The sequence below is a fragment of the Trichloromonas sp. genome (assembly GCF_034006665.1).
GTDB lineage: Bacteria > Desulfobacterota > Desulfuromonadia > Desulfuromonadales > Trichloromonadaceae > Trichloromonas.
The window spans coordinates 1-49,500 of record NZ_JAVESI010000026.1 but is presented as its reverse complement, the minus strand read 5'-3'; the positions used below and the strand labels follow the sequence as shown (position 1 = coordinate 49,500).

Here is a 49,500-nt window from a genome sequence, read left to right as displayed (position 1 = left end):
TCGCTTCCTTCAGACCCTGCCGTTACCAGCAACGCCCTTGCGATTCGGATTGTCTTCCCCCTGGCCGGGGTGACGCCTGTCTCTTGCAACAGGCCGGGTTTGCCCGCTACGCTGGGCAAACAAAAAAAGCCCCGGAGAATAAACTCCGGGGCTTTTTTATGGATTCGCGCTAAAGATCAGAATCCGTTCTCACGCTTGCTCTGGTTTTCGAAGCGCGTGAACTCGCCGCGAAAGGTAAGATGGACGCTGCCGATCGGCCCATTACGCTGCTTGCCGATGATGATCTCGGCATCCTTGTCGTGGCCCTTATCGCAGGAATTGTCCCGCCGTTTGCAGGCCTCGCAGTAGACCGCATCGCGGTAGATGAACATGATCACGTCGGCGTCCTGCTCGATGGCTCCGGATTCGCGCAGATCGGCCATCATCGGTCGCTTGTCGGTGCGGCTTTCCAAAGAGCGATTGAGCTGGGAAAGCGCGACCACCGGGACGTTGAGTTCCTTAGCCAGGGCCTTGAGCGAGCGGGAAATTTCGGAAATCTCCTGCTGCCGGTTCTCGGCGTTGCGCCCCTGCATCAGCTGCAGATAGTCGACCACGACCAAGCCGAGGTCGTGCTCGGCCTTGAGCCGACGGGCCTTGGCCCGTAGTTCGAGAACCGATATGCTCGGCGTATCGTCAATGAAAATCGGCGCCTCGCTGAGCAGACCGGCACCGTTGGTCAGCTTGGGCCAGTCCGACTCACCGAGATGACCAGTGCGCAGGCGACTGGCATCGACCCGGGAGACGGAACACAACAGACGCTGCACCAACTGCTCCTTGCCCATCTCCAGGGAAAAAACGATACAGGGAACTGGCTTCTCGGTGCGCAGAGCGGCATGCTCGACGATATTGAGACAAAAGGCGGTTTTGCCCATGGAGGGGCGAGCGGCGATGATGATCAGATCCCCGCCTTGCAGACCGGCCGTCATCAGGTCAAGGTCATTGAAACCCGTCGGTACGCCGGTGATCAGCTCCTTGCGATCATAGAGCTTTTCAATGGTCTTGAAGGTTTCCTTCATGATTTCCCGAGTCGAGAAATAGGAAGGCTTGGCCTTCGTCCCGGCAATTTCGAAGATGGACTTTTCGGCCCAATCCAGATCCGCTTCCACATCCCCCCCCTCATAACCGCGCGTGGCGATATCGGTAGCGACTTGGATCAGCCGACGGGAGATGGCTTTATCCTTGACCATACGGCAGTAGTAGACGATGTTCGCGGCGGTTGGAACATAATCGACCAGGGTCGCCAAATAAGCGCTGCCGCCAACGACGTCGAGTTCCCCCCGCTGCTGCAGTACGGCAGTCAGGGTGACGAGGTCGGCCGGCTCCCCTTTTTCACTGAGATTGATGAGGGCGTTGAAGATTTTGCGGTGGGCGTCGCGATAGAAATCCTCGGGACGAAGAATTTCAAGCGCCTTGTTGAGGGCTTCGTTTTCTAGAAGGACGCCGCCAAGCACGGACATCTCCCCTTCCAGACTTTGCGGAGGAAGACGGTGAGCAGGCTGATCGACCATGAGTGGTAGAGGCTCCGGAGGGGCGAAACGGAACCGTGAACGGTTCCGCTTCGCCATTCGGGGTTATTCCGCAGGGATGACGCTGATCTTGACGGTGGCAACGACTCCGGCCGGCAGCTTCACCGGCACCTGATAATCCCCGAGCGTCTTGATCGGCTCTTCGAGAACAATCTTCTTGCGGTCGATCTCAATCCCGGCCTCGGCGAGCTTGGCGCCGATTTCCATGGATGTGACCGAGCCGAAAAGCTTACCATCCTCGCCCGCGCGATGGGCGAAGGTGCAGCTCAGGGCCTCAATCTGCTTCTTGAGCAGTTCGGCGCCCTGAGTCAGTTTCTGCAGCTTGCGCTCGAGCTGACGCTTGCGATGTTCAAGCTCTTTGACGTTACGGGGATTGGCTTCCATGGCCATTCCGCCAGGAATCAAAAAATTCCGGGCATAACCGGGCTTGACCTTGACCATCTGGCCGATCGTGCCGAGGTTCTCCACATTTTCGGTAAGAATGATATTCATGAATCGTGATCTCCTCTGAAAAAGATCTAGGTCTTTTTTACTTTAGGGTTACGAAAATCGAGCCACATATCGAAGATGCCGATACCCGTGACAATAGCCGGCAGGGGATTGACGATGACCAGCAGCAGATATCCCAGTACCCGCAGAAAAGGGGCTGTCTCACGGCGACGGAAGAAGTGTGCCACCACCGCCATGCCTTGCAAAAAATAAACGGGCAGCAACAGGGTCAGAAGGTTAACCGAGAGACGCTGAGGCAGTCCGACAGCGAAAAATACGCCAAATCCGCCGAGAATCACCCCCCAGATCAGTAACTCCGGCACCTTCCAAAGATAGAGCGGAGAGCCGGGAATCCGGTAGTACCCCTGAGAAAATCTCGCCAGCAGAATGACCACCAGAAGCAGCAGGGTGGCGTTGGCAACCAGGATCAATGAGGGATAAGCCGCAAGCAGGTAATCCGCAGTCCCGGCGGTAAGCGCCTTGAGTTCCTCCGATTGCGCGGGGGTCAGGTCGGCCTGCTGATAAAACTCATTAACCTTTACCAGCTCCCCCTGAATATACCCGGTGACGACCTGCTCAACCGGCGTCCCGGCATCTTGGGCGTAGACGAAGAGCAGAGAGAGGGAAATCAGGGTCGCGACCAAGGCGGTTGCGGCAATGGCCCGATCCCAAGATTGCCCCTTAAGCAGAAGCCGAGGGAGCAGCAGGGATGCAAAACCGAACTGCACGAAATAAAGCAAGGCCCCACCAGAACCGTCGATCAGCCACATCATAGCGGAAGCAAGAAGTACGACCCCCATCCCCGCAGCTAGCCCCTGCCGCATCTGTACATAGGCGGCAGGAAAGGGAGCGAGCATGGCCAGCACCATGCCAATGGGGCCAAGAACCCCAGAAGCCCAGAGCAGGCCCAGGGTCGCGATGGCACCCAGCAACTGAAAAAGCGCCGCCGGACCAGGCGATCCAGGGGACAAACGCACCGCCTCCTCCCCTAACTAATCGGCGCTGTGGCCCGAAGTAAAGGGCAGCAGTGCGATGTTACGGGCGCGCTTGATCGCCTCGGTGATCTTGCGCTGATGGTTGGCGCAGTTACCGGAAATACGACGGGGAACGATCTTGCCCCGCTCGGAAATGAAATAACGCAGAGTGCGAATCTCTTTATAATCGATTTTCAGCGTCTTGTCGCCGCAGAAACGGCAGCCTTTACGGCGGGTAAAACGGCGACGAGGAGCGGCCGGACGGGACGGTTTATTGGGATAGCTCATATGTCGAATCTCCTTTATGGCGTCAGTGGATTACTCGTTTTCCTCGGTTTCTTCCTCGGATTCCTCCTCGGAACTCTCGACCACTCCGGCCTCCGATGCGGATTCTTGGTAGCCGTTCTCGAGAAGAACCGTCTGAAACTTGATGACGTTCTCATCGATCCGCATACGCCGTTCAAGCTCGGCGATGGCATCGGCGGCTGCTTCATAAGCCATCAGCACATAAGTACCGCGCTGCTGCTTCTTCACCGGGTAGGCAAGCTTGCGAGTTCCCCACTCGTCGACTTTGAGGATATTGGCCTTGAGGTCGCCCAGAATCCCCTTGAATTTTTCGACGATGGCCTGATAGCCGTCGCCGACAAGCTCAGGGTGCACAATGTAGATGGTTTCATAGGTACGCATTGATGGAACCTCCTCTTGGGTTGTTAGCCCCGGACCGGCCGGAGCAAGGAGCTGGCGCATAGCGCCGGCGAAAAATTGAACTTGATTTACTAACACATCACCTGGGCGATTGCCAGATAATTCTATCTTCAGACATTAAAACGGAAGTGCATGATATCGCCGTCGGCGACGACATATTCCTTCCCTTCGAGCCGCATCAGTCCCTTTTCCTTTGCCCCAGCCTCGCCGCCGCAGCGAACGAAGTCATCAAAAGCGATGACCTCGGCGCGGATGAAGCCCTTTTCAAAATCACTGTGAATGACCCCGGCAGCCGCCGGCGCCTTGGCGCCGCGATCCACCGTCCAGGCGCGGACCTCCTTGACGCCAGCGGTAAAGTAGGTGAGCAGACCGAGCAGACTGTAGCCCGCCTGGATGACCCGATCAAGGCCGGACTGGTCGAGGCCCAGCTCCTTGAGGAATTCCGCTTTGCCTTCCTCGTCCAGTTCGGCGATTTCCGCTTCGATCTTCCCGCAGATGGTCACCATTTCGGCGCCCTCGGCGGCGGCAAGTTCGCGGAGGCCGGCGACGTAGGGGTGCCGACCCTCCAGATCGTCCTCGGAGACGTTGGCGACATAGAGCAGCGGCTTAGCGGTGATGAGGTGCAGATCGCGCAGCACCTCTCGCTCCTCGCCGGTCAGATCGGTTGCCCGGGCGGGACGCCCCTGATCGAGACATTGCTGAACCGCCTGCAAGACCACCAGTTCGAACTGACTCTTCTTGTCACCGCTCTTGGCCTGTTTCTCAATGCGCGTCATACGCTTCTGAACCGTCTCGAGATCGGCGAGGTTGAGTTCAGTCTGGATCACCTCAACATCCCGCACCGGATCGATGGAACCGTCGACATGGACGACATTCTCGTCATCGAAACAGCGGACGATATGGGCAATGGCATCCACTTGGCGGATATGGCCGAGAAACTGGTTGCCCAATCCTTCCCCCCGACTCGCCCCCTTGACCAGCCCGGCGATATCGACGAACTCGATGGTAGTCGGCAGAATCGCCTTGGGGCGCACGATTTCAGCCAGTTTCTGAAGGCGGGAATCGGGGACGGCGACGACGCCGATATTGGGCTCGATAGTGCAAAAGGGATAGTTGGCCGACTCGGCGCCAGCCGCGGTAATCGCATTGAATATCGTCGACTTGCCGACATTGGGCAAACCGACGATGCCGCATTTGAAACCCATGGGATGTTTATTCTCCAGAAATAAGGATAGCCGGAGCCAAAGCCCCGGCTATCCAGGTCATTCGATGTCGTTAGCGGATCACACCAGCAGCGGCGCGATCACCAGAGAGACGACACTCATCAGCTTGATCAGGATGTTCATGGACGGACCGGAAGTGTCCTTGAACGGGTCGCCGACGGTATCCCCGACAACGGCCGCTTTGTGCGCCTCGCCACCCTTCTTCTCCCCTTCCAGTTCACCCTTCTCGATGTATTTTTTGGCGTTATCCCAAGCACCGCCACCATTGGACATCATCAGGGCGAGAAGAACACCGGCGAGGGTAGCGCCGGCCAGCATGCCGCCCAGGGCTTCCTTACCGAAAACCAGCCCCATGAAGACCGGCGCGACGACGGCGACGACGCCGGGGAGGATCATCTCCTTCAAGGCTGCCTTGGCCGAAATATCAACGCATTTCTGGGAATCGGGTTTGGCCCCTTCTTCACCGGCGAGCAGCCCTGGAATTTCCCGGAATTGACGACGGATTTCATCCACCATCTTGCCGGCGGCGCGGCCGACACTGGTCATGGTCAGGGCGCCGATGAAGAACGGCAGGGCACCGCCAATGAGCAGGCCGACCACGACCTTGGGATCGATGAGGTTGATCGCCTCCAGCTGTACCGTAGAAGCATAAGCGGCGAAGAGGGCCAAGGCGGTAAGTGCCGCGGAGCCGATGGCGAAACCTTTGCCGATAGCGGCGGTGGTGTTGCCGATGGCGTCGAGACCATCGGTGATTTTACGGACTTCAGGACCAAGACCAGCCATCTCCGAAATACCGCCGGCGTTGTCGGCGATGGGGCCATAAGCATCGACAGTCATGGTCACGCCGACGGTCGCCAGCATACCGACCGCAGCGATGCCGATGCCATAAAGTCCGGCGCAGGCATTGGCGACAAGAATGGACAACGCGATCATGACGATGGGAGCGGCGGTGCTCTCCAGACCTACGGCGAGGCCATGGATGATGTTGGTGGCGGGACCGGTCTTGCTCGCCTCAGCGATCCGCGTTACCGGAGCTTTCGCGGTGTAGTACTCGGTGATCTGACCGATGGCGATTCCGGCCAGGGTACCGACCAGAATGGCCATGAAGACGCCAAATTTAAGGCTGGAGAACATGACCACGAAAAAGGCGAAGACCAGAAAGAGTCCGGCCGCCACAAAGGTGGTGTAGTGCAGGGCCTTGGCCGGATCCTTGCCGCTGAATTTCTTCATCGACCAGATGCCGATGACCGAGAAGATCAGCCCGATCATCGACAGGCTCAGAGGCATGAAGAGAGCGCTGGCCATGGTTTCCTCAGGCGTGCCGGAACCGATCTTGGCCAACAGTTCCGGACCGGCGGAAGCGGCAATGGCGATAGTGGCGATGATGGCGCCAACATAGGATTCAAAAATGTCGGCCCCCATGCCGGCAGTATCGCCGACGCAATCGCCAACGTTGTCGGCGATAACCCCGGGATTGCGAGGGTCATCCTCGGGAATACCGGCTTCGACCTTGCCTACCAGGTCGGCCCCGACGTCGGCGGCCTTGGTGTAGATACCGCCGCCGACACGAGCGAAGAGAGCGATCGACGAGGCGCCCATTGCAAAACCATTGATATAGCGGACGGTTTCCGGATCACCACCGAAATTGATAAAGGCGATGCCAACGCCGACCAGGCCGAGGGAAGCAACAGCCAAGCCCATGACCGCCCCGCCGTTGAAGGAAACCTGCAACGCGGCCGCCTGACCCTGAGCACGAGCCGCCTCGGAAGTACGGACATTGGCGCGGGTAGCAGCCTTCATGCCGACAAAGCCGCAAATCATGGAACAGGCGGCGCCGCCGACAAAGGTAAGAGCCGTCCAGAAGCCCATACTGATGGCAATAAGCAGAAAGACAATCCCGATAAAGATACCGAGAACCTTATACTCCCTGGCCAGAAAGGCCATGGCTCCGGCGTGGATGGCTTCGGAGATTTCCCGCATCTTATCATTGCCAACAGGATGGGATTTCACCTGCTGGTAGATCAGGATCGCTATCGCGAACCCGACCAAGCCCAGAATTGGAACAAGCATTTGCATTTGTCGTACCCTCTCTCTCTGTCTGGTTATTAAGGACCGATTTCCCGTCGGTTAAACTCATTCATAGCCAGTTGCGGCCCCCTCGCCACGACCGTTTCAACGGCACGGACGGCCTCATCAATCAGGGAGCCAAGGGTTTTACGTTCTGCCGCTGCAAAGCCAGTCAACACATAACGCGCCACATCACCGCCGGGGTGCGGTCTGCCGACGCCGATCTTGACCCGGATAAAGTCGGCATATCCCAAGGCCTGGCAGATATGGCGGATGCCGTTATGTCCCCCATGCCCGCCACCGATACGAATCCGCAGGGCGCCATAGGGCTGATCGATATCGTCATGAATGACGATCAGATTTTCCGGAGACACCGCCAAGGCTTTAACCGCCGAGGCGACACTGGCTCCGCTGAGGTTCATATACGTCTGCGGCAGGAGCAGGGTCGCCTCTTCGCCGGCCACCCGACCCGTGCCATAAAAAGCCTGATGCCCTTTCTTCTTCAGGGCAATACCGCAGATCTCGGCCAGTTGGCTGACCACCATGAAACCGATATTGTGCCGGGTATCGGCATACTCCGCGCCGGGATTACCCAGCCCTGCGACCAGTTTCAAACCAAGACCTTGCGCTTAAGCTTCTTCAGCCTCGGCAGAGGCCTCTTCAGCCTCTTCCACCTTTTGACCGACACAGGTGATAACCGTGAAGTTCACATCATGGGACATCTCCACCCCAGCTGGCAGACTGATGTCATGGGCGTGGAACACATCACCGATTTCCAGCGCAGTTACGTCCACTTCGATCGCTCCGGGAATCGCATTGGGCAAACAGACGACTTCCAGTTCCTTACGAATAATCTGCAAACTGCCACCGGCCTTCTCCCCGGCCGACTTGCCGATTGTATGCACGGGAACCAAGACATGAACCTTCTGGGTCAAGTCGATAACCTGGAAATCCGCGTGCATGTAATCACGGCGGATCGGATCAACCTGCAGATCCTTGAGAATGACAACCTTACCGGCGTATTCCGTCTCCCCTTGCAGGGTGATGAGGGTGTTCCATCCGGCCTCGGTGGAGATCGCCGTTTTCAGATCCTTGGGAGTCAGCACAATACTCGCGGGGCTCAGACCGCGGCCATAGACCACGGCGGGGATCATGCCTTGACGTCGCAGGGAACGAGCCGCCCCTTTACCGGATTGTGCACGCTCGGAAATTTTCAGTTCTGCTGTAGCCATATCCTTTATCCTCCATTTAAGGTGATGAACGAACGTCTGTACAAAAGTTCGCGAAAGTCGTCAGACAAAAAGTGAACTGACCGACTCGTCGCCGTGAATTCGGCGAATGGCCTCAGCCAGAAGTCCCGCCACGGAAAGCACTCGCAACTTACCACACAACCTGGGTTTTTCTCCCAAGGGGATGGTATTGGTCACGACGACTTCCTCGAGACAGCTCTGGCTAATCCGTTCTAGGGCGGGTCCGGAAAGAACAGGATGGCTGGCACAGGCATACACCTTGTGCGCACCTTTATCCTTGAGGGCCTGGGCGGCCTGACAGAGCGTTCCGGCCGTATCGATCATGTCGTCGATGATCACGCAGGTCTCCCCGGATACATCACCGATAATATTCATGACCTCCGAGACATTGGGCCCGCTGCGACGCTTATCGATAATCGCCAGACCGGCATTGAGACGCTTGGCGAATGCCCGAGCCCGCTCGGTACCGCCGGCATCGGGGGAGACCACGACCAGACGCTGACCGGGGAAACGCCCGTTGAGATCTTCAAGAAGAACCGGCGCCGCATAGAGATGATCCACCGGAATATTGAAAAAGCCCTGAATCTGCCCGGCGTGAAGATCCATGGTGACCAACCGGTCCATACCGGCGACGGAAATGAGATCCGCCACCAACTTGCTGGTAATCGGAGTCCGCGGCGCGACCTTGCGGTCCTGCCGGGCATAACCAAAATAGGGGATGACTGCGGTAATGCTCGCCGCCGAAGCCCGTTTCAAGGCGTCGGTCATAACCAGCAGTTCCATGAGATTGTTATTGGAAGGCGCGCAGGTCGATTGAATTACGTAGACATCCCGACCGCGAACATTCTCGCCGATCTCCACCATGATTTCGCCGTCGGAAAAGTTTTTTACATTGGCACTCCCCAGCGGAACCGCCAGATGCCCGCAAATCTCCCGGGCCAGGGGAAGGTTGGAGGTACCGGAAAATATTTTCAGTTTGTCCACCACGTGACCTCTCTTACTTCCAGAAAAAAACTGTAGGCCATGGCGGACCATGACCTATCTGAACCCCGATGAAGGCACTGTCTATTGCAAGCCGGAAGAACGTGGCTGGGGCGCCAGGATTCGAACCTGGGAATGCCGGAATCAAAATCCGGTGCCTTACCGCTTGGCGACGCCCCAACAAGTTGTTCTGTCCATCAGATGGGCTGTACGACGAAAACTTTCCAGCCGGGTTCCATCTCGAAGATCCGTGCCGCCTGCCGTACCGCATCCCGATATCGAAAGGCTCCGAAGACCGTTGGACCGCTCCCGGACATGAGCGCACCCTCGGCCCCGAGGCTCAACATCCGTTGCCGGATTTCAGCGACGACGGGGTAATCTCTCAGGGTGACCTGCTCAAGATCGTTATGCAATCCGCCGATCACGCCTTCCAGCGTTCCGGAAAACCTCGGCAGTCTAGCCACATCACCTGCGGATGTCAACAGTAATTTTCCATAAACCTGGGCGGTCGAAACACTAATCCCCGGATTCACCAGAAGGTACCAGACGTCCCAAACCGTCGGAGCTTTCTCCAACTTCTCACCGATACCGGTCGCCCAAGCGGTCGACTCATAAATAAAAAAAGGAACATCGGCGCCAAGCTGAAGCCCCAGCGACATGAGCTCTTCCCTGGGCAATACACTTCCCAGCAATTCATTCATTGCTAGAAGAACCGTGGCGGCATCGGAAGACCCGCCGCCCAGACCGGCCGCCACCGGAATCTCTTTATCGATATGTATGTCGACACCCTGGCCGCATTCGGCCAGTTCAAGCATTCTTCCGGCAGCCCGGGCGGCGATATTTTCCTCGCCGGCGGACAGCGACAACTGCGGACAGCGGACGCGGATCCCCGGCTCCCGGGTCAATGCGACGCGAATCCGATCATAAAGAGAAACCCTCTGCATCAGCATACACAGTTCGTGATAGCCATCCGGGCGCTTGCCCAATACATGCAAACAGAGATTGATTTTAGCTGGAGCCAACCAGATCTTATTCACCCAGAACCCTCCTGCGAAAGGGCGTAACTTAAAAAATCCTCTCCTCGCTGTCAAGAGCCAAACAGCAGAAAAGGACCGCAATCGCGGTCCTTTTCTGTGGGAACAACCTAGGCGCAAGGCCCGTCGGGCCGAAAAAACCTTACTGAGTTTTGACCGGCGGATCGTGAGGATCCAGATGGCAGGTCAAACAGTCGGGGAACTTGGCATGCAGGGAGGCGTTATGCGGCATCTCGCCATGACACTGGCTACACTTGGGAATCATGGCATGCTGTTCATGACAAGTCACACAGGAAACCTGTGCGTGCTTGCTCTGGCTTCCGGACCAGACGGCATAGACGCTGGAATGACAACCGGAGCAGGTCTTCAGATCGGTATTCTCGGTGAAGACGATCTGCAGCGGCTTGTGCGCCGGATGACAAGGCAGACAGCTTTCCTGCGGCTGCTCGGGGTAGTGGCCCTCGTGACAGACGAAGCAAGAGGGGATATTGCCGTGACGCTCGCTATGGCAGTCGACACAAGCGACCATGGAGTGCTTGCTCGGGAACTGCTGAAGTTCGGCGGCCGGACCGGCGTGACAAGAGGCGCAGTTCTGGGCCAAGCGGTCGGAAAGGGGAACGCCCACCGGCTTATGGGGATTGCTGTGACAGGCCAAACATTCGGTCTGTGCCGGGCCGTGCGGCAGCGTATGGCAGCTTTCGCACTTGGGCATGATCTCGGACCAGTTGTTCCTTGTGGGGTTGTAGGCATGGTAGACGGTATGACAGTCAACGCAGTCGAACTGATGGCCTCCGCCCTCGTTTTTGAGAGTCTGGAAATAGGAGGTATGGCATCTCCCACACTCGGCGGTGGTCATCTTTTCGACGGGGGCGTCATAAGGGCTGGCGACAGAAGGAGTACTGGGCACGGGTGCTGCAGGGGCAGGAGCCGGCGCGACGGCGGGAGCGGGCGCAGCCTCGGCCTGGTGTTCCGGAGCCGCCTGGGACTCGGCGACCGGCTTGACACAGGAAATCGACAACATCACCAGAGCCATAACCGCCAGAAACGACAGGGATCTGCTGACCCGTTTCTTCTTCTCTCTCTCCATGGATACCTCTCTTTCGCTACGCGACATTCGAAGTGCGCCCAAGGCGTCTGCATAAAAGAACAATCGAACAGCCACCGGCTTGGGCGGGTGGCTGTTCGATTCTGACAGGACTTATTTGTTCAGATCATGGGCGGTGTTATGGCAGTCACCGCAGTTCGGAAACTTTTCATGGATACCGGCCGCGTGAGGAGTACCGTGGCAATCAGTACACTTGGGTATCATTTTGTGCTGTTCGGCATGACAGGTAACGCAGGCAACATCCTTATGTTTATAGGGGCTGGCCATCAGCAGCTGATTAGCGGTCTGATGGCAGGCAGCACAATGGGCATTGGCAGTGTCCTCACCGTAAGTGACGGTCGCCGGCATGTGCGCCTTGTGACAGATGCCGCAGTCGGCCTGGGTCTGCTCGGGCGAATGAGGTGAATGACACTTGACGCACTCTGGGATCACCCCATGCCGTTCGGCATGACAGAAGCTGCAGGCCAGCAGGGTGTGTTTGCTCGGATTGGCATCCAGCTGGGCCTTCTGCGAATCGTGACAGGTCAGACAGGGAGCGGTCATGTCGTCTGTCAAAGCGACCTCCAGGGGGCGATGGGGGTTATGGCAGCCGGTGCAGTCCGGCAACTCGTAGTGGGGGTTCCCTTCATGGCACATGCTGCACTCGGGGATATTGTCCGTCACCTTGGGCGGATGTCCGACGTGGCAGTCCTGACAGGAAACGGCTGTCTGATGTTTGCCGCCGGCGGCGGCAATATCGGCCGGCTCCTGGTCATGACACTTGACACAATCGCTGTTCGCCAGAACGGTATCCTGTGCCAGAACATTCCCCGCGGAAAGCAGCAGGGACAGCCCACCCAAGACCAGCATACAACCCAAACCCTTCTTCATCGTACCTCCCTTTCAACGACTCCCTGAGATAAAGAACCCGGGCTCACCATCCGGCGGGAACTTGGGCCCTACGGATATTCGCCAGGAAAAAGTACATATAACTCGGCCCCATAGCCCAGCATATTCACATTAGAGCGAACCGATACTAGCAAAAAAGGGTATAACTGTCCACCGATAAATCTTGCCTGGAGGAGGTTCCATCCCAGCCAGAGCGGGTTATTTCATGGTCACGGCAATGCGTTCACGCACCTCCTCCAGGGAGGGGCCGCTGATCAGCAAACGCTTATGACGGGATCGCTCACCCGCCACCAGCCGGACATCGCCACGGGAAACGCCAAGCAACTTTGCAAAATAGTCCCGGCACAACTCGTTGGCGGCCCCCTCCACCGGCGGCGAGGTCAGGCGGACCTTAAGTTCACCGTCGCGGACCTCTACCACCTCATTCCTGCTGGCGCGGGGCTGCACCCACAGGGACAGAACGATACCGGCAGGTTCCTGGCGGGCGAAAGGAGACATCAGAAGCCTTCCAGTTCCAACCTCTCGTCCCCGCTTGGAGATCGTTCCTCCGTCGCCAAAGAGGACTCGCTACCTTCCAGCTCACCAAATCCCCTGCCCGCAACCGAAACCACGTCGAGGTCGAGCAGGCGCAGATGGCTCTCGACCAGGGTACGCAAACCGGTCTCGAAGGCAATCTTCTGGCGCTTGATCTCCTGGATTTCACTTACCAGCTGAATACGGCGATCCTCGGCATCGCGCACGATCCGCTCGGCTCGCAACTGGGCATCGGCAATGAGAATCTCCCCTTCGCGGCGGGCGTTATTTTTCATGTCATCGGACATCTGCTGCGCCGTCATCAGGGTCTGCTTGAGGGTAGCTTCCCGTCCGCGCATCTCTTCCATGGTCACCCGTGCCCGCGCCAATTCCTCCTTCAACCCTTGGCTGACCCGGGTCAGACGTTCGATCTCCTCGGAGATCAGTTCGAGAAAATGATCGACGCCGGCCTTCTCATAACCAAAAGGCCGGGTCTTGAAGCGATGCTGCTGGATGTCGATGGGGGTGATGCTCATGCCCGCTCCCAAGTAGAGAAACTAGAGACTGTACGCCACCCGCGTGAGAATGATCATGACGATCCGCTGCAGGAGAAAAACCCCGAAGAGCAGGATGATCGGTGAGAAGTCGATCGCGCCGAAACTGATCGGCAGGATCCGGCGGATACGGATCAGCAGGGGGTCGGTCGCGCTATGCAGAAAACGCACGATCGGATTGTAGGGATCGGGATTGACCCAGGAAATGATCGCCCGGGCGACGACGATATAGATGTAAAGAGTGACGATCAGGTTGAAAACCTGAGCGACCACCATGATCAGTTCACCGAAAATTCCCATGTGCATCTTCTCCCGTGAAATCAGACACAACGAGCCATTAACAAGGGATCTTTTATACAGCAAGGGTGGAAAGGGTGTCAAACCCTTTCCCCGGCGGGACGCAAATCCCAAAGAACGGCGGCAATACCGATTAGAATTTTGACATTCCCGCCGAAAAACGCTACATTATGCGCCCAGAAACGCGCACCGGCCAGGGGCGACCCGCAAATGACCACACAAAGGGGAAATTCATGAAACGTACCAACAACCTTCGCATACGCCGTACGGCGCCGATCATCGCCCCCGCCGACTTGAAACAGGTTTTTCCTCTTACCGAACACGGCGCCGAATTCGTCTGTCAGGCCCGGGAACAGATCACCAACATTCTCAACCACAAAGATCCGCGCCTGATGGTGGTCGTCGGTCCCTGCTCCATCCACGACCCCAAGGCCGCCCTTGAATATGCCGAGCGCCTCGCCCGCCTGAGCCGCCAGCTCTCCGACCAGCTTTTCCTAGTGATGCGCCTCTACTTCGAGAAGCCCCGCACCACCATCGGCTGGAAGGGGCTGATCAACGATCCGGACCTCAATGGCACCCACCGGATCTCCAAGGGTCTCGGCATCGGTCGCGGCCTGCTCTGCGCCATCACCGAACTGGAACTCCCGGTCGCCTGCGAAATGCTCGACCCGATCACCCCCCATTACCTGGCGGACGCCATCAGCTGGGGGGCGATCGGCGCCCGCACCACCGAATCCCAGGTTCACCGAGAAATGGCCAGCGGCCTCTCCTTCCCCGTCGGCTTCAAAAACGGCACCGACGGCAACCTGCAAATCGCCATCGATGCCATGAACGCCGCCCTGCACCCCCACAACTTCCTCGGCATCGACAATGACGGTCGCAACGCCATCGTTTCCACGGCGGGGAACAGCGATGTCCACATCGTCCTGCGCGGCGGTAACCACGGCCCCAACTACCAAGCCGAGGATATCCGGCGTACCAAGGAGATGCTCGCCAAAGCCGGCCTGCCGACACGGATCATGGTCGACTGCAGTCACGCCAACAGCAACAAGGACCACGAAAGACAGGAAGCCGTCCTCAAGGACGTCATCGAGCAGATCGGCGCCGGCAACCGCAGCATCTGCGCCGTCATGATCGAAAGCAATCTCGAACCGGGCAACCAACCGACATGCGAAGATTTTTCCAGTCTGAAATACGGGGTATCGATCACCGACAAGTGTATCGGCTGGACAGATACCGAAAGGCTGCTGCGCTACGCCCACCAGACCCTCAAGGACTACGGCGGCAGAAAGACCGCCTGACCGGATCGGGGCGTTCCCTTCCTGGCGAACAGCCTGCCGTCGACCGTCGAAAATCCGTCCCTCGCCCCGTCACCGCCGATGACGGGGCGAGACGATCCTCAGCTTCGCGGGGTCTGTTCCTGCAAAACCAGCCGGACATCATCGACATTGACCTTGGTGATCTTCTTCCCTTCGCGCTCGGCCCGCACCAGCCCCTCTTCCACCCACTGGGTCAGACGACCCCGGCCAATACCGAACTGCCCTTCAATTTCCTCAGGCGTATACCACGTCTTCATCAGAGCCATAAAAACATCCTTTCTTTGCCGTTATCAGGGCCACCCGTTTCGCGAACCTCCTTGCTTCGTTGCGGCATCTTCATTGCGATTTGTTTAATTCTTTACAAAGGCCGTGGAAGCATTTAGATTGGCAAAAACTTTCAACCTTTATCAACTATCCGGAACCTATGGAAACTTCGGTATTAATTATCGATGATTCGCCCGGGGCCCGTCACCAGATTATCGACGGGCTTAAGACAGCCGATCTTTTCCAAGTTTATCATGAGGCGGGAAGTGTCGTCGACGGCTTCAAGATCGCCCTGAGCGACCCCCTTGACGTCATTCTCTGCGACCTCGATATGCCCGACATGGATGGTTTCAAGTTCCTCAGCATGATCAAGACCCGCAAGGAACTTCAGGATATCCCCGTCATCCTGGTCACCGGCGTCAACGACCAAGAGAGCAAAATCCACGGACTGGAACGGGGCGCCAGCGATTACCTCACCAAACCCTACGACCCCGCCGAACTCATCGCTCGGGTCAAGGTGCAGCTCAAAATCAAGACACTGCAAGACAGCCTGAAAAAAAGTAACCAGGCCCTCATGGAACTGTCCAACACCGACCCCCTGACGCACCTGAGCAACCGCCGCTATCTGATGAAAACCCTGGAAAAGGAATTGCAACGCTGCGAGCGGTCGCAGAAGTCGATGGCGCTGATCATGGTCGACGTCGACCACTTTAAACCGGTGAACGACACCTACGGTCACCAGCAGGGGGATGTGATCCTGAAAACTCTGGCCGACCAGATGAAGGCGCACCTGCGCGATTACGATCTAGCGGCCCGCTTCGGCGGCGAGGAATTTGCCCTGGTTCTGCCCGAAACCACCCTGTCCGAAGCCGAGCAGGTCGCCGAGCGTCTGCGCATCGCCATCAGCGAACTGAGAATTCCGGCGAATCATAACGAAATCCGCCTGACCATCAGCCTCGGCGTCGCCACCTATCCTCACCCCAAAGTACGCACCGTCGACAATCTGATTCTCGAAGCGGATCGCGCCCTTTACAACGCGAAAGAAAAAGGGCGTAACCGCGTCGAAACCATCTTCGGCTGATCCACCGCCTCACGCCCAAAAATCGTGGGCGTGCCGACTCTCTTCTTCGCTGATGACCCGAATGGCACTCACCCCCGCCACGGGGCAGCGGGTTTCGCAGAGCCCGCACATCCCCCAGTTGCCCCCCGCAAACGCTTCGGCATATACGACGAGAGGCCGATCATTCCGGCAAAAAAACCGGCGGAAAGAACAGCCTGATCAATTAAAAGAACACTCTACCTTTTTCTACCGTTTCCGAACCTGCCAGCAATTATGAATGCGCGGGTTGCGTTCGAAATCCCTGGGGATGGTCTTTCGGGTGATGTCTTCGATGAGCAGTTCCGGAAGGGCGGCGGTGTCCATCTTGAACTTGCGGTTGTTGTTGGAGAAGATCAGCGTGCCGTCTTTAGCCAGAAGATCCGCCGTTTTGCGCAGGAGTTCGACGTGGTCGCGTTGCACGTCGAAGGTGCCCACCATGCGTTTGGAGTTGGAAAAGGTCGGCGGGTCGAGAAAGATCAGATCGAATTCCCCTTTGGCGCGGCCGAGCCATTCGAGGCAGTCGGCCCGCTCCAGCCGGTGGTTGCCGCCGGAGAAGCCGTTCAGGGCGAGATTCTTTTTCGCCCAGTCGAGGTAGGTCTGGCTCATATCGACGGTCAGGGTCGAAGCCGCGCCGCCAAGAGCGGCATGGACGGATGCCGCGCCGCTGTAGGCGAAGAGGTTGAGAAAGCGCTTGCCCGCCGCCAGTTCGCCCAGCAGCAGCCGGGTCGGGCGGTGGTCGAGAAAGAGACCGGTGTCGAGGTAGTCGGAAAGATTAACCAAGAGCCGTGCCGCCCCCTCGCGCACCTCGATGAATTGCCCCCGTTCGCCGAACTTGCCGTACTGCTCGGTCCCTTTCTGCTGCTTGCGTACTTTCAGGAAAATCCGCTCCGGCGCCGTCTGCAACACCTCGGGTAGCACCGCCATCACTTCCTGCAAGCGCTGGGCAGCTTTGCACTCGTCGATTTCCTTGGGCGCCTGATACTCCTGTACATGCACCCAGCCGTCGTAAAGATCGACCGCCACCGCGTACTCGGGGATGTCGCCGTCGTACAGCCGGTAACAAGAGATTACCTCCTGTCTGGCCCATTTGCTGAGGGTTTTCAGATTTTTGCGCAACCGGTTGGCGAAGCTGGTCGCCCCTTCCGAGAGAACCACCGGCGCCGGGGGGCGGTGGCGGTCGACGAAGCTCTCTGGCTGCACGTCGATGTGCAGCAGCTTGCATTCGAGAGCGCCGTTGTAGAGGGTGTGCAGCTTTCTCGCCCGCAGGCCGAGCTTCTTGCCGAGCTCGACGTTGCCGGTGAAGATCGCCGCCTTCCAGCCGACGAACTGCTCCTTCAGTTTATCGCCGAGGGTGCCGTAGACTTCCTTGAGCGCCTCAACCTCGCCAAGCCGTTCGCCGTAGGGGGGATTGACCACCAGCAGCCCGGCAGCGGCTCCAGCGGGCGCGACCAGGGCCGCCACTTCGCGCCGTTCGACGTGAATCCGTTCGCGCAGCCCGGCCTTTTCGATATTCGCCCAGGCGGCGCGGATCGCCTTGTGGTCGGCGTCATAGCCAACGATCGTCGGAATCCGCGCCATACCGGCGGCGCGACGCCCTTGCGCCTCATCCAATAATTGCTGCCAGAGAAGAGCATCGTGCCCACGCCAGCGCAGGAAACCGTAATGGGGACGGAGCAGCCCGGGGGCAATGTCCCCGGCCAGATACGCCCCTTCCAGCAGCAGCGTCCCCGAACCGCACATGGGATCGACCAGCGCCCCGCCCCGCGCGGCGATTTCCGGCCAGCCGGCGCGGATCAGGATCGCCGCCGCCAGGTTCTCCTTGAGGGGCGCAAGTACCCCTTCGTCACGGTAGCCGCGCCGGTGCAGACTGTCGCCGGAAAAGTCGAGGCTCAAGGTGGCGGTATCGCGCAGCAGATAGAGATTGATGCGCACATCGGGGCGCTCGGCATCGACCGAGGGGCGCATGCCGGTGCGGTCTCGGAACTGGTCGACGACGGCGTCCTTGATCTTGAGGGCGGCGTAGTGGGAATGGGTGATTTTCGAACCGGAAACGCTGGCATCGACCGCCAGGGTACTTTCGGCGGAAAGATGCTCGCCCCAGTCGAGGGAACGGACCCCGGCGTACAACTCTTCCGGGGACTTTGCCGGAAAGGTCGCCAGCGGCAGCAGCACCCGGCTCGCCAGGCGCGACCAGAGACAGGCGCGGTAGGCGATTTCCAGCGGCCCGGAAAAGGCGACCCCGGCACGAGCCTCAACGACCTCAAAAGCGCCGAGGGCGCGCAGTTCGTCGGCGAGCAGCGGCTCGATTCCCTTGGGCGCGGTGGCAAAAAAATTCAGGTGGCTGGTCATGGCGTTCCGTTCAAAATGGCGGGGGCGACCGCCTTGGCCGCCCCCCCCCTCGTCTTAGATTTGTTGTGAAGAGTGGGCAGTTTAAGGGTTTCTCCTCACGTTAAACTCCCCCCCCCCTCACTCCTCACGGATTTACTGCAACTGAATGTTGAAGGTCAGATCCTTACCGGCCAAGGGATGGTTGGCGTCAAGGGTGATGTGGCTGTCGCTGACCGTGGTAATCTGCACAACCATCCCCTCTCCCTGCTCCTCGCCGACATGCAACTGCATTCCCACCTGCGGTTGCATGTCGGCCGGCAGCTGGGTGCGGGGCACTTCCAGCACCATCTCCTCGCGATAAGGACCATAGGCCTCTTGGGCGGGAATGGTCACAGTGCGCGACTCGCCGGCGCTCATGCCGAGGACGGTCTTCTCGAAACCGGGGATGAGCTGGCCCTCGCCGAGGGTAAATTCCAACGGCTCGCGCTCAAGGGAGGAATCGAAGACGGTGCCGTCTGCAAGGGTTCCGGTGTAATGCACTTTGACGGTATCGCCGTTTTTTACCTGGGACATGAAAGCTCCATAAAAAAGACTGAAGGTTGAAGACTGAAGGCTGAAGGTTAAAGACGGGCAGGTTAGCACAATCCATAGCCGACGGGCAAATCAGGGCTTGGCGACGCGGCGTTTTTCTACGGCGGAGCGGATTTCTTCGACGCAGGAGTAGGGGATTTTCAGATTGCCCCGACCACCTCCGATAACGATCTCTCCCCCTTCAATACCGTGGAAATCGCTGCCGCCGGTGACGATCATCCCCCGCCGTCGGGTCTGAGTGATGGTCCAGTCGATATCGTCGTTACTCGCTCCAGTATTGTAGGCCTCGACGCCATCCATGCCGAGGGCGACGAAGATGTCGAAGAGCTTGAGCAGACCGGCGCGATCCACCGGAATGTAGGGGGGATGGGCAAGTACCGCGACGCCGCCGGCGCGATGGATGAGGTCGATGGCTTCGGCGATGGGAAAATAGCGCTTTTCCACGTTGCAGGGAACGAGATAGCGTTCAAAGGCTTCATCTTTCGTCATCACATGGCCGTCTTCGAGCAGGGCCATGGCGATGTGTGGCCGACCGATGGTTCCCCCGGCCTTGGCCTTCACCGCCGCGATGTCGATGGGCGCGCGCCCCTCGGAAACCAACTTCTCGTTGACTCGCTCGACGATGCGCTCGTTGCGGCTTTCGCGGAATTCGCGAAAGGATTTGAGCGCCGCGTGCAGGTTGCCGTCCCGGTGGTCGAAACCGTAGCCGAGCAGGTGAATGTCCTGGATCGACTCCCACACCACCGACAGTTCGACCCCGGAAAGCACCTCGACCCCCAGTTCGGCCCCAACCGCCATCGCCGCGTCGATACCGTCGATATTGTCGTGATCGGCCAGCGCCATCGCCGAAAGCCCCGCCTTCGCCACCATCCGCGCCACCTCCTCTGGCGTAAAAACGCCGTCGGAGCAGGTACTGTGCAGGTGCAAATCCACCAGTTTCCGGGTCATAAAAATCCTTTCAAAATAGGCTTTTCCGCCGATTTTTTTGGAAGCGACCCGGCGGGTCGCCCTAGGCGAGGCATCTCCTCGCTCCTACAAAATATCCCCAAATTACCGCTTCTTCACCCGGAACCCCGCCTTTTCCCAGGCGTTGCGATCATCCACAGCCGCCTTTTTCGGCTCGGCGGGCCGAGTGGTTTTTTGGCGGCCGGTGCCTTCCAGCGCTTCCTTGATCGACAGGGAGATGCGCTTGCGGGTAACGTCGACGGCGAGAACTTTGACCTTGACGATCTCGCCGACTTTGACCGCTTCGTTGGGATCTTTGATGAAACGGTCGGAGAGGTGACTGACGTGAACCAGGCCGTCCTGATGGACGCCGATGTCGACGAAAGCGCCGAAGGCGGCGACGTTGGTCACGGTTCCCGGCAGCACCATCCCCTCTTTCAGATCGGAAATCTCCTGCACATCGTCGCGAAAGGCCACTGCCTCGAAGGCGGCGCGGGGGTCGCGGCCGGGTTTTTTCAGTTCTTCGAGGATGTCCCGCAAGGTCGGCAGGCCGACGGTCTCGCTGACGTAGCGCTTGAGCTCGATCTTGCCGGCCAAGGCCGGATCGCTCGCCAACTGGGCCAGGGAGACGCCGAGGTCGGTGGCCATAGTTTCGACCAGTTTGTAGTTCTCAGGATGGACGGCGGTGTTGTCGAGAGGATGGACGCCGCCGCGGATGCGCAGAAAGCCGGCGGCCTGCTCGAAGGCCTTGGCGCCGAAGCGCGGTACCTTGAGCAACCCCTTGCGAGCCGCGAAGGAACCGTTTTCATCGCGGTAACGAACGATGGCCTTGGCCAACGATTCGCCGATGCCGGAGACGTAGGCAAGCAGCGCCCAGGAGGCGGTGTTGAGATCGACGCCGACGAAGTTAACGCAAGATTCAACGGTGGCGTCGAGGGCCTTTTTCAAGGCGCTCTGGCTGACGTCGTGCTGGTACTGGCCGACGCCGATGCTCTTCGGATCGATCTTGACCAACTCGGCCAGGGGATCCTGCAACCGGCGGGCGATGGAAATGGCACCGCGAATGGTCAGGTCGAGCTCAGGAAACTCCTCGCGGGCGATATCCGAAGCCGAATAGACGCTGGCTCCGGCCTCATTGACCACCACCACGGCGACGGACAATCCCGCCTCTTTCAAGGTGTCGCGGATAAAGCGATCCATCTCGCGACTGCCGGTGCCGTTGCCGATGGCGAGCATTTCGATGGCATGGGTTTGCACCATCCGCAGCAGATCTTTCTTCGCCTGCGGCAGCCGAGATTCGCCGGTGTGGGGGTAGATGGTGACGTGCTCCAGAAACTTGCCGGTGCTGTCCACCGCCGCCAGCTTCGAACCGGTACGCATCCCCGGGTCGACGCCAAGGACCCGCTTGCCCCCGGCCGGCGGCAGCAGCAACAGATTCTTGAGGTTCTGGGCGAAGACCTCGATGGCCGCCTCGTCCGCCTTTTTCTTCGCCTCCAGCCGCATTTCGACCTCGATGGAAGGCGCGATCAGACGCCGGTAGGCGTCCTCGGCCACCGCTTCGAGCAGCGGCTTGAAGATGCTTTCCCCCTTCAGCAGCCGGGCTTTCAGCCGCAAGAGGATCTCCGCCTCGGGCGCATCGATGGTCAAGCGCAGCACCTCCTCCTTCTCCCCCCGGCGCATGGCCAGCATCCGGTGGGAGGGGATGACTTTCAGCGGCTCCTGATAGTCATAGTACATCTCGAACTTGGTCACCGCCCCCACCTTCTCGGCGGCCACCTGCGAGCGGAACACTCCCTGCTCCCAGGTCAGCTGCCGCACCAGGGCGCGGGCGTCGGCATCCTCACTCAGTCCCTCGGCGAGGATATGCCCGGCCCCGGCCAAGGCAGCGGCGACATCGGGCACCTCTTTTTCCGGATCGACAAAAGGCGCGGCGACCTCCTCCGGGGTGCCACTTTTGAGTTCTTGGGCGGCGATCAGCGCAGCCAGCGGCTCCAAGCCCCGCTCGCGGGCGATGGTCGCCTTGGTGCGGCGCTTCGGCTTGTAGGGCAGGTAGAGGTCTTCCAGCTCGGTCTTCTGCCGGGTCGCCTCGATGCGGCCTTTGAGCTCCGGCGTCAGCTTGCCCAGCTCTTCGATGGTTTTGAGGACCGTGACCTTGCGCTCCTCCAGCTCGCCGAAATAGGCCAACCGCTCTTCCAGAGAGCGGATCTGCACTTCATCCAGCTCGCCGGTGCGCTCCTTGCGGTAGCGGGCGATAAAGGGGACAGTCGCCCCTTCGCGCAGCAGTTCGACGGTATTGTCCACCTGGGAGAATTTAAGACCGGATTCCTCGACCAGAGTGTCGAGCACCCGGGAAAGCTGTTGGGGGGTCAGTGCCATGGGTGGTTCCTTTTTGGAGATAAGATTAAAACCGGCCTCGCGCCCGTTCGCTGCGCTCACTTGAGCACGCGGAGGGCGTAGAGAAAAGCTGGAGGGAGCGGGCGAGAGACGGCTTCGATTTTCAAAGGGGAGGGATTGTAGCATGGGGGCACGAGGAAGAGAAGCCCGTTCGCCAGGCGGCGGTTTCCGGGCAAAGGTACCGGGGTCGCGTCTTGTGCCGCGACCAAATAGCCGGATGTTTCAACGGCAAGCCCCGTCGCCTCCCCCCCAAGCGGCGCCGCGCCATCAACACCGTCGACACCCCCTCCCCCGAGTGCTATCATCCCTGGCCGATTTGATTTCCTCCCGGAGGTCCGCCCCGTGTCCAACATCGATCCCGCCACCGAAAAACTTCTGACCGCCTTCCGCAAGCTTCCGGCCGTGGAACAGCAGGTCGCGCGGATGCTGGCCTTTTTCCTGGCGCCGGTGGCCCGTAGCAACCTCGCCGCATGCCTGACCCGAGCCGGGATCCGGCACGACACGGGGCGCGCCATTTATGGACCCAGCCTTCTGCCGCTCTTGCAAAACCTGCAAAAAGCCGGGCTGGCCACGGAGATTCAAGGGGGATTCCTGTTGCGCCCGGAGTTGCGGCATCCCCTTCTGCGCGAACTGGACCGGCAAGGGACGCTCCCCGATTTCGCCGAGGCGGTCAAGTTAAGCATCCGCAACATTTACTACAAAAGCCTGGAGCATTGCCTTCAGGATCTGCAACGAGCGATCTATCTGCGTGACCTGTCGGAAGTTGCACGGATTCTGGATTTTTACCACTCGCGCTTCGACGGTTCTCCCTATGGTCTGCTCTTCGACCGGGCTATGGACGGTGACTGGTTCAAGTCCCTCCCCCCCAACCTCTGGGCCACCATTCTGGTCGACCTGACCATGCGGGATTTCCTGCGACTGGCGCCGTCGGACGCGTTTAACATCCTCGACGGCTGTGTCGGCGACACTCCGGAGACGCCACTGAACGCGAAATACCATGTGGTTTTCTATAGGATCATGCGCGGCCGACTGCAAGCGGCGGAAGCGGCCATCGCGCAACTGCGCCTGCAGGCCTTCACCGAACTGACCGGAATCATCGCCCTGGCGCGGGGGCAGGTCGAAGAAGCCGTCCTCCTTTTTGAACAGGGGCTGACACACATCAAAAAGGAGACGGGCAAACGCAAGATCTGTTTTCCCGGGATGATCGGCGTCTTTCACCAGTTGGCGTTGCTTCGCGCCGGGCTGCCGGAATACCTGAAGAGCGCCGTCCAGTTGGCCGCCATCGGCTTGAAGAAAGAATCGGGGAGTACCCGCTTCCTCCTCGATCTATTGAGCCGGCTGGCCGAGGCAAAACAGGGGAGCAACCGCAGCGCCACGGTGCTGAAGGATTTTCTGCGCCGGGAAGACAGGTTGAAACCCTTCGAACATCTCATCCGCTGTCTGGTCGCCTTCGAGCTCAAGACCGATTTGATTCCCCCTCATCGCAAGACACTGTCCCAGGTCACGGAAGCCGCCCATGCCTCGGGATTTCTCTGGCTGGGGGGCGAAGCGCTTCTGCTGCTCGAAGCCTTCGATTCGAAAGGGAAGGTGCGACCCGAGTGGGCGACGAAACTCTTCGCCGAGGAGGGGATCACCGGTCTGACCGGGGGGAGGACGGACGAGCAAAACTGGCAGCGCTCCCTCAAGGCGCTCTTGACTCTGGGCTCCGGCGCGGTCGCTGCCGGGACATCCCCAACCGTCGCCGCCAAGGCCTCCCGTCTGATCTGGCTGATCTATGGCAAAGATTCTCATATCACTATCCAGCCCGTCGAACAGAAGCTGGGCGCCCGGGGCTGGAGCAAGGGGCGTAACGTCGCCCTGAAACGGCTGGCGGAGGAGAGCGCGCGTCTCGATTTCCTCACGCCCCAAGATCACAAAGCTATCGCCTGCATTCGCAAGGAACGAACCTACAACTACGGCTACTATGCCCAGATGGTCTACGAATTCGACATCGCCAAGACCCTGCGCGCCCTGATCGATCACCCGCTGGTTTTTAACGGAGGCCACGAGGAAGAGCCGCTGACCTTGGCCAAGGGGGAGTTCACCCTGGAAGTGCTGCGCGCCCAGGGGAAACTGAATGTGCGCCTGGCGCCCCTGCCCGATCCGGACAAGAATTTTTTCTGGAGTTGGGAAGGACCGACACGCTTGCGCCTTTACGAACCGACGGTGGAACAGCGGCGCATCGCCAGCATTCTCGGCGAAAAGCTGACCGTGCCCGAAACAGGGGAGAAGGAGCTCCTCGCCGCCATCACCGCCGTTTCCCCCCACGTCCTGGTCCACTCCGACCTGGCCGGGGAGAATCTCGCCGCCGAATCGGTGGAGGCGGACAGCCGCCTGTATCTGCTGCTGCGCCCGTCGGGAGCGGGAATCAGCGTCGAGACGCGGGTTTTCCCCTTCGGCGAGCGGGGCCCTCGCTTCCTCCCCAGTCAGGGCGGGGCGACGGTGATCGCCGAGATCGAGGGGAAAAAGCGGCAATGCCAGCGGGATCAGATTCTGGAACGACGGCGCCACGAAACGCTGCTACAAAGCTGGAGCGGTTTCGAGTCCTGTGCAAGCCACGATGGGTTCTGGCGATTGGAAGAGCCGCAAGAGGCCCTGGAACTGCTTGAAGCGCTGCACGACCTGCTGCGCGCCGATCCCGAGGACTATGTCCTGCGCTGGCCGGAAGGGGAAAAGTTCAGGCTGCGCGGCACGGCCTCGTGGGAGCGGCTGAAGCTGGCGGTACGTTCGGGCAAGGACTGGTTCTCGCTGGAGGGTGAAATCGCCCTCGACGCGGATCAGGTGCTGTCGCTGCAACGGCTGCTGGAACTCGCCGAGCAGGAAAAAGGCCGCTTCATCCCCCTGGCCGACGGGGAATTCGTCGCCCTCACCGAGGAATTCCGCCGGCGGCTGGACGAGCTGCGGCGGGTGGTGGACCGGCACGGCAAGGAACCCCGTTTCCATCCCCTGGCAGCGCCCTTGGTGAACGAGGCGCTGGGCGGCGTCGGCGGGCTCAAGGGGGATAAATCCTGGAAAACAGCGCTGGGACGGTTCCGCGCCGCCGAAGCCCTGCAACCAACGGTCCCCGCCACCTTGCGCGCCGAACTGCGCGACTATCAGCGGGAAGGCTTCGAATGGCTCAGCCGCTTGGCCCATTGGGGGGTCGGCGCCTGTCTCGCCGACGACATGGGCCTGGGCAAAACCGTGCAGGCGCTGGCCCTGCTCATCGACCGCGCCCCGTCGGGACCGGCGCTGGTGCTGGCGCCGACCTCGGTCTGTCTCAACTGGGAGAGCGAGGCCCGCCGCTTCGCGCCGACCTTGCGGCCGCGACTCTTCGGCGGCAGCGACCGGCAAGCCTTCGTCGAATCGCTGCAACCCTTCGATCTGGCGATTTGCAGCTACACCCTGTTTCAGCAGGAAGCCGAACGGCTGACCGGCGTCCGCTGGGAAACGGTGGTGCTCGACGAAGCCCAGGCAATCAAGAACATGGCCACCAAGCGCTCCCAGGCAGCGATGCAGCTTAATGCCGGATTCCGCGTCGCCACCACCGGCACCCCAGTGGAAAACCGCCTGGACGAACTCTGGAACCTGTTCCGCTTTCTCAATCCCGGCCTGCTCGGCTCGCACCAGTCCTTCACCGCCCGCTTCGCCCACCCCATCGAACGGGAGCGGGACAAGTCTGCCCGCACCCTGCTGAAAAAACTTATCCGTCCCTTCATCCTGCGCCGCAGCAAAAGCCAGGTGCTGGAGGAGTTGCCGCCGCGCACCGAGATCGTCCAGCGGGTGGAGCTTTCCACGGAAGAAGCGGCCTTCTACGAAGCCCTGCGACGCAAGGCCCTGGACAACTTGGGCGAGGCCGAAGAGCAGTCCCCCGGCGAGCGGCAGATCCGCATCCTCGCCGAAATCATGCGCCTGCGCCGAGCCTGCTGCCATCCGCGCCTGGTGCTGCCGGAAAGCGCCCTGCCCAGCGCCAAGCTCGCGGCCTTCCGGGAGATCGTCGACGAACTGCGGGCCAACGGCCACCGGGCGCTGGTCTTCAGCCAGTTCGTCGCCCATCTCGATCTGTTGCGGGCGGAATTGGACAAGGACGGCATCGCCTACCAGTATCTCGACGGCTCCACCCCGGCCAAGGAACGCCAAGCCCAGGTCGCCACCTTTCAGGCTGGACAAGGGGAGCTCTTTCTCATCAGTCTCAAGGCCGGCGGCGTCGGCCTCAACCTCACCGCCGCCGACTACGTCATCCACATGGACCCCTGGTGGAACCCGGCGGTTGAGGATCAGGCCTCCGACCGCGCCCACCGCATCGGCCAGCTCCGCCCGGTCACGGTCTATCGTCTGGTCGCGGCCAACACCATCGAAGAAAAGATCGTCGCCCTGCACGGCCAAAAACGCGAACTGGCCGACTCCCTGCTCGAAGGAACGGAAACGGCCCTACGCGTTTCGGCGGAGGACCTGCTGGAGTTGTTGCGGGAGGGGGGAGAAGGATAGAGAACGATTTGGCGGTCGGTGAATCAGGGGACTATGCCAGCACAATCGTTGACGACAGAATTCCCGGCGACACTGCCAAGTTGCGGATTCCGGGACCATCCGGCCACCGATTCCGCTGCAAACTGGGCCACCCGTTCCGGCGCAAACTGGCCCAGTTTCCTCCGGAATCGAAACGCGACGCTGGATAACCTGGTGTACAACCTTGGAAATTTTATTTTCCAGGAGGTGCACCGTTGGCAAACAAGAGGTTATCCATGCGCAAGATCAGAGAAACACTCCGTCTTCATCATGACAGCGGTCTCGGGCAACGCCCGATCTCCCGCTGTTTGAACATATCCCGCACCACGGTCGGCGATTATCTGCAGCGGGCCAACATGGCCGGGCTGAGCCGATTCACTGACCGATCAGCAGCTTTACAATCTGCTGTTTCCTCCTGCCGCTGCGGTTGTCTCTTCCCACCGTCCGCTGCCGGACTGCGCCTACCTCCACAATGAGCTTAAGCGTAAAGGTGTCACCCTGATGCTACTCTGGGAGGAATATATTGCCGAGCATCCGCAGGGGTATCGCTACAGCCATTTCTGTGAACTGTACCGCCGCTGGGCACGTAAACTGAAGATCTCCATGCGCCAGGTGCACAAGGCCGGGGAGAAGCTGTTCGTCGATTACGCCGGTCACACCCTGCCGATTGTCAATCCGCACACCGGCGAGATCAGCGAGGCCCAGATCTTCGTCGCGGTGCTGGGAGCCAGCAGCTACACCTTTGCCAAGGCGACGCTGAGTCAGGGCCTGTCCGACTGGCTCGGCTCCCACGCCCGCGCCTTTGCGTTCTTCGGCAGCGTGCCGGAACTGGTGATCATCGATTATGTTCCCGAGAACATAATCGGGAATCAGGCGCCTGCAGACCCCGCCGAAAAACTCCCAGGCTTCCTCGATCCCGGCGATCAGGGCATCCAGATCCTGACGATGGGTGAGGAAGACATACTGGTGCCGGCTGAACACCAGGGTTACCACCAGGGCGTGCAGCACCCGGTCCCTGCCGGTTTCGGGGTCGAACACCAGCCCCATGCGACCGAAATCGCATTGGGCCACCTCGCCCGGTTCGGTCTGGGCCATGCGCACCGTCACCTTCGGGCCGCCGAAGCCGAGGGTCTCCCGGGCATAGCGGTAGAGGGTGCTGTAGGTGACGTCGACCCCCATGCGGCCGAGTTTGATGTGGGCCTTGGTCAGGGACAGTCCGTCCGTCTCCAGCCAACCGGAAAGCAACTCGCGGTGGGGCAGAAGTGGCGCGCAAGCGCCCGGCTCCGATGGTCTACTCTGGCCACCGTGCACTTGGCAAAAGAAGGCCGCGGCGATCTCGGACAACTGATCGTCGGCAACCGAATTGGCAAAGCCATGCTCGGCGGCGAGCCCCAGGTAGTTGCGCACGGTCTTGCGGTCCATGCCTGTCGCCCGGGCAATGCGGCGCTGGCTGTCTTTGGCTTTCACCCTGCGTAAAAGGTCAAGAATATCCGTCACGCCGTACTCCTTGTGTGCCATGCCTTCCTTCCTCCAGCGGGGGAATGAAAGAAGGTTAGAAACAGCGCCGTGCCGATAATCTCAGGGGTGGGGGAATGCTCTTGAAAAAGGGGCGGAGGAATGCTCCTGAAAAATCAGGAGTTCAGGTGGGGGAATGGTCGTGAAAAATCACAAGTATCGGGCTTTGAAGATAGTAAGCCTTCTCACCCGGCGCGGCCGCCTCGTATGCGATTCCTGTTCGTCAGGCCAGTGCTTTGCCTGCGGCTTCCTTCAGATTCCACCTCGCGGTGGACACCCTTGCCGTCCGGCTAATCGTTCCCCTTGGCGAGCCGATAGAGGACTTCCACCTCCAATTCACGATTCAGCCACCACAGCTGAATCGATGGCGCTTACGCGCCACGCGACCTACCGGGCGCACCACGAAAATGCCCCTGCCGGGGAAATCCGGCAGGGGCATTTTTCTTTCGGAAAAACCCTCGGCTTACTTGCGGTAGCCGTTCATTTCATCAAACTGCAGGTATTTGTAGATCTGCTCAGCCTTGGGCGCGACCTTCTCCTTGTAAACCGCCAGATACTCGGCCGGAGTCGGCAGTTTTCCGAGGTTGGTAGTCACCGCGCCGAGTTCAGCGGAGCCGAGGTAGACCTTGGCGCCGGTACCGATACGGTCGTCGAAGTTACGGGTCGAGGTGGAGAACACATTCACCCCGTCGGGAACGCGGGCCTGGTTGCCCATGCACAGCGAGCAGCCGGCGATTTCGATGCGGGCGCCCACAGCGCTATAGACCGAGAAGAGTGCCTCTTCCTTGAGCTGCTGCTGATCCATACGGGTCGGCGGGCAGATCCAGGTGCGGACGTTGGGATTGAACTTCTGACCGCGCCAGATCTCGGCGGCGGCGCGGAAGTGGCCGATGTTGGTCATACAGGAACCGAGGAAAACGTCCTGAATCGGGGTACCGGCGACTTCGGAGAGGAGTTTGACATCGTCCGGATCGTTCGGGCAGGCCAGAATCGGCTCTTTAATGTCAGCCAGATCGATTTCGATGACGGCGGCATACTCAGCGTTGGCATCAGCCTTGAGCAGGTTGGGCGCCTTCAGCCACTCGTTGACGGCGTCGATACGGTTCTGCAGGGTCTGGGGATCCTGGTAACCATCTTCGATCATCTTCTTCATCAGGGCGACGTTGGAGCGCAAATAGGTGCAGACCGACTCCTCGGAGAGCTGGATGCAGCCGGCAGCAGCGGAGCGCTCGGCGGCGGCGTCGGTCAACTCAAAAGCCTGCTCAACGGAGAGATTGGGTAGACCTTCCATTTCAAGGATGCGGCCGTTGAAGATGTTCTTCTTGTTCTTTTTGGGCACGGTCATCAGACCCTGTTTGATCGCCCAGAAGGGAATAGCGTTGACCGCGTCGCGCAGGGTGATGCCCGGGTTGAGCTGCCCCTTAAAGCGGACCAGCACCGACTCGGGCATATCCAGGGGCATGAAACCCATGGCGCCGGCGAAAGCAACCAAACCGGAACCGGCCGGGAAGCTGATGCCGATAGGGAAGCGGGTGTGGCTATCGCCACCGGTGCCGACGGTGTCGGGCAGCAGCAGACGGTTGAGCCAGCTGTGGATGACGCCGTCACCGGGACGCAGGGCGACACCGGCGCGCTCGGCGACGAAATGGGGCAAGGTCTTGTGCATCTTCACGTCCGCCGGTTTGGGATAGGCGGCAGTGTGGCAAAAGGACTGCATGAACATGGGCGCCTGGAACTTGAGGCAGGCCAGTTCTTTCAGTTCGTCAGCGGTCATCGGGCCGGTGGTATCCTGGCTGCCGACGGTGGTCATCTTCGGCTCGCAGGCGGTACCGGGGAGAATACCGGCAACGCCGCAGGCCCGGCCAACCATCTTCTGCGCCAGGGAGTAGCCCTGACCGGCCTTGGGCACCGGATTGACCGGCTTGGTGAAGACCTCGGTCTCAGGCAGGCCGAGAGCGGCGCGGGCCTTGCTGGTCACGCTGCGGCCGATGATCAGCGGAATACGGCCACCGGCGCGGAATTCGTCGGGAACGGTATTGGGCGCAATTTCAAAGGTGGTGATGACCTTGCCGGCTTCGTTGGTCACTTCCCCCTTCTTGGTATTGATGACGATGACGTCGCCGGTGTTCATGCCGGTCACGTCCATCTTCAGCGGCAGGGCGCCGGAGTCTTGGGCAGTGTTGAAAAAGATCGGGGCGATAACGCCGCCGATAATGATGCCGCCGGTCTTCTTGTTGGGCACGGCCGGAATTTCATTGCCAATGTGCCAGAGCACGCTGTTGCAGGCCGACTTGCGGGAGGAGCCGGTGCCGACGACGTCACCGACAAAGGCAACCTGGAAGCCATCATCGCGGAATTTGGCGATTTCGGCGTTGCCGGTAGGGAAGCGGGTCTTGCCCATGGCCAGGGCGTGCAGCGGGATGTCGGGGCGGCTCCAGGCATCGCCGGCCGGGGAGAAATCGTCGGTATTGATTTCGCCGTCAACCTTGTAAACCTTGACCTTGATGGTTTCGGGCATGGCCGGCTTGGAGGTGAACCATTCGGCGTTGGCCCAGGATTCAACAACCTTCTTGGCGGCGGCATTGGATTTGGACAGCGCCAGCACGTCATCAAAAGCATCGTAAACCAGGGTGATGCCGGAAAGGGCGGCGGCCGCGTCGTCGGCCAGTTCGGCATCCTTGAGGGCTTCGACCAGGGGGTTGACGTTGTAGCCGCCGATCATGGTGCCGAGGATCTTAATGGCATCCTTCTTGTTGATCAGCGGAGAGCTGACCGCGCCCTTGAGGAGCTTGCCGAGGAAATCGGCCTTGACTTCGGCGGCCGGGTCAACCCCCGGGGAGATGCGCTCCTTGAACAGATTCAGCAGAAAGCTTTCCTTGCCGGCGGGGGGTGCCTGCAGCAGCTTGCAGAGATCGGCGGCCTGCTCGGGGTTCAGGGGAAGCGCGGGAATGCCTTGGGCCTTACGCTCTTCCTCATGTTTCAGATATGCTTCGATCATCTCTCTCCTCCTCAATGTAGTGGGGACGTTCTTTCCTCGCGAAGCGGCCCCTTGAATACGGCCGACAGAGGTCTTTATCGAAAGACTGCCAGTTCGGCGAAAAAGGTGCGCGAAGGCGCGCTACGGAACCGGAAACTTGCATACTGTATACGATTGAACGGGAGATTGTCAACGCGGAAGTCGTTCAAAAATAAACCCTTGGCGGGGCAGGAAAAAGGGTTCCTCCTGAGGGAGGGATTAAAATGACGGGATAAGGAAAGCGCTGCAAACGACGGGGCAGAGAATCCGCCATTTAACGCGGACCGGTGAATTCAATCCCGAAAAACCTGACGCCGTCTCCCGGCGTAGCGTGAAGTTCTTCAATATCGCCTACCTTCCTGATCCCAGAACCGACGGGCTCCGTAGTCGCTCCTGTCAAGCAGATCGACCATCCGGGCATCTTCGGAGAGGGGCGCCAGGCAGAAGAGATTGCCGCCGACGGTCTCGCAGGGGAGAAACTTCCAAACAAAGGGAAAAGCGTCGTTGTGGAGAAGTGAACGGGCCGGCAAAAAACCCCTTACCCCCCCTGATTGCGGGTTTCCAGCTCTTCCCAGCGTTCGAACAGCTGTTCCAGACGGGAATCGAGTTCCTGCAGCGATTCGGCCACTTCCGCCAGGCGCAGATGATCCCCCAGGCGGGCCGGATCGGCGAGCAGCCCTTCATAGTCGGCTTTGGTCTGCTCCAGTTCGGCAATTTCCCGCTCTACCGCTTCCAGTTCGCGCTTTTCCTTGTAGCCAAGACCGGTCTTCTTCCGCGCCTTCGGCTCGACCACCGCCGGCTTCACTTCCAGCTTGCGCGCCTGCCGTTCATCCTCCGTCCGCAATTCCTGAAAGCGGAGGAAATCCTCGTAATTCCCCTCGTAATAGGCCACCCGGCCGGCCTCTTCGAAATGGAGGATACCGGTGGCGATCCGATCGAGAAACCAGCGGTCGTGGGTCACCACCAGCACGCAACCAGAAAAGTCGGCGAAGGCCTCTTCCAGCACCTGCATAGTGGGAATGTCGAGATCGTTGGTCGGCTCGTCGAGAATCAGTAGATTGGCCCCTTTCAGCATCAGACAGGCCAACAGCAGCCGCGCCCGTTCGCCGCCGGAGAGGGTACTGATGCGTTTGCGCTGCTCTGCGGCGGGGAAGAGAAAGTCTTCCAGATAGCCGATCTTGTGCCGTTTCCGGCCGGCAACCTCAACCCACTCCCCCTCCCCCAGCGCTTCATGGACAAACTGCTCGGGATCGAGCCCGCTTCGGGCCTGGTCGAGATAGCCGATGCGCGTATTGCTGCCGACCACAACCTCTCCCGCCGCGGGTTTCAACTCGCCCAGCACAGTTCTGAGCAGGCTGGTCTTGCCGCAACCGTTAGGACCAAGGATACCGATGCGCTCGCCCTTGCGGAGGATGAAGGAGAGTCCCGCGACCAGGCGCCGGCCGCCCAGTTCGATCTCCAGGTCCTGGAATTCGAGAATGGTGCCACCCAGGCGTTGCTCGGCGGCAAATTCGAGCTTGACGTCGCGCACCCGCAAATCCTTTTTCTGTCCACGCAGTCCCTCAACCCGACCGATACGCGCCTTCTGCTTGGTGGTGCGCGCCTTGGCCCCCCGATGCAGCCAGGCCTCCTCCCGCCGCAGCAGGTTCATCAGACGACCCTGGGCCCGGCCTTCGGCTTCAAGCCGCTCCTGCTTCTGGCGCAGGTAGTCGCTGTAGTTCCCTTGATACTGGGTCAACACCCCCTGTTCCAACTCGAACATGCGCCCCACCACCCGGTCGAGAAAATAGCGATCGTGGGTCACCAGCATGACCGCGCCGGGATACCGGCACAGCATGATTTCAAGGGCGGCGACGGTTTCGGCATCGAGATGGTTGGTCGGTTCATCAAACAGCAAAAGTTCGGGTTCGCGCAAAAACATCGCGGCCAGGGCCACTTTCTTGACCCAGCCGCCCGACAGTTCACCAACCCGTCGGGTCGGGTCGACGATACCGAAACGCCCGGAGATGTCGGCGATGCGATGGCCGAGATCCCAGGCGCCATGGTGGTCGAGCCAAAGCTGCAGGGCCTGCTGTTCCGCCAGCAGCTTCTCCCCTTCGTCGGCGTCGGCGGCAGGCAGGCGCGCAGCGATCTCGTAAAATCGGGCAAGATTCCGGCGCGCTTCCGCCAACGCCCGTTCCAGGGTCTCGGCGATGGTCAGATCGGGGTCGAGTTCCGGTTCTTGGGGCAGATAGGCAGCCGTCAGCCCCCGCTTGCGCATCACCTCACCGCCATCGGCATCTTCTTCCCCCGCCAGCACCCGCAGCAGGGTCGACTTGCCACAGCCATTACGACCGATGACCCCGACCTTCTCCCCCTCGGCCACGGCAAATGCCAGTCCGTCAAGCACCAACCGCGCGCCATAACTCTTGTACAACCCGTTGACATCAATCACGTTCATGCGCTTCGTCCTCTTGAAATCACTCCCCGTCAGCAACCGGGCGGCCTCATATATACATGGATGCGGCAAAAATGCCAAACAATCCCGGGCCAGGGGGCCGACGAATATTGTGACTTATTCTGTCACACAATGGGTGGATCATCGGGCCATCAAACCAGAAAGGATAATGGCCATGTTTGAAATATTGATGTTGCTGGGCTTTCTCACCATCGGCTTTTCCCACCTGCTTCTTCCTTCGGCCCCGCCGCCGAAAGCGGAAAAGCCGACCGCAAAAAACTCACCAGCGCTTGAGCGCCGGCAGCCCCGGGGGCAGCGGCTGCCGGCATCACGGCACGCAAACGAAAAGCCCGCGACCCGCCGGGAAAAACCCTCGGCACCGGTCACCCTAGGCAAAATCCGGCGGCTGTGCTAACGTAGCCGTCAACCCGCGCTTCGGGTCAACGACCTGTTTGGGAGGCCTGCTTTTGTTCAAGACACACAACCTGGCGACCCTGCCTTTCTGGCTGGTTCTCTCCTTAGCCCAGCGGCCAGAACTCGAAGACACCCTCCCCCCGATTCTGGAATCCTTCATCATTGAAGCGGAAAATGTCCTTTTTCGGCAAGGGACCGAACCGACCAAAAGACACCTGCTGGAAGAGACGGGCGCCAGGGTCACCCCTTTGCGGCCGTCCCGGTGCGCCTCGCAAGGGGGAGACTACCGACGACTGGTCGGTCTGCCTGCGGAAGGCGCGACGCCGAAACCGACCCGGCCCAATCGCCTGACAGCCCTGCTTGCGGCCATCGGCGCTCCGCGCTGAGAAGAAAATGGGGATCTGGCACTACCTGACGGCCTATATCATCGGCCTGGCCGGCTCTCCCTATCTCCCCGCCCCCTGGGATTCGCCCACGCTTCCCGGCCTCTGCGCGTTCACCGCCGGGCTCTGCGCGCTCTTCTTCCGCCGCCTCGGTATCGTCCCGCCACTGCTCTTCTTTGCCCTGCTGGGCATCGCCTTTTATCAGGAAGCCCTCACCCCACCGGCCTCCCCCCGACACATTCGCGCTTTCGCGGGCGACCAGCCCTGGATCATCGAAGGGCGGATCCGCACCCTGACCCCGCGGCCGGAAAGCGGTCTCAGCCTGGAAGTGGCTACGGAAAAAATCAGCGACGACGAGGGGAGTCGAGCCGTCTTCGGCATTTTGCGAGTTTCTATCGACCATGGGGAAAGCCCGGCGCGCACCGGCAGCCGGGTCCGTTTCAGCGCACGGTTTCGTGAACCCCATACCTACGGGCTCCCCGGTGAGTTCGACTACCCCCGACATCTGGCCTATCGGGATATCTTTGCCACGGCTCACCTGACCAACACCCGCGAACTGGTGGTCTTCACCGATTCGCCGGGGGTGATACGAACTCCGGCACGCCTGCGGGAACGCCTGGGCGCGGCCATCGACGGAGCGGTTTCCGCCAAGGCGGCGCCGCTGGTTCGAGCCCTGGTCATCGGCGACAAGAGCACCCTGCCCGAAGAAGATCGCGAGCGCCTTGCCCGAGGTGGGGTCGCCCACCTCTTCGCGATTTCGGGACTACATCTCGGCTTGGTCGCAGCCCTGCTCTATGCCGCCGCCAACCACCTCTATCGCCGCTCCGAGCGCCTGCTTCTGCTGTCCCCGGCGCGTCGGCTGCTGCCGCTGCCGCTGCTGGTCCCGCTCTTCGGCTACCTGCTGCTCACCGGCGACGGCATCGCCACTCGCCGCGCCTTTGTCATGCTCGCGACGGTCGCGTTGCTGATGCCGTTGAACCGGCGCACGCCACCGCTGAAACTTCTCGCCGGGTGCGCCTTTCTCTTCCTCCTCGCCGAACCGCTGATCCTCTTCCAACCGGCCTTTCAACTCTCCTTCGCCGGACTCTTCGGCATCCTCGTCCTGGTGCCCCGCTGGTATCCCGGTTCACGGCTTCGTTCAAAATCCTTGAGGTACCTGGTCGGGCTCGCTTTGACCACCGTCGCGGCGACGATCACCACAACCCCGCTGGTCCTGGCCAACTTTCACCTGCTAGCCCCCGCCGGACTGGTCACCAACCTCTTCGCCGTCCCGCTCATCGGCCTCGTCGCCGTTCCCCTCGGTCTGGGCGGAGCGCTCCTGTTCCCCTTATGGGAGACAGGCGCAAACCTCCTTTTCACCGCCTGTGCCGAGGTCACCCTCGGAGTGCTGGAACTGGTCGATCGGATGACCGCTCTCCCTCTTTTCGAAGCACTGACTTGCTACGCTTCCCCCATCTTTCTGGCGGGCGCCGCGCTTCTCGCCGCAAGCCTGTTGCTGCCCGGCGGATCCCGGCGATTCCGACTGGCACGAGCCGGCTGCGCCCTTTTGTCCGCCCTGCTGTTCATCGCGCCTGAACCGTCTGTGTCGGAGGTGGTCGTCACGGCCCTCAGCGTCGGTCAGGGGGACGCCACCCTGGTGACGTTGTCAGGAAATCGGCACTATCTCATTGACGGCGGCGGCTCCCACGACCCCCGGTTCGATGTCGGCCGCCGTCTGCTCGCCCCGGCCCTCGGCCGACTCGGGGTACGCCGCCTCGAAGCGGTGATCCTCACCCATGATCATCCCGATCACAGCCAGGGGCTCGTGCGGATTCTGGAGGACTTCCCCGTGGCCGAATTCTGGACGGCTCAGCCCCCCGAGCGGCTGAATGAATCCCTGCGCGGCGCCCTCGCCAAGAGCGGGGTTCCCATCGTCATTCCGCCGCCCGGCTGGAGCCTGCGCTACGAAAAAAAAGGTGAAGCGATCCGGACTTTCACCCCGCAGCAGATGACGGACAATCTTAACGATGCCTCTCTCGTTCTGCTTGTCCGGCATGGCAACAATGGCGTCCTACTGACCGGCGACCTGGAGGAGGCGGGGATCGAACAGCTTCTGGCGCACCCCTTGCCTCATCCCGTCAATCTGTTGAAACTGCCCCATCACGGCAGCGGTAAATGCCACCCGGAAAGGTTGTACGACGAAGTGCATCCGAAGCTCGCTTTCGCTTCGCTGGGATTGGGCAACCGCTTCCGGTTTCCCCACCCCCGGGTGACAGACGCCCTGGAAGCGCGGGATATCCCCCTTTGGCGCACCGACCTCCACGGCTCTCTGAGATTCCTCAGCAATGCCCTTACCTGGCAAGCAACCCATTGGAACAAAAGGCTATTCCGTTGACACCAAATAGGCACTCTGCTACTCTGCTATTCTAGCTATGAGGAGCACCTCGGAATGAAGAAACCTACCATTCTGGTTGTCGATGACGAACTGTTCTTTCGCCGCCTCTATTCCGAGTTGCTGGCCGAGGAAGGCTACCAGATCGAAAGCGTCGCCACCGGAGACAGTGCCCTGACCCGTCTGCGCCAAGGCGGAATCGATGTGGTCCTAACCGATATGATCATGCCCGGCATCGGCGGGCTGGATGTTCTGCGTCTGGCGCGGGGACTCGACAATCCTCCCGAAGTGATCCTGGCCACTAGCCATGCCAGTCTCGAAACCGCCATACACGCCCTGAAAAGCGGTGCCCGCGACTATCTGCTCAAACCTTTCGACCCCGAGGAGTTGCGGCACCTGGTGCGCAGCTGCATCGAACAACGGCGCCTGCTCGATGAGAATTCGCTGCTCAAGAGCCAGATCCGCCTCTACCAAGCGGGTCAGAGTCTCGCAGCGCAGATGGATCTCGACCGGCTTATGCCTCAGGCGACCGAAACCCTGTTGCGGGAGATGGGCGAAGGACGCGGGTTCGCTTTTCTGCAGGAACGCAATCGCACCCCGCGCCTTCTCGGTAAGCAGGGCAACGACAGCGACGTGCGCCTGCTTGCCATGGCCAAGGCCCTTTTCCCGGGATTACGCGATATCAACGGGTTACGCCTGATACGTCGCGGCGAACTTCCGGAAAATATCGCCTTTCCACAAGACCTGCGGGAACTGTGCGTCTTCCCCCTGCGCTTCGGCAAGCATCTGCGTGGCGCCCTCTTTCTGTACAACGCTCCCGGCGCCGACCTGTCCTCTCCCTTCCCCTATGAAAACTTGCTGTTTCTGGCGGAACAAACGGCTAGCGGCTTTTACAATGCCTGCCGGTTCCAGGGGACCAAGGACCTCATCTATATCGATGATCTGACCGGTTTGCACAACTACCGCTACCTGCAAGTCATGCTTGACCAGGAAATCCGTCGCGCGGATCGCTACGGCCAGGAACTTTCTATGATCTTCATGGACCTCGACCATTTCAAGGGGGTCAATGACAGTCATGGCCATCTGGTCGGCAGCCGTGTTCTGCGCGAGGTCGCCGACCTGCTGCGCGGCTGTATTCGCGAGGTCGATCTGGCCTTCCGTTACGGCGGCGATGAATTCACTGCCCTGTTGGTGGAAACCGGCTCATACGGTAGCTCCGTGGTCAGTGAACGTATCCGCCGGACCATCGAAAACCATGTATTTCTCGCGGAAAGTTCCACGCCGGTACGGATCACCGCCACGGTAGGACACGCGGTCTATCCCAGCGACGCGACCAACAAGCAGTCACTCATCGACCTGGCCGACCAGGCCATGTATCAGGGCAAGCTGGTACGAAACGTCACCCGCGCCGCCGCGACATTGAAAGAATGAAACATCCCCCGTCAAATCCCCACCCGAAGCGTTGAAACCTCCGCCGCACGGAACCGGGACAGCGGTCCCGACAGGGCCCCAACCCGCCCCATTCCGCCCTGCGACACCCCAAACATTTATCCTCGAACTCAATGAAAGGTTTGCTGGCGTGAGCATCACAGGCATTAAGGGCATGAACGACATCCTGCCGGGAGAAGTAGAAACCTGGCAGTTTCTCGAAGAACAGGCGCGCCGGATTTTCGGCCTTTACGGTTTTTGCGAAATCCGCGTCCCGGTGGTGGAAAAGACCGAGCTTTTTCAACGGTCCATCGGCGAAACCACCGATATCGTCGAAAAAGAGATGTACACCTTCCGTGACAAAAGCGACAACTCCCTGACCCTGCGCCCGGAAGGAACCGCGCCGGTCATACGCGCTTTCATCCAAAACAAGCTGCATACCCGCGACCCCATCGCCAAGCTCTTTTACATGGGCCCGATGTTCCGCTACGAACGCCCGCAGAAAGGGCGTTACCGGCAGTTTCATCAGATCGGGGCCGAGGTTATTGGTGTCGAAGATCCGAAAATCGATGCCCAGATTCTGACCATGCTCACCCATTACTTTGCGAACGTCGGCATCGCCGATGTGGAACTGCAAATTAATTCCCTCGGCTGCCCCGAATGCCGCCCCGGCTACCGCCAGGCGCTGACCGGCTTTCTCGAAAAGCGCCTGGATGCCCTCTGTGACGACTGCCGCCGCCGCTACCGGACCAACCCCCTGCGGGTGGTGGACTGCAAGGTGCCCGGCTGCAAGGAGGCGACCGGCGGGGCACCGTCGGTTCTCGATCATCTGTGCGGCTCCTGCCGAGGACACTTCGCCGGCGTACAGGAACATCTGCGGGAAGTAGGCACCGCTTTTACCATCAATGAACGCATGGTGCGCGGCCTCGATTACTATACGAAAACCACCTTTGAGATGGTGACCAGCAGCTTGGGCTCACAGAATGCGGTCGCCGCCGGCGGCCGTTATGATGGGCTGATCAAGGATCTGGGCGGGCCGCCCCTACCCGGCATTGGTTTTGCCATGGGCGTCGAGCGTCTGGTACTGATGAAGGGGGATACGCGCATCGAGCCTTCCTCTCCCGAGCTCTTCCTGGCCGCCCTCGGGGAGGAAGCCACCCGTTACACCTTCGGGCTCATGTCTCGTCTGCAACGACGCGGCCTGCATGTCGAGATGGACTATGAGGGCAAAAGCCTCAAAGCTCAGCTGCGACGGGCCGACAAATTGATGGCAAAGCGGGTGCTGATCATCGGCGAAGAAGAACTCGCTCGTCGTCAGGGGCAGCTGCGAACCATGGAAACCAGCACCCAGGAGAGCATCCCCCTAGACAACATCGAGGATTTCCTGATGAAGGATGCGGCCCTCAACCGCTGAACAAATCGGCTCGGGATAGTTCTTGACGACCCTTGGAGTGCATCACTATAATTGCCAATTCGCAAGATTCGGCTTTCGACAACACAACTTATCGATACAGGGAGGATATGAACTTGAACGAGGTACTGGGAGACTGGAAAAGAAGTCATTATTGCGGCAACGTGACCGCCGCGGAAATCGGTCGGGAAGTCTGTCTGATGGGCTGGGTGCAGCGCCGCCGCGACCATGGCGGCCTGATCTTCATCGACCTGCGGGATCGCGAGGGGATCGTCCAGCTCGCCCTTGACCCCGACCGCGATCCGGAAGCTCACGGCAAGGCTGACCGGGTCCGTAACGAATTCGTGGTGGCCGTCCGCGGCAAGGTCTCCCCACGCCCCGAGGGGACCGTCAATCCCAAGATGAAGACCGGCGAGGTCGAAGTTGAGGTCAGTGATTTGCGCGTTCTCAACAGCGCCAAGACCCCGCCCTTTATGCTCGACGAATATACCGAGGTCGCGGAAAACATCCGCCTCAAGCACCGCTATCTTGACCTGCGCCGGCCGACGGTGCAGAACAACCTGATGCTGCGCTACCAAGTCACCCGCACCGTCCGTCGCTACCTCGACAGCCACGGCTTCCTCGATATCGAAACCCCGGTTCTGACCAAGAGTACCCCGGAGGGCGCCCGCGACTATCTGGTGCCGAGCCGCGTCAACCCCGGTACCTTCTATGCCCTGCCCCAGTCCCCCCAGCTTTTCAAGCAGCTACTGATGATTTCCGGCTTCGACCGCTACTTCCAGATCGTCCGCTGTTTCCGCGACGAGGATCTGCGCGCCGATCGCCAGCCCGAGTTCACCCAGATCGACTGCGAGATGAGCTTCGTCGATCGGAACGACGTGATCCGGGTGATGGAGGGAATGATCGCCACCATTTTCAAGGAGGCGATCGGCGTCGAAGTCGCCCTGCCGATGGCCCGCATGACCTACCAGGAAGCCATGGACCGCTACGGGGTGGACAATCCCGATCTGCGCTTCGACCTGGAACTGGTGGAACTTTCCGACCTGGTCTTGAACTGCGGCTTCAAGGTTTTCGCCGATGCCGTTGCCGGCGGCGGCCTGGTCAAGGCGATCAACGTCAAGGGCGGCGCTACCCTGTCGCGCAAGGATCTCGATGAACTCACCGAGTTCGTCAAGATTTACGGGGCCAAGGGGCTGGCCTGGGTGAAGATGACCGAGGAAGGCTGGCAGTCGCCCATCGCCAAATTCTTCACCGCCGATGAACTGGCCGCCCTCAACCGCCGTCTGGATGCCCAACTCGGCGATTTGTTGCTCTTCGTAGCCGACTCCTTCAAGGTTACCAACGAAGCCCTCGGCCGCCTGCGCGGACATCTCGGCCAACGCCTCGGCCTGGCCAAAAAGGACGACTACCGCTTCGTCTGGATCACCGACTTCCCTCTGCTCGAATGGGACGGGGAGACCCGCCGCCACGTCGCCGTCCATCATCCCTTCACCGCGCCGATGGACGAAGACGTCCCTCTTCTCGCCACCGATCCCGGCAAGGCCCGGGCCAAGGCCTACGACCTGGTGCTCAACGGCTCGGAAATCGGCGGCGGCAGTATCCGTATCCACGACCAGGCGGTACAAAGTCAGATGTTCAAACTCATGGGCATCGGCGAGGAAGAGGCGAGAGTCAAGTTCGGCTTCCTTCTCGACGCCCTGGAATTCGGCGCCCCGCCCCATGGCGGCATCGCCTTCGGTCTCGACCGTCTGACCATGATTCTGACCGGTTCCGAGTCAATCCGCGACGTCATCGCCTTCCCTAAAACCCAGAAGGCCACCTGCCTGATGTCGGAAGCCCCCGGCTCGGTCGACGAAAAACAGCTGCGCGAACTGCATATCAAGCTGGCCGTCAAACCCAAGTAAGCCCGGAAACCGGGAGGGTGCCCACAACCGGCGCCCTCCCGGCCCAAGCCTCCTTCGCGGATTCAACGGCCGACAAAGACCGTCGCATGAACCGATTTCTTCTTCCAGCGATCCTCCTTTCTTCTTTCATCTACGGCTGCGCCTTCCCTCCTCACCGGGAACTCAAAGCCGCGCGCGCGGCCTTCGCCGAAGCCCATGCCGGCGGTGCTGCCGAACTGGCTTCGGCACGATATCGAACCGCACGGGAAGCCCTCGACACCGGCGAAGCCCTCATGGCCAACTGCGCGTATCGTCAGGCCCGAAAAACCCTTCCCTACGCCGAGGACCTGGCGCTCCAGGCTGCCGAAGCGGCCCGTGTTGAGCGAAAACGCCGCGATGACGAAGAACGCCGCATCCAGGGAAAACTCCTGGGACTCAAAGAGCGCCTCCGCGAAGAGAACCAAACGCAACTAATTCCATCTCCTACAGCCCCCAAACCTTCCCGTCCCGAACTTTCCAAAACCAAAATCAAATCGACGACGAAAAAGAAAGCTTCCACCGAAAACGAAGGAACCGGCAAATCTCCCTCCACGCCGGCTCTTCCCTCCAGCTACACCGTCATCGCGAGTGAAACCCTTTGGATCATCGCCGCGAAGAAGGAGATTTACCAAGACCCCCTGCTTTGGCCCTTGCTCTATCGCGCGAACCGTGACCAGATTAAGGATCCCCGACAGGTCGACGCTGGGCAAACCCTCAATATCCCACGTAACCAGAGCCCGTCGGAACTCGCCGAGACGAGAAACTTGGCCCAAAAATCCGACATCTTTCCCCTTGCCCCCCCTATGAAAAACTCTTTCGCGCCCCCCTGACCAGGGCCGGGCAAGTGCCGCCTGCCCACAGCAAACCCCCTAACAGCGCAACACTATTTTTCTTGACATGCCTTAACCTTTTGCATACTGTATACACGCTTTAGGGCCTGATGAATCGCTCTTCGTCCTCAAAGTACCGCAATCCGCAAGGTTCCCGGCACGATACCCGCTCGCGCCGTTCGGTTCCAGGTTGCTCGATGCAGAACGATCCTGAGTTACATCCAAGCTTGCCGAAGGTTGTCTGTTTTACCCCTTTGGCTCCAAGCTCTGGCGATACTGGCATAAAAACTAAGGAGAGAACATGACAACGAAAACAGCAACGATTATCTGGTCCGAAATTGACGAAGCTCCCGCGCTGGCAACCTACGCTCTGCTCCCCATGGTGCAGAAATACCTCAAGGGCTCCGGCGTCAATGTAGAAACCAGGGACATCTCCCTCTCGGGCCGCATCATCGCGAACTTCCCCGACCAGCTGAGCAAAGAGCAGCAGATTCCCGACTTCCTGACCCAACTGGGCGAATTGACCCAGAAACCCGAAGCCAACATCATCAAGCTGCCCAACATCAGCGCCTCGATTCCTCAGCTTGAAGAAGCCATTGAAGAACTTCAAAGCAAAGGTTACAAAATCCCCAACTACCCGGCCGAACCGAAAACCGACGAGGAAAAAGCCCTCAAGGAAAGATTCGCCAAATGTCTGGGCAGCGCTGTCAACCCGGTCCTGCGTGAAGGCAACTCCGACCGCCGCGCCGCTGCTTCGGTTAAGAAATTCGCCCAGAAGAACCCCCACAAAATGATGAAGCCCTGGCCGAAAGATTCCAAGACCCGCGTTGTTCACATGAACGACAAGGATTTCTACGCCAGTGAAACTTCCGTTACCGTTCCCGCCGCGACCAAGGTAACCTATGAATTCGTGGGCAAAGACGGCAGCGTCAAGGTTCTGAAAAAAGATATGCCTCTGCAAGCCGGTGAAGTTCTCGACTCCTCGTCGATCAACATCAAGGCTCTGCAAGAATTCTACGCCAAATCCATCGAAGAAGCTAAAAAAGAAGGCGTCCTGCTCTCGCTGCACCTCAAAGCGACCATGATGAAGATTTCCGACCCCTATATTTTTGGCAAATGCGTCCTTGTTTACTACAAAGACGTGTTCGATAAATACGGCGACGTCTTCAAGGAACTGGGCGTCAACGTCAGCAACGGCTTGGGCGATGTCTATGCCAAGATCAAGCGCCTCCCCGATGCCAAGCGCGCCGAAATCGAAGCGGCGATCATGGACGTTTACAAAACCCGTCCGGCTCTGGCCATGGTCGATTCCCGCGCCGGGATCACCAACCTGCATGTGCCCAATGACGTCATTATCGACGCCTCCATGCCGGTTGTCGTTCGCGACGGCGGCCAGATGTGGAACCTGGAAGACAAACTTCAGGACACCATCGCCATGATTCCCGATCGTTGCTATGCAACCATCTACAAAACCGTCATCGAAGACTGCCAGAAGCACGGCCAATTCAACCCGGCGACCATGGGCCATACCTCCAACGTCGGTCTGATGGCGCAAAAAGCCGAGGAATACGGCTCCCACGACAAAACCTTCTACGCTCCGGGCGACGGCAAAATCCGTGTTGTCGACGCCTCCGGCAAGGTTCTTCTTGAGCAGACCGTTGAAGAGGGCGATGTCTTCCGTTCCTGCCAGGCCAAGGACGAGCCGATCAGGGACTGGGTCAAGCTGGCCGTCACCCGCGCCAAGGCTTCCGGCGCTCCCGCCATCTTCTGGCTGGACGACCGTCGCGGTCACGACGCCCAGATCATCCAGAAGGTCAACACCTACCTGAAAGATCATGACACCACCGGCCTGGATATCCGCATCATGCGTCCCGACGACGCCATGAAGCTTGCCTGTGAACGCGCCCGCGCCGGCAAAGACACCATCACTGTCACCGGCAACGCCCTGCGCGATTATCTCACCGACCTCTTCCCGATCCTCGAACTGGGCACCAGCGCCCGCATGCTCTCCATCGTACCTTTGCTCAAGGGTGGCGGTCTGTTCGAAACCGGCGCCGGTGGCTCCGCACCCAAGCACGTCGAGCAATTCCTCAAGGAAGGTCATCTGCGCTGGGATTCCCTGGGCGAATACTGCGCCCTGGTCCCCTCCCTTGAACTGGCGGCCAAGCAAAGCGGTAACGCCAAGGTTCAGCTCTTCGCCGACACCCTGGACGAAGCGGTTACCAAATATCTGGAAAACGCCAAAGCGCCTTCCCGCAAAGTCAACGAAATCGATAACCGTGGCAGCAACTTCTACCTCGGCATGTACTGGGCCCAAGCTCTGGCCGCCCAGACCAAGGACGCCGAGATCGCCAAGCGCTTCGCCAAAGTCGCAGCCGATATGGCCGCGAACGAAGCCAAGATCAATCAGGAACTGCTCGCCGGCCAAGGCAAGCCGGTAGATATCGGCGGCTACTACCGCCCCGATCCGGTGAAGACAGCCAAGGCAATGCGTCCCAGCGCGACGCTGAACGCAATCATCGACGCGATGTAACTTTCCAGGCAAAGCTGGCGGAATCGGGGGAACGATCTCCCCCGATTCCGTAATTTCATTTCCCAACATAAGGAGAGAAAATCATGGCAAGACCGAAAATCGCTCTTATCGGTGGTGGACAGATCGGTGGCGTATTGGCTCAACTCTGCGCCCTGCGCGAACTCGGTGACGTCGTCCTGTTCGACATCGTCGAAGGACTGCCCCAGGGCAAGTGCCTCGACATCGCCGAAGCTGCTCCTGTTGACAGCTTCGACATTTGTCTCAAAGGCACCAACGATTACAAGGACATCGAAGGCGCCAACATCGTTATCGTGACCGCCGGCCTGCCCCGCAAACCCGGCATGAGCCGCGATGACCTGATCGAAGTCAACAGCAAGATCATGTCCTCGGTCGCCGAAGGCATCAAAAAATACGCTCCCAAATCCTTCGTCATCATCATCTCGAACCCCCTCGACGCGATGGTCACGCTCTGCCAGAAAGTCACCGGTTTCCCCTACGAGCGCGTTATCGGCCAGGCTGGCGTTCTCGATTCAGCTCGCTTCAAGGCCTTCATCGCCTGGGAACTGGGCGTGTCCGTCAAGGATGTTATCGCCATGACCCTGGGCGGCCACGGCGACGATATGGTGCCCCTGGTCCGCTATGCCAGCGTGCAGGGCATTCCGGTCATGGAACTCCTGGAGCAAAAGTACGGCAGCGCCGCCAAGGCTGCTGAAGTCATGGAAGCCATGGTCAAGCGCACCCGCGGCGCCGGTGGTGAAGTCGTCGCCCTGCTCAAGACCGGCAGTGCCTTCTACAGCCCGGCCTCTTCCGCCATTGCCATGGCTGAAGCGATTCTCAAGGACCAAAAGCGCGTTCTGCCCAGCTGCGTCTACCTCAACGGCGAATTCGGCGTTAAAGGCTACTTCGTCGGCGTTCCCACCGTTCTCGGGGAGAAAGGTGTCGAGCGCATCCTGCAGTTTAAACTGGATGCCACTGAACAGGCCATGATGGACAAGTCTGTTAAAGCCGTCAAGGGCCTCGTGGACAGCATGAAGTAATTACAAGCGGTTTGCCGAACCCCAACAAAAAGGGCAATGGCGACATTGCCCTTTTTTTCTATTGGGTGCTTCCGTTTTTTTTACCGGAATGCATTAAATTTGTAGCATGCCACAAGGTCATGTGTTAGGATTTCGACGCTTTTTCTGGCGGTTACGCCAGCGTCAACTACCTAAAAAAGGAGATCATCGGTAATGAGCAGTGCAAGAATTGAAGTCATCGAAAAGTACTGCAAGGGGTGTTCGATCTGCGTCGAATTTTGCCCGAAACAGGTACTGGAGATGGACGCGTTTGTGGTTAAGGTTGCCAGGCCTGACGATTGCATCGCTTGCATGCAATGTGAGCTGCGGTGTCCTGATTTTGCCATCAAGGTACACAAAGATTAATCTATTATAGGAGGTCGATTAACGTGGCGAAAAAAACAGCTCTCTTACAGGGTAATGATGCCTGTGCCGAAGGCGCATTGTATGCCGGATGTACATTCTTTGGTGGTTACCCGATTACTCCCTCCACTGAAGTTGCGGAAGATATGTCTAAAGAACTTCCAAAGATCGGTGGTACTTTCATGCAAATGGAAGACGAAATCGCTGCAATAGCGTCGATTCTCGGTGCTTCCCTCACTGGTGCCAAGGTGCTTGATGCAACCTCAGGTCCCGGCATGTCTCTTAAGCAGGAACTGATTGGCTATGCCTGCATCGCCGAGATCCCCTGTGTCATTGCCAATATTCAGCGCGGTGGCCCATCGACCGGGATGCCGACAGGCCCCAGTCAATCGGATATGCAGCAGGCAAAGTGGGGAACCCACGGAGATCATGCAGCTATCGTTTTGACCCCTGCCTCCTGTCAGGAGATCTACGAAGAGACAGTGCGTGCTTTCAATCTGGCTGAAAAATATCGCATGCCGGTGCAGATTCAGCTTGATGAAATCGGTGCCCATATGCGTGAGCGTGTTGAGTTTGCTGAACCCGGCGAACTTGAAGTCATTGATCGAGCCAAGCCTACTGTTGCTCCTGAGGACTACAAACCCTATGATTCGAGCAAGGGTATGATTCCCCCGTTGGCTTCCTTCGGCAGTGGCTATCGCTATCATGTCACAGGCTTGAATAAAGGTCCTGACGGTTTCCCAACCACCAAGGCCGAGTTGGTAGCCGCAGAAGAACAGCGCCAAATAGACAAGGTCAACCTCAATGCAGCAGACATTGAGAAAAACGAGGAATATCACCTGGAAGACGCCGAAGTTGTCCTTTTTGCCTATGGTACAACCAGTCGCAGCGCACGTTACGCCGTAAACGAATTGCGTAAGGAAGGCGTCAAGATTGGTATGTTCCGCCCCCTGACCATGTGGCCCTTCCCAGAGAAGCGGGTTGCCGAACTGGCTGCTCAGGCCAAGGCCATTATTTGTCCGGAGTTGAACCTGGGACAGATGGTGGTTGAGGTTGAGCGCGTAGCTAAAGGGAATTGTATTGTTGCCCATATCGGACGTGTCGATGGTGAGCCGATCAATCCCGACCAGATCATTAAGAAGGTCAAGGAGGTAATGTAAAATGGCTTACGATTACGAAAAATGGATCCGTCCCGGGAAACTCCCCCACATCTGGTGCCCCGGTTGCGGTCACGGTATTGTCATGAAAGGCCTGATCCGGGCCTTGGACGCCTGCGGTCTGGAAAAAAATAAAACCGCCATCGTATCCGGTATCGGCTGCGCCAGCCGGCTTCCTGGTTATATTGATGCCTGTACCCTGCACACCGCTCATGGCCGTGCTGCGGCCTTTGCAACCGGCATTAAGATGGCCAAACCGGAAATGACGGTTATTTGTTGCGGCGGCGACGGCGACGGCACTGCCATCGGCGGCAATCACTTCATCCACGCCTGTCGCCGTAATATCGACATGACCTATGTGATCATGAACAACCACATCTACGGCATGACCGGCGGTCAGTTCTCCCCTTGTACCCCGACCGGCGCCTTGGCTTCAACCACCCCTTACGGCAATCCTGACCCGGTTTTCGATATCAGCAAGCTGGCCATCGGCGCCGGCGCCACCTTTGTTGCCCGGACCACCTCCTTCCATGCGACTCAGATTGACAAGCTGATCGCCGAAGGTATCCAGCACAAGGGGATGGCAGTCATCGAAGTCGTGGACGACTGCCCCACAAGCTACGGACGTCGTAACAAGTTCCGCAGTGTCGTCGACATGATGAAGGTCCTCAAGGATACTGCCGTACCGGTTGCCGCTGCCTCCAAATTGTCAGCCGATCAACTCGAAGGCAAAATTCTGACCGGCGTTTTGTACAAGGAAGACAAGCCCGAATACTGCGAACAGTACGCCAAAATCATTGCCAAGGCCAAAGGCGCCTGATTCTGCAAACCGTGAACTAAGGAGAATGTGAAAATGGCTGAAAGATATGAACTCCGGTTCTCCGGTGCTGGTGGCCAAGGTCTGATCACGGCCGGAATAATTTTAGCGGAAGCAGCGTCGATCATTGACAACAAGTACGCTGTTCAGTCGCAAAGCTATGGTCCTGAGGCACGTGGTGGGGCGTCGAAGGCTGAGGTTATCATCTCGGATGCTCCGATCGACTATCCCAAGGCTACAGTCGTTGATGCCTGCCTAGCTATGACGCAAGAAGCTGCCGACAAGTATGCCAACGGCATCAAGTCGGGAGGTCTGTTGCTCATAGACACTGATTTTGTAAAGAATGTGCCGAAAGGCGATTTCAAAGTCTATAGTTTTCCGATTGTGCGCACGGCTAAGCTCGAAATTGGTCGGGAAATTGTTGCTAACGTAATCGCCTTGGGCGCAATGGTCGCATTGACCGACGTTGTCGACCGTGAAATCGGGGAAAAGGCGGTTCTTCGAAAAGTTCCTGCTGCTTTCGTTGAATTGAACAAAAAAGCCTACAACCTCGGTTTTGAAAAGGTCAAAGAACTAAGAGCAAAAAATTAACGTAAAGCACAGCATAAACGACACAATCGAGTAGGGTGAGGCGAGCAGATCAAGCTCGCCTCATCCCTCTCACAGAACCGTACGTACGGGCCTCGTATACGGCTCCTGTCCATTCTTCCCCTCAGTACATCTGAGGCAGGTACCCGGT

The 49,500-nt window shown here is 59.4% G+C and carries 41 protein-coding genes, 1 tRNA gene and 1 pseudogene; 17 read left to right on the top strand and 26 right to left on the bottom strand.

Annotated features, from left to right (window positions below):
- Nucleotides 1-176: 176 nt before the first annotated feature.
- The 17 genes from dnaB to RBR25_RS10900 all read right to left on the bottom strand — a co-directional run bounded on the left by dnaB (nucleotide 177) and on the right by RBR25_RS10900 (nucleotide 13,648).
- Entirely contained in the window at nucleotides 177-1,547 is a 1,371-nt protein-coding gene (gene dnaB, locus RBR25_RS10980; protein ID WP_432819594.1) for a replicative DNA helicase, read from the bottom strand.
- A gap of 63 nt (nucleotides 1,548-1,610) precedes the next feature.
- A complete protein-coding gene (gene rplI, locus RBR25_RS10975; protein WP_432819593.1) occupies nucleotides 1,611-2,057 on the bottom strand; it encodes a 50S ribosomal protein L9 in 447 nt (148 codons plus the stop codon).
- Between the two features lie 26 nt (nucleotides 2,058-2,083).
- Nucleotides 2,084-3,025, bottom strand: coding sequence for a DUF2232 domain-containing protein (locus tag RBR25_RS10970; protein WP_432819592.1), 942 nt, complete (start codon nucleotides 3,023-3,025; stop codon nucleotides 2,084-2,086).
- 21 nt (nucleotides 3,026-3,046) lie between these two features.
- Nucleotides 3,047-3,316 carry a 30S ribosomal protein S18 gene (gene rpsR, locus RBR25_RS10965; RefSeq protein ID WP_432819591.1) on the bottom strand — a complete coding sequence of 90 codons (270 nt, stop codon included), beginning with the start codon at nucleotides 3,314-3,316 and terminating at the stop codon, nucleotides 3,047-3,049.
- Nucleotides 3,317-3,346: 30 nt separating this feature from the next.
- Nucleotides 3,347-3,715, bottom strand: a complete 369-nt coding sequence (rpsF, locus tag RBR25_RS10960) for a 30S ribosomal protein S6 (RefSeq protein ID WP_432819590.1) — start codon at nucleotides 3,713-3,715, stop codon at nucleotides 3,347-3,349.
- A gap of 128 nt (nucleotides 3,716-3,843) precedes the next feature.
- The gene (ychF, locus tag RBR25_RS10955; protein WP_432819589.1) at nucleotides 3,844-4,938 is read right to left on the bottom strand and encodes a redox-regulated ATPase YchF; all 1,095 of its coding nucleotides are present in this window, start codon (nucleotides 4,936-4,938) and stop codon (nucleotides 3,844-3,846) included.
- A 78-nt stretch (nucleotides 4,939-5,016) separates the two neighbouring features.
- Nucleotides 5,017-7,026: a sodium-translocating pyrophosphatase gene (locus tag RBR25_RS10950; RefSeq protein ID WP_432819596.1), complete on the bottom strand. Its 2,010-nt coding sequence runs from the start codon at nucleotides 7,024-7,026 to the stop codon at nucleotides 5,017-5,019.
- Nucleotides 7,027-7,061: 35 nt separating this feature from the next.
- Nucleotides 7,062-7,637 carry an aminoacyl-tRNA hydrolase gene (pth, locus tag RBR25_RS10945; protein ID WP_432819588.1) on the bottom strand — a complete coding sequence of 192 codons (576 nt, stop codon included), beginning with the start codon at nucleotides 7,635-7,637 and terminating at the stop codon, nucleotides 7,062-7,064.
- A 15-nt stretch (nucleotides 7,638-7,652) separates the two neighbouring features.
- A complete protein-coding gene (locus RBR25_RS10940) occupies nucleotides 7,653-8,255 on the bottom strand; it encodes a 50S ribosomal protein L25/general stress protein Ctc (protein ID WP_432819587.1) in 603 nt (200 codons plus the stop codon).
- 60 nt (nucleotides 8,256-8,315) lie between these two features.
- Nucleotides 8,316-9,308, bottom strand: a complete 993-nt coding sequence (locus RBR25_RS10935) for a ribose-phosphate pyrophosphokinase (RefSeq protein WP_432819586.1) — start codon at nucleotides 9,306-9,308, stop codon at nucleotides 8,316-8,318.
- A 51-nt stretch (nucleotides 9,309-9,359) separates the two neighbouring features.
- A tRNA-Gln gene (locus RBR25_RS10930) sits at nucleotides 9,360-9,434 on the bottom strand.
- A 17-nt stretch (nucleotides 9,435-9,451) separates the two neighbouring features.
- Entirely contained in the window at nucleotides 9,452-10,291 is an 840-nt protein-coding gene (gene ispE / locus RBR25_RS10925; RefSeq protein WP_432819585.1) for a 4-(cytidine 5'-diphospho)-2-C-methyl-D-erythritol kinase, read from the bottom strand.
- Between the two features lie 139 nt (nucleotides 10,292-10,430).
- Nucleotides 10,431-11,375, bottom strand: a complete 945-nt coding sequence (locus RBR25_RS10920; RefSeq protein WP_432819584.1) for a cytochrome C — start codon at nucleotides 11,373-11,375, stop codon at nucleotides 10,431-10,433.
- 111 nt (nucleotides 11,376-11,486) lie between these two features.
- Nucleotides 11,487-12,263, bottom strand: coding sequence for a cytochrome c3 family protein (locus RBR25_RS10915; RefSeq protein WP_432819583.1), 777 nt, complete (start codon nucleotides 12,261-12,263; stop codon nucleotides 11,487-11,489).
- Nucleotides 12,264-12,479: 216 nt separating this feature from the next.
- Nucleotides 12,480-12,779: a DUF167 domain-containing protein gene (locus tag RBR25_RS10910; protein ID WP_432819582.1), complete on the bottom strand. Its 300-nt coding sequence runs from the start codon at nucleotides 12,777-12,779 to the stop codon at nucleotides 12,480-12,482.
- Nucleotides 12,779-13,330 (bottom strand): DivIVA domain-containing protein, encoded by a 552-nt coding sequence (locus RBR25_RS10905; protein WP_432819581.1) that lies wholly within the window; start codon nucleotides 13,328-13,330, stop codon nucleotides 12,779-12,781. Before RBR25_RS10905 ends, RBR25_RS10910 begins: the two co-directional genes overlap by 1 nt.
- Before the next feature lie 21 nt (nucleotides 13,331-13,351).
- Nucleotides 13,352-13,648, bottom strand: coding sequence for a YggT family protein (locus RBR25_RS10900; RefSeq protein ID WP_432819580.1), 297 nt, complete (start codon nucleotides 13,646-13,648; stop codon nucleotides 13,352-13,354).
- Nucleotides 13,649-13,878: 230 nt separating this feature from the next.
- Between RBR25_RS10900 and RBR25_RS10895 the strand changes: the two genes are divergently transcribed.
- Nucleotides 13,879-14,946 (top strand): 3-deoxy-7-phosphoheptulonate synthase, encoded by a 1,068-nt coding sequence (locus RBR25_RS10895; protein WP_432819579.1) that lies wholly within the window; start codon nucleotides 13,879-13,881, stop codon nucleotides 14,944-14,946.
- 98 nt (nucleotides 14,947-15,044) lie between these two features.
- Here the strand turns inward: RBR25_RS10895 and RBR25_RS10890 are convergent, their stop codons facing one another.
- Nucleotides 15,045-15,230: a MerR family transcriptional regulator gene (locus RBR25_RS10890; RefSeq protein ID WP_432819578.1), complete on the bottom strand. Its 186-nt coding sequence runs from the start codon at nucleotides 15,228-15,230 to the stop codon at nucleotides 15,045-15,047.
- A 158-nt stretch (nucleotides 15,231-15,388) separates the two neighbouring features.
- Here RBR25_RS10890 and RBR25_RS10885 point away from each other — a divergent pair, with 158 nt between their 5' ends.
- On the top strand, nucleotides 15,389-16,309 hold the full coding sequence (locus tag RBR25_RS10885) for a diguanylate cyclase (RefSeq protein WP_432819577.1): 921 nt from the start codon (nucleotides 15,389-15,391) through the stop codon (nucleotides 16,307-16,309).
- 225 nt (nucleotides 16,310-16,534) lie between these two features.
- Here RBR25_RS10885 and rlmKL read toward each other — a convergent pair whose 3' ends face one another.
- From rlmKL to RBR25_RS10865, 4 genes are all read right to left on the bottom strand, one after another.
- Complete coding sequence (rlmKL, locus tag RBR25_RS10880) at nucleotides 16,535-18,676, bottom strand: bifunctional 23S rRNA (guanine(2069)-N(7))-methyltransferase RlmK/23S rRNA (guanine(2445)-N(2))-methyltransferase RlmL (protein ID WP_432819576.1); 2,142 nt, start codon at nucleotides 18,674-18,676, stop codon at nucleotides 16,535-16,537.
- A 132-nt stretch (nucleotides 18,677-18,808) separates the two neighbouring features.
- Nucleotides 18,809-19,228 (bottom strand): FKBP-type peptidyl-prolyl cis-trans isomerase, encoded by a 420-nt coding sequence (locus tag RBR25_RS10875; RefSeq protein WP_432819575.1) that lies wholly within the window; start codon nucleotides 19,226-19,228, stop codon nucleotides 18,809-18,811.
- A gap of 90 nt (nucleotides 19,229-19,318) precedes the next feature.
- Complete coding sequence (locus tag RBR25_RS10870) at nucleotides 19,319-20,194, bottom strand: PHP domain-containing protein (RefSeq protein ID WP_432819574.1); 876 nt, start codon at nucleotides 20,192-20,194, stop codon at nucleotides 19,319-19,321.
- A gap of 102 nt (nucleotides 20,195-20,296) precedes the next feature.
- The gene (locus RBR25_RS10865) at nucleotides 20,297-22,567 is read right to left on the bottom strand and encodes a Tex family protein (RefSeq protein WP_432819573.1); all 2,271 of its coding nucleotides are present in this window, start codon (nucleotides 22,565-22,567) and stop codon (nucleotides 20,297-20,299) included.
- 212 nt (nucleotides 22,568-22,779) lie between these two features.
- Between RBR25_RS10865 and RBR25_RS10860 the strand changes: the two genes are divergently transcribed.
- The 3 genes and pseudogenes from RBR25_RS10860 to istA form a co-directional block, all read left to right on the top strand.
- Complete coding sequence (locus RBR25_RS10860; RefSeq protein ID WP_432819572.1) at nucleotides 22,780-22,905, top strand: hypothetical protein; 126 nt, start codon at nucleotides 22,780-22,782, stop codon at nucleotides 22,903-22,905.
- Between the two features lie 22 nt (nucleotides 22,906-22,927).
- Complete coding sequence (locus RBR25_RS10855) at nucleotides 22,928-27,091, top strand: DEAD/DEAH box helicase (RefSeq protein ID WP_432819571.1); 4,164 nt, start codon at nucleotides 22,928-22,930, stop codon at nucleotides 27,089-27,091.
- Nucleotides 27,092-27,345: 254 nt separating this feature from the next.
- A pseudogene (istA, locus tag RBR25_RS10850) lies at nucleotides 27,346-27,952 on the top strand (IS21 family transposase); the annotation flags it as partial.
- Nucleotides 27,953-29,087: 1,135 nt separating this feature from the next.
- On the opposite strand, the gene acnB reads toward istA, so the two are convergent.
- The 3 genes from acnB to RBR25_RS10835 all read right to left on the bottom strand — a co-directional run bounded on the left by acnB (nucleotide 29,088) and on the right by RBR25_RS10835 (nucleotide 34,080).
- On the bottom strand, nucleotides 29,088-31,622 hold the full coding sequence (gene acnB, locus RBR25_RS10845; protein ID WP_432819570.1) for a bifunctional aconitate hydratase 2/2-methylisocitrate dehydratase: 2,535 nt from the start codon (nucleotides 31,620-31,622) through the stop codon (nucleotides 29,088-29,090).
- A 359-nt stretch (nucleotides 31,623-31,981) separates the two neighbouring features.
- Nucleotides 31,982-32,170, bottom strand: a complete 189-nt coding sequence (locus RBR25_RS10840) for a hypothetical protein (RefSeq protein ID WP_432819569.1) — start codon at nucleotides 32,168-32,170, stop codon at nucleotides 31,982-31,984.
- A gap of 8 nt (nucleotides 32,171-32,178) precedes the next feature.
- Nucleotides 32,179-34,080 (bottom strand): ABC-F family ATP-binding cassette domain-containing protein, encoded by a 1,902-nt coding sequence (locus RBR25_RS10835; RefSeq protein ID WP_432819568.1) that lies wholly within the window; start codon nucleotides 34,078-34,080, stop codon nucleotides 32,179-32,181.
- 172 nt (nucleotides 34,081-34,252) lie between these two features.
- Between RBR25_RS10835 and RBR25_RS10830 the strand changes: the two genes are divergently transcribed.
- The 6 genes from RBR25_RS10830 (at nucleotide 34,253) to aspS (ending at nucleotide 41,988) form a co-directional block, all read left to right on the top strand.
- The gene (locus tag RBR25_RS10830; RefSeq protein ID WP_432819567.1) at nucleotides 34,253-34,492 is read left to right on the top strand and encodes a hypothetical protein; all 240 of its coding nucleotides are present in this window, start codon (nucleotides 34,253-34,255) and stop codon (nucleotides 34,490-34,492) included.
- A 52-nt stretch (nucleotides 34,493-34,544) separates the two neighbouring features.
- Nucleotides 34,545-34,877, top strand: coding sequence for a hypothetical protein (locus RBR25_RS10825; protein ID WP_432819566.1), 333 nt, complete (start codon nucleotides 34,545-34,547; stop codon nucleotides 34,875-34,877).
- Between the two features lie 7 nt (nucleotides 34,878-34,884).
- A complete protein-coding gene (locus RBR25_RS10820; RefSeq protein WP_432819565.1) occupies nucleotides 34,885-37,248 on the top strand; it encodes a DNA internalization-related competence protein ComEC/Rec2 in 2,364 nt (787 codons plus the stop codon).
- A gap of 54 nt (nucleotides 37,249-37,302) precedes the next feature.
- A complete protein-coding gene (locus RBR25_RS10815; protein ID WP_432819564.1) occupies nucleotides 37,303-38,676 on the top strand; it encodes a diguanylate cyclase in 1,374 nt (457 codons plus the stop codon).
- A 172-nt stretch (nucleotides 38,677-38,848) separates the two neighbouring features.
- On the top strand, nucleotides 38,849-40,087 hold the full coding sequence (gene hisS / locus RBR25_RS10810) for a histidine--tRNA ligase (RefSeq protein ID WP_432819595.1): 1,239 nt from the start codon (nucleotides 38,849-38,851) through the stop codon (nucleotides 40,085-40,087).
- A gap of 107 nt (nucleotides 40,088-40,194) precedes the next feature.
- The gene (gene aspS / locus RBR25_RS10805; protein WP_432819563.1) at nucleotides 40,195-41,988 is read left to right on the top strand and encodes an aspartate--tRNA ligase; all 1,794 of its coding nucleotides are present in this window, start codon (nucleotides 40,195-40,197) and stop codon (nucleotides 41,986-41,988) included.
- 62 nt (nucleotides 41,989-42,050) lie between these two features.
- Here the strand turns inward: aspS and RBR25_RS10800 are convergent, their stop codons facing one another.
- Complete coding sequence (locus RBR25_RS10800; RefSeq protein ID WP_432819562.1) at nucleotides 42,051-42,437, bottom strand: hypothetical protein; 387 nt, start codon at nucleotides 42,435-42,437, stop codon at nucleotides 42,051-42,053.
- A 700-nt stretch (nucleotides 42,438-43,137) separates the two neighbouring features.
- Here RBR25_RS10800 and RBR25_RS10795 point away from each other — a divergent pair.
- The 6 genes from RBR25_RS10795 to RBR25_RS10770 all read left to right on the top strand — a co-directional run bounded on the left by RBR25_RS10795 (nucleotide 43,138) and on the right by RBR25_RS10770 (nucleotide 49,352).
- Complete coding sequence (locus RBR25_RS10795) at nucleotides 43,138-45,369, top strand: NADP-dependent isocitrate dehydrogenase (RefSeq protein WP_432819561.1); 2,232 nt, start codon at nucleotides 43,138-43,140, stop codon at nucleotides 45,367-45,369.
- 83 nt (nucleotides 45,370-45,452) lie between these two features.
- Nucleotides 45,453-46,406: a malate dehydrogenase gene (mdh, locus tag RBR25_RS10790; protein WP_432819560.1), complete on the top strand. Its 954-nt coding sequence runs from the start codon at nucleotides 45,453-45,455 to the stop codon at nucleotides 46,404-46,406.
- 192 nt (nucleotides 46,407-46,598) lie between these two features.
- Complete coding sequence (locus RBR25_RS10785) at nucleotides 46,599-46,790, top strand: 4Fe-4S binding protein (RefSeq protein WP_432819559.1); 192 nt, start codon at nucleotides 46,599-46,601, stop codon at nucleotides 46,788-46,790.
- Between the two features lie 23 nt (nucleotides 46,791-46,813).
- Nucleotides 46,814-47,947 carry a 2-oxoacid:acceptor oxidoreductase subunit alpha gene (locus RBR25_RS10780; protein ID WP_432819558.1) on the top strand — a complete coding sequence of 378 codons (1,134 nt, stop codon included), beginning with the start codon at nucleotides 46,814-46,816 and terminating at the stop codon, nucleotides 47,945-47,947.
- Nucleotide 47,948: 1 nt separating this feature from the next.
- On the top strand, nucleotides 47,949-48,764 hold the full coding sequence (locus RBR25_RS10775; protein ID WP_432819557.1) for a 2-oxoacid:ferredoxin oxidoreductase subunit beta: 816 nt from the start codon (nucleotides 47,949-47,951) through the stop codon (nucleotides 48,762-48,764).
- A 33-nt stretch (nucleotides 48,765-48,797) separates the two neighbouring features.
- Nucleotides 48,798-49,352, top strand: a complete 555-nt coding sequence (locus RBR25_RS10770) for a 2-oxoacid:acceptor oxidoreductase family protein (RefSeq protein WP_432819556.1) — start codon at nucleotides 48,798-48,800, stop codon at nucleotides 49,350-49,352.
- Nucleotides 49,353-49,500: the final 148 nt, after the last annotated feature.

Coding starts and splice junctions, on each gene's coding strand:
- dnaB (WP_432819594.1), bottom strand. CDS start 1,547: ATGGTCGATCAGCCTGCTCACCGTCTTCCTCCGCAAAGTCTGGAAGGG.
- rplI (WP_432819593.1), bottom strand. CDS start 2,057: ATGAATATCATTCTTACCGAAAATGTGGAGAACCTCGGCACGATCGGC.
- rpsR (WP_432819591.1), bottom strand. CDS start 3,316: ATGAGCTATCCCAATAAACCGTCCCGTCCGGCCGCTCCTCGTCGCCGT.
- rpsF (WP_432819590.1), bottom strand. CDS start 3,715: ATGCGTACCTATGAAACCATCTACATTGTGCACCCTGAGCTTGTCGGC.
- ychF (WP_432819589.1), bottom strand. CDS start 4,938: ATGGGTTTCAAATGCGGCATCGTCGGTTTGCCCAATGTCGGCAAGTCG.
- RBR25_RS10950 (WP_432819596.1), bottom strand. CDS start 7,026: ATGCTTGTTCCAATTCTGGGCTTGGTCGGGTTCGCGATAGCGATCCTG.
- RBR25_RS10940 (WP_432819587.1), bottom strand. CDS start 8,255: ATGGCTACAGCAGAACTGAAAATTTCCGAGCGTGCACAATCCGGTAAA.
- RBR25_RS10935 (WP_432819586.1), bottom strand. CDS start 9,308: ATGGTCCGCCATGGCCTACAGTTTTTTTCTGGAAGTAAGAGAGGTCAC.
- RBR25_RS10920 (WP_432819584.1), bottom strand. CDS start 11,375: ATGGAGAGAGAGAAGAAGAAACGGGTCAGCAGATCCCTGTCGTTTCTG.
- RBR25_RS10915 (WP_432819583.1), bottom strand. CDS start 12,263: ATGAAGAAGGGTTTGGGTTGTATGCTGGTCTTGGGTGGGCTGTCCCTG.
- RBR25_RS10910 (WP_432819582.1), bottom strand. CDS start 12,779: ATGTCTCCTTTCGCCCGCCAGGAACCTGCCGGTATCGTTCTGTCCCTG.
- RBR25_RS10905 (WP_432819581.1), bottom strand. CDS start 13,330: ATGAGCATCACCCCCATCGACATCCAGCAGCATCGCTTCAAGACCCGG.
- RBR25_RS10900 (WP_432819580.1), bottom strand. CDS start 13,648: ATGGGAATTTTCGGTGAACTGATCATGGTGGTCGCTCAGGTTTTCAAC.
- RBR25_RS10895 (WP_432819579.1), top strand. CDS start 13,879: ATGAAACGTACCAACAACCTTCGCATACGCCGTACGGCGCCGATCATC.
- RBR25_RS10890 (WP_432819578.1), bottom strand. CDS start 15,230: ATGGCTCTGATGAAGACGTGGTATACGCCTGAGGAAATTGAAGGGCAG.
- RBR25_RS10885 (WP_432819577.1), top strand. CDS start 15,389: ATGGAAACTTCGGTATTAATTATCGATGATTCGCCCGGGGCCCGTCAC.
- rlmKL (WP_432819576.1), bottom strand. CDS start 18,676: ATGACCAGCCACCTGAATTTTTTTGCCACCGCGCCCAAGGGAATCGAG.
- RBR25_RS10875 (WP_432819575.1), bottom strand. CDS start 19,228: ATGTCCCAGGTAAAAAACGGCGATACCGTCAAAGTGCATTACACCGGA.
- RBR25_RS10870 (WP_432819574.1), bottom strand. CDS start 20,194: ATGACCCGGAAACTGGTGGATTTGCACCTGCACAGTACCTGCTCCGAC.
- RBR25_RS10865 (WP_432819573.1), bottom strand. CDS start 22,567: ATGGCACTGACCCCCCAACAGCTTTCCCGGGTGCTCGACACTCTGGTC.
- acnB (WP_432819570.1), bottom strand. CDS start 31,622: ATGATCGAAGCATATCTGAAACATGAGGAAGAGCGTAAGGCCCAAGGC.
- RBR25_RS10835 (WP_432819568.1), bottom strand. CDS start 34,080: ATGAACGTGATTGATGTCAACGGGTTGTACAAGAGTTATGGCGCGCGG.
- RBR25_RS10830 (WP_432819567.1), top strand. CDS start 34,253: ATGTTTGAAATATTGATGTTGCTGGGCTTTCTCACCATCGGCTTTTCC.
- RBR25_RS10820 (WP_432819565.1), top strand. CDS start 34,885: ATGGGGATCTGGCACTACCTGACGGCCTATATCATCGGCCTGGCCGGC.
- RBR25_RS10815 (WP_432819564.1), top strand. CDS start 37,303: ATGAAGAAACCTACCATTCTGGTTGTCGATGACGAACTGTTCTTTCGC.
- hisS (WP_432819595.1), top strand. CDS start 38,849: ATGAACGACATCCTGCCGGGAGAAGTAGAAACCTGGCAGTTTCTCGAA.
- aspS (WP_432819563.1), top strand. CDS start 40,195: ATGAACTTGAACGAGGTACTGGGAGACTGGAAAAGAAGTCATTATTGC.
- RBR25_RS10795 (WP_432819561.1), top strand. CDS start 43,138: ATGACAACGAAAACAGCAACGATTATCTGGTCCGAAATTGACGAAGCT.
- mdh (WP_432819560.1), top strand. CDS start 45,453: ATGGCAAGACCGAAAATCGCTCTTATCGGTGGTGGACAGATCGGTGGC.
- RBR25_RS10785 (WP_432819559.1), top strand. CDS start 46,599: ATGAGCAGTGCAAGAATTGAAGTCATCGAAAAGTACTGCAAGGGGTGT.
- RBR25_RS10775 (WP_432819557.1), top strand. CDS start 47,949: ATGGCTTACGATTACGAAAAATGGATCCGTCCCGGGAAACTCCCCCAC.
- RBR25_RS10770 (WP_432819556.1), top strand. CDS start 48,798: ATGGCTGAAAGATATGAACTCCGGTTCTCCGGTGCTGGTGGCCAAGGT.